Origin of the sequence: Ferrimonas aestuarii (genome assembly GCF_005116665.1) — a bacterium.
In the GTDB taxonomy this organism is placed as follows: domain Bacteria; phylum Pseudomonadota; class Gammaproteobacteria; order Enterobacterales; family Shewanellaceae; genus Ferrimonas; species Ferrimonas aestuarii.
The window spans coordinates 57,672-113,439 of sequence record NZ_SWCJ01000012.1; the positions used below are offsets into that span (position 1 = coordinate 57,672).

63 protein-coding genes and 1 tRNA gene (1 of these 64 running past the window's edge) are annotated in these 55,768 nt (G+C 51.4%); 53 read left to right on the forward strand and 11 right to left on the reverse strand.

The annotated features are described in order from the left end of the window. The first annotated feature begins 106 nt into the window (after nt 1-106). The 14 genes from FCL42_RS14575 (at nt 107) to FCL42_RS14635 (ending at nt 10,953) form a co-directional block, all read left to right on the forward strand. Entirely contained in the window at nt 107-349 is a 243-nt protein-coding gene (locus FCL42_RS14575) for a hypothetical protein (RefSeq protein ID WP_136864161.1), read from the forward strand. Further along, entirely contained in the window at nt 346-759 is a 414-nt protein-coding gene (locus FCL42_RS14580) for a DUF5675 family protein (protein WP_136864162.1), read from the forward strand. The genes FCL42_RS14575 and FCL42_RS14580 overlap by 4 nt, the downstream gene beginning before the upstream one ends. Before the next feature lie 10 nt (nt 760-769). Beyond that, a complete protein-coding gene (locus FCL42_RS14585) occupies nt 770-1,099 on the forward strand; it encodes a hypothetical protein (protein ID WP_136864163.1) in 330 nt (109 codons plus the stop codon). Beyond that, nucleotides 1,096-1,281, forward strand: a complete 186-nt coding sequence (locus FCL42_RS21715) for a hypothetical protein (RefSeq protein ID WP_169308402.1) — start codon at nt 1,096-1,098, stop codon at nt 1,279-1,281. The genes FCL42_RS14585 and FCL42_RS21715 overlap by 4 nt, the downstream gene beginning before the upstream one ends. A gap of 86 nt (nt 1,282-1,367) precedes the next feature. Further along, complete coding sequence (locus tag FCL42_RS14590; RefSeq protein ID WP_136864164.1) at nt 1,368-2,048, forward strand: phage tail protein; 681 nt, start codon at nt 1,368-1,370, stop codon at nt 2,046-2,048. A 212-nt stretch (nt 2,049-2,260) separates the two neighbouring features. Further along, complete coding sequence (locus tag FCL42_RS14595) at nt 2,261-2,758, forward strand: DUF1441 family protein (RefSeq protein WP_136864165.1); 498 nt, start codon at nt 2,261-2,263, stop codon at nt 2,756-2,758. Further along, nucleotides 2,745-4,940 (forward strand): phage terminase large subunit family protein, encoded by a 2,196-nt coding sequence (locus FCL42_RS14600; protein ID WP_205729272.1) that lies wholly within the window; start codon nt 2,745-2,747, stop codon nt 4,938-4,940. Before FCL42_RS14595 ends, FCL42_RS14600 begins: the two co-directional genes overlap by 14 nt. After that, on the forward strand, nt 4,940-5,149 hold the full coding sequence (locus FCL42_RS14605; RefSeq protein ID WP_136864166.1) for a hypothetical protein: 210 nt from the start codon (nt 4,940-4,942) through the stop codon (nt 5,147-5,149). The genes FCL42_RS14600 and FCL42_RS14605 overlap by 1 nt, the downstream gene beginning before the upstream one ends. Before the next feature lie 9 nt (nt 5,150-5,158). Next, nucleotides 5,159-6,673, forward strand: a complete 1,515-nt coding sequence (locus FCL42_RS14610) for a phage portal protein (protein WP_136864167.1) — start codon at nt 5,159-5,161, stop codon at nt 6,671-6,673. A gap of 2 nt (nt 6,674-6,675) precedes the next feature. After that, on the forward strand, nt 6,676-8,736 hold the full coding sequence (locus FCL42_RS14615; protein WP_229359874.1) for a ClpP-like prohead protease/major capsid protein fusion protein: 2,061 nt from the start codon (nt 6,676-6,678) through the stop codon (nt 8,734-8,736). A 67-nt stretch (nt 8,737-8,803) separates the two neighbouring features. After that, nucleotides 8,804-9,139 (forward strand): DUF2190 family protein, encoded by a 336-nt coding sequence (locus FCL42_RS14620; RefSeq protein WP_169308403.1) that lies wholly within the window; start codon nt 8,804-8,806, stop codon nt 9,137-9,139. Continuing rightward, complete coding sequence (locus FCL42_RS14625) at nt 9,139-9,420, forward strand: hypothetical protein (protein WP_136864169.1); 282 nt, start codon at nt 9,139-9,141, stop codon at nt 9,418-9,420. Before FCL42_RS14620 ends, FCL42_RS14625 begins: the two co-directional genes overlap by 1 nt. After that, on the forward strand, nt 9,420-9,875 hold the full coding sequence (locus FCL42_RS14630) for a hypothetical protein (RefSeq protein WP_136864170.1): 456 nt from the start codon (nt 9,420-9,422) through the stop codon (nt 9,873-9,875). Before FCL42_RS14625 ends, FCL42_RS14630 begins: the two co-directional genes overlap by 1 nt. Before the next feature lie 145 nt (nt 9,876-10,020). Further along, nucleotides 10,021-10,953, forward strand: a complete 933-nt coding sequence (locus FCL42_RS14635; RefSeq protein WP_136864171.1) for a phage tail tube protein — start codon at nt 10,021-10,023, stop codon at nt 10,951-10,953. Here FCL42_RS14635 and FCL42_RS14640 read toward each other — a convergent pair. Further along, nucleotides 10,946-11,209, reverse strand: coding sequence for a superinfection immunity protein (locus FCL42_RS14640; protein ID WP_136864239.1), 264 nt, complete (start codon nt 11,207-11,209; stop codon nt 10,946-10,948). The two genes, FCL42_RS14635 and FCL42_RS14640, sit on opposite strands and share 8 nt — an antisense overlap. A 35-nt stretch (nt 11,210-11,244) precedes the next feature. Between FCL42_RS14640 and FCL42_RS14645 the strand changes: the two genes are divergently transcribed. The 17 genes from FCL42_RS14645 (at nt 11,245) to FCL42_RS14730 (ending at nt 27,095) form a co-directional block, all read left to right on the forward strand. Further along, a complete protein-coding gene (locus FCL42_RS14645) occupies nt 11,245-11,583 on the forward strand; it encodes a hypothetical protein (RefSeq protein ID WP_136864172.1) in 339 nt (112 codons plus the stop codon). Nucleotides 11,584-11,594: 11 nt separating this feature from the next. Further along, a complete protein-coding gene (locus FCL42_RS14650; protein ID WP_136864173.1) occupies nt 11,595-11,885 on the forward strand; it encodes a hypothetical protein in 291 nt (96 codons plus the stop codon). Beyond that, nucleotides 11,875-14,154 carry a hypothetical protein gene (locus tag FCL42_RS14655; protein WP_136864174.1) on the forward strand — a complete coding sequence of 760 codons (2,280 nt, stop codon included), beginning with the start codon at nt 11,875-11,877 and terminating at the stop codon, nt 14,152-14,154. Before FCL42_RS14650 ends, FCL42_RS14655 begins: the two co-directional genes overlap by 11 nt. 10 nt (nt 14,155-14,164) lie before the next feature. Further along, nucleotides 14,165-14,755 carry a hypothetical protein gene (locus tag FCL42_RS14660; protein ID WP_136864175.1) on the forward strand — a complete coding sequence of 197 codons (591 nt, stop codon included), beginning with the start codon at nt 14,165-14,167 and terminating at the stop codon, nt 14,753-14,755. Beyond that, nucleotides 14,755-18,732, forward strand: a complete 3,978-nt coding sequence (locus FCL42_RS14665; RefSeq protein WP_136864176.1) for a phage tail protein — start codon at nt 14,755-14,757, stop codon at nt 18,730-18,732. Before FCL42_RS14660 ends, FCL42_RS14665 begins: the two co-directional genes overlap by 1 nt. 9 nt (nt 18,733-18,741) lie before the next feature. Beyond that, the gene (locus FCL42_RS14670) at nt 18,742-19,764 is read left to right on the forward strand and encodes a hypothetical protein (RefSeq protein WP_136864177.1); all 1,023 of its coding nucleotides are present in this window, start codon (nt 18,742-18,744) and stop codon (nt 19,762-19,764) included. Nucleotides 19,765-19,789: 25 nt separating this feature from the next. After that, nucleotides 19,790-20,980, forward strand: coding sequence for a glycine-rich domain-containing protein (locus tag FCL42_RS22005; RefSeq protein ID WP_136864178.1), 1,191 nt, complete (start codon nt 19,790-19,792; stop codon nt 20,978-20,980). Continuing rightward, nucleotides 20,980-21,468: a hypothetical protein gene (locus tag FCL42_RS14680; RefSeq protein WP_136864179.1), complete on the forward strand. Its 489-nt coding sequence runs from the start codon at nt 20,980-20,982 to the stop codon at nt 21,466-21,468. Before FCL42_RS22005 ends, FCL42_RS14680 begins: the two co-directional genes overlap by 1 nt. Nucleotides 21,469-21,588: 120 nt before the next feature. Then, on the forward strand, nt 21,589-22,299 hold the full coding sequence (locus FCL42_RS14685; protein ID WP_136864180.1) for an integrase: 711 nt from the start codon (nt 21,589-21,591) through the stop codon (nt 22,297-22,299). Between the two features lie 285 nt (nt 22,300-22,584). Next, nucleotides 22,585-22,881: a hypothetical protein gene (locus tag FCL42_RS14695; protein WP_136864182.1), complete on the forward strand. Its 297-nt coding sequence runs from the start codon at nt 22,585-22,587 to the stop codon at nt 22,879-22,881. A gap of 11 nt (nt 22,882-22,892) precedes the next feature. Continuing rightward, nucleotides 22,893-23,618: a 3'-5' exonuclease gene (locus FCL42_RS14700; protein ID WP_169308404.1), complete on the forward strand. Its 726-nt coding sequence runs from the start codon at nt 22,893-22,895 to the stop codon at nt 23,616-23,618. Between the two features lie 11 nt (nt 23,619-23,629). After that, nucleotides 23,630-24,532, forward strand: a complete 903-nt coding sequence (locus tag FCL42_RS14705) for a DNA cytosine methyltransferase (RefSeq protein ID WP_136864184.1) — start codon at nt 23,630-23,632, stop codon at nt 24,530-24,532. Between the two features lie 595 nt (nt 24,533-25,127). Beyond that, nucleotides 25,128-25,334, forward strand: a complete 207-nt coding sequence (locus FCL42_RS14710) for a hypothetical protein (protein WP_136864185.1) — start codon at nt 25,128-25,130, stop codon at nt 25,332-25,334. A 16-nt stretch (nt 25,335-25,350) separates the two neighbouring features. Further along, entirely contained in the window at nt 25,351-25,554 is a 204-nt protein-coding gene (locus tag FCL42_RS14715; RefSeq protein ID WP_136864186.1) for a hypothetical protein, read from the forward strand. Between the two features lie 10 nt (nt 25,555-25,564). Next, a complete protein-coding gene (locus FCL42_RS14720) occupies nt 25,565-25,759 on the forward strand; it encodes a hypothetical protein (protein ID WP_136864187.1) in 195 nt (64 codons plus the stop codon). A gap of 73 nt (nt 25,760-25,832) precedes the next feature. After that, nucleotides 25,833-26,027: a hypothetical protein gene (locus tag FCL42_RS14725; protein ID WP_136864188.1), complete on the forward strand. Its 195-nt coding sequence runs from the start codon at nt 25,833-25,835 to the stop codon at nt 26,025-26,027. Nucleotides 26,028-26,669: 642 nt separating this feature from the next. Continuing rightward, nucleotides 26,670-27,095, forward strand: coding sequence for a thermonuclease family protein (locus FCL42_RS14730; RefSeq protein ID WP_136864189.1), 426 nt, complete (start codon nt 26,670-26,672; stop codon nt 27,093-27,095). 352 nt (nt 27,096-27,447) lie between these two features. Here FCL42_RS14730 and betT read toward each other — a convergent pair whose 3' ends face one another. Then, nucleotides 27,448-29,427 (reverse strand): BCCT family transporter, encoded by a 1,980-nt coding sequence (gene betT / locus FCL42_RS14735; RefSeq protein WP_136864190.1) that lies wholly within the window; start codon nt 29,425-29,427, stop codon nt 27,448-27,450. A gap of 466 nt (nt 29,428-29,893) precedes the next feature. Here betT and ggt point away from each other — a divergent pair, with 466 nt between their 5' ends. Together ggt and FCL42_RS14745 are read left to right on the forward strand one after the other, a co-directional pair. Continuing rightward, nucleotides 29,894-31,609, forward strand: coding sequence for a gamma-glutamyltransferase (gene ggt, locus FCL42_RS14740; RefSeq protein ID WP_136864191.1), 1,716 nt, complete (start codon nt 29,894-29,896; stop codon nt 31,607-31,609). Between the two features lie 119 nt (nt 31,610-31,728). After that, entirely contained in the window at nt 31,729-32,397 is a 669-nt protein-coding gene (locus FCL42_RS14745; protein ID WP_136864192.1) for an OmpA family protein, read from the forward strand. A 78-nt stretch (nt 32,398-32,475) separates the two neighbouring features. Here the strand turns inward: FCL42_RS14745 and FCL42_RS14750 are convergent, their stop codons facing one another. The 3 genes from FCL42_RS14750 to FCL42_RS14760 all read right to left on the reverse strand — a co-directional run bounded on the left by FCL42_RS14750 (nt 32,476) and on the right by FCL42_RS14760 (nt 34,035). Further along, nucleotides 32,476-32,784 carry a hypothetical protein gene (locus FCL42_RS14750; RefSeq protein ID WP_136864193.1) on the reverse strand — a complete coding sequence of 103 codons (309 nt, stop codon included), beginning with the start codon at nt 32,782-32,784 and terminating at the stop codon, nt 32,476-32,478. Between the two features lie 78 nt (nt 32,785-32,862). Beyond that, nucleotides 32,863-33,237, reverse strand: coding sequence for a DUF1294 domain-containing protein (locus FCL42_RS14755; protein WP_136864194.1), 375 nt, complete (start codon nt 33,235-33,237; stop codon nt 32,863-32,865). 111 nt (nt 33,238-33,348) lie between these two features. Next, complete coding sequence (locus FCL42_RS14760) at nt 33,349-34,035, reverse strand: type 1 glutamine amidotransferase domain-containing protein (protein WP_136864195.1); 687 nt, start codon at nt 34,033-34,035, stop codon at nt 33,349-33,351. A gap of 124 nt (nt 34,036-34,159) precedes the next feature. On the opposite strand from FCL42_RS14760, the gene FCL42_RS14765 reads away from it, so the two are divergent. The 6 genes from FCL42_RS14765 to FCL42_RS14790 all read left to right on the forward strand — a co-directional run bounded on the left by FCL42_RS14765 (nt 34,160) and on the right by FCL42_RS14790 (nt 41,234). Then, complete coding sequence (locus FCL42_RS14765; RefSeq protein WP_136864196.1) at nt 34,160-35,080, forward strand: LysR family transcriptional regulator; 921 nt, start codon at nt 34,160-34,162, stop codon at nt 35,078-35,080. Nucleotides 35,081-35,191: 111 nt separating this feature from the next. Further along, nucleotides 35,192-39,061 carry an ATP-dependent RNA helicase HrpA gene (gene hrpA, locus FCL42_RS14770; protein ID WP_267873238.1) on the forward strand — a complete coding sequence of 1,290 codons (3,870 nt, stop codon included), beginning with the start codon at nt 35,192-35,194 and terminating at the stop codon, nt 39,059-39,061. Between the two features lie 119 nt (nt 39,062-39,180). Beyond that, complete coding sequence (locus FCL42_RS14775; RefSeq protein ID WP_136864197.1) at nt 39,181-39,441, forward strand: hypothetical protein; 261 nt, start codon at nt 39,181-39,183, stop codon at nt 39,439-39,441. A gap of 342 nt (nt 39,442-39,783) precedes the next feature. Then, nucleotides 39,784-40,086 carry a hypothetical protein gene (locus tag FCL42_RS14780; protein ID WP_136864198.1) on the forward strand — a complete coding sequence of 101 codons (303 nt, stop codon included), beginning with the start codon at nt 39,784-39,786 and terminating at the stop codon, nt 40,084-40,086. A 128-nt stretch (nt 40,087-40,214) separates the two neighbouring features. Further along, nucleotides 40,215-40,805 carry a hypothetical protein gene (locus FCL42_RS14785; protein WP_136864199.1) on the forward strand — a complete coding sequence of 197 codons (591 nt, stop codon included), beginning with the start codon at nt 40,215-40,217 and terminating at the stop codon, nt 40,803-40,805. 63 nt (nt 40,806-40,868) lie between these two features. Continuing rightward, nucleotides 40,869-41,234, forward strand: coding sequence for an MmcQ/YjbR family DNA-binding protein (locus FCL42_RS14790; RefSeq protein ID WP_136864200.1), 366 nt, complete (start codon nt 40,869-40,871; stop codon nt 41,232-41,234). A gap of 31 nt (nt 41,235-41,265) precedes the next feature. On the opposite strand, the gene FCL42_RS14795 is transcribed toward FCL42_RS14790, so the two are convergent. Next, nucleotides 41,266-41,751, reverse strand: a complete 486-nt coding sequence (locus FCL42_RS14795) for a DUF1097 domain-containing protein (RefSeq protein WP_136864201.1) — start codon at nt 41,749-41,751, stop codon at nt 41,266-41,268. A gap of 169 nt (nt 41,752-41,920) precedes the next feature. Continuing rightward, entirely contained in the window at nt 41,921-42,625 is a 705-nt protein-coding gene (locus FCL42_RS14800) for a pseudouridine synthase (protein ID WP_136864202.1), read from the reverse strand. Nucleotides 42,626-42,777: 152 nt separating this feature from the next. On the opposite strand from FCL42_RS14800, the gene FCL42_RS14805 reads away from it, so the two are divergent. The 3 genes from FCL42_RS14805 (at nt 42,778) to FCL42_RS14815 (ending at nt 45,366) form a co-directional block, all read left to right on the forward strand. Next, nucleotides 42,778-43,068 carry a putative quinol monooxygenase gene (locus FCL42_RS14805; RefSeq protein WP_136864203.1) on the forward strand — a complete coding sequence of 97 codons (291 nt, stop codon included), beginning with the start codon at nt 42,778-42,780 and terminating at the stop codon, nt 43,066-43,068. 284 nt (nt 43,069-43,352) lie between these two features. Beyond that, complete coding sequence (locus FCL42_RS14810) at nt 43,353-43,691, forward strand: hypothetical protein (protein ID WP_136864204.1); 339 nt, start codon at nt 43,353-43,355, stop codon at nt 43,689-43,691. Between the two features lie 376 nt (nt 43,692-44,067). Then, entirely contained in the window at nt 44,068-45,366 is a 1,299-nt protein-coding gene (locus FCL42_RS14815; RefSeq protein ID WP_229359876.1) for an NCS2 family permease, read from the forward strand. A 205-nt stretch (nt 45,367-45,571) separates the two neighbouring features. Here FCL42_RS14815 and FCL42_RS14820 read toward each other — a convergent pair whose 3' ends face one another. After that, nucleotides 45,572-46,468, reverse strand: a complete 897-nt coding sequence (locus FCL42_RS14820) for a LysR family transcriptional regulator (RefSeq protein WP_136864206.1) — start codon at nt 46,466-46,468, stop codon at nt 45,572-45,574. Nucleotides 46,469-46,567: 99 nt separating this feature from the next. Here FCL42_RS14820 and FCL42_RS14825 point away from each other — a divergent pair, with 99 nt between their 5' ends. Beyond that, nucleotides 46,568-46,936, forward strand: coding sequence for a DoxX family protein (locus FCL42_RS14825; RefSeq protein WP_136864207.1), 369 nt, complete (start codon nt 46,568-46,570; stop codon nt 46,934-46,936). Nucleotides 46,937-47,012: 76 nt separating this feature from the next. Here FCL42_RS14825 and FCL42_RS21935 read toward each other — a convergent pair whose 3' ends face one another. Then, the gene (locus tag FCL42_RS21935) at nt 47,013-47,297 is read right to left on the reverse strand and encodes a helix-turn-helix domain-containing protein (RefSeq protein ID WP_229359877.1); all 285 of its coding nucleotides are present in this window, start codon (nt 47,295-47,297) and stop codon (nt 47,013-47,015) included. Between the two features lie 11 nt (nt 47,298-47,308). Next, nucleotides 47,309-47,788, reverse strand: coding sequence for an AraC family ligand binding domain-containing protein (locus FCL42_RS21940; protein ID WP_229359878.1), 480 nt, complete (start codon nt 47,786-47,788; stop codon nt 47,309-47,311). Between the two features lie 96 nt (nt 47,789-47,884). Here FCL42_RS21940 and FCL42_RS22050 point away from each other — a divergent pair, with 96 nt between their 5' ends. Together FCL42_RS22050 and FCL42_RS22055 are read left to right on the forward strand one after the other, a co-directional pair. Continuing rightward, the gene (locus tag FCL42_RS22050) at nt 47,885-48,436 is read left to right on the forward strand and encodes an MFS transporter (protein WP_324612881.1); all 552 of its coding nucleotides are present in this window, start codon (nt 47,885-47,887) and stop codon (nt 48,434-48,436) included. Next, on the forward strand, nt 48,366-49,037 hold the full coding sequence (locus tag FCL42_RS22055; RefSeq protein ID WP_324612882.1) for an MFS transporter: 672 nt from the start codon (nt 48,366-48,368) through the stop codon (nt 49,035-49,037). Before FCL42_RS22050 ends, FCL42_RS22055 begins: the two co-directional genes overlap by 71 nt. A 401-nt stretch (nt 49,038-49,438) precedes the next feature. On the opposite strand, the gene FCL42_RS14840 is transcribed toward FCL42_RS22055, so the two are convergent. Continuing rightward, nucleotides 49,439-49,529 (reverse strand) — tRNA-Ser (locus FCL42_RS14840). A gap of 159 nt (nt 49,530-49,688) precedes the next feature. Here FCL42_RS14840 and FCL42_RS14845 point away from each other — a divergent pair. From FCL42_RS14845 to FCL42_RS14880, 8 genes are all read left to right on the forward strand, one after another. After that, nucleotides 49,689-50,069 (forward strand): VOC family protein, encoded by a 381-nt coding sequence (locus FCL42_RS14845; protein WP_136864208.1) that lies wholly within the window; start codon nt 49,689-49,691, stop codon nt 50,067-50,069. A 48-nt stretch (nt 50,070-50,117) separates the two neighbouring features. Then, complete coding sequence (locus FCL42_RS14850; RefSeq protein ID WP_136864209.1) at nt 50,118-50,357, forward strand: DUF2164 domain-containing protein; 240 nt, start codon at nt 50,118-50,120, stop codon at nt 50,355-50,357. Between the two features lie 513 nt (nt 50,358-50,870). Further along, a complete protein-coding gene (locus FCL42_RS14855; protein ID WP_136864210.1) occupies nt 50,871-51,848 on the forward strand; it encodes a transposase in 978 nt (325 codons plus the stop codon). A 229-nt stretch (nt 51,849-52,077) separates the two neighbouring features. Next, a complete protein-coding gene (locus FCL42_RS14860; RefSeq protein ID WP_136864211.1) occupies nt 52,078-52,581 on the forward strand; it encodes a hypothetical protein in 504 nt (167 codons plus the stop codon). A gap of 239 nt (nt 52,582-52,820) precedes the next feature. Next, complete coding sequence (locus FCL42_RS14865) at nt 52,821-53,198, forward strand: hypothetical protein (RefSeq protein WP_136864212.1); 378 nt, start codon at nt 52,821-52,823, stop codon at nt 53,196-53,198. Continuing rightward, nucleotides 53,198-53,653 (forward strand): hypothetical protein, encoded by a 456-nt coding sequence (locus FCL42_RS14870; RefSeq protein ID WP_136864213.1) that lies wholly within the window; start codon nt 53,198-53,200, stop codon nt 53,651-53,653. Before FCL42_RS14865 ends, FCL42_RS14870 begins: the two co-directional genes overlap by 1 nt. Nucleotides 53,654-54,064: 411 nt before the next feature. After that, complete coding sequence (locus FCL42_RS14875) at nt 54,065-54,508, forward strand: hypothetical protein (protein ID WP_136864214.1); 444 nt, start codon at nt 54,065-54,067, stop codon at nt 54,506-54,508. Nucleotides 54,509-54,974: 466 nt separating this feature from the next. Next, nucleotides 54,975-55,768: the 5' portion of an ammonia-forming cytochrome c nitrite reductase subunit c552 gene (locus tag FCL42_RS14880; protein ID WP_136864215.1), read on the forward strand. 571 nt of this gene lie beyond the right edge of the window; only the first 794 of its 1,365 coding nucleotides appear in the window; its start codon is at nt 54,975-54,977; its stop codon lies beyond the right edge, outside the window.

Sequence of the window (55,768 nt, forward strand, 5' to 3'; positions counted from 1 at the left end):
AATTGATATTATTTTGGCAAGATGACGAAGTTGTCATCAAATCTCTTAGTTTCAACCGCTTGATGAGCTTATTTCATTGAGCGGTTTTTTTTATGTCTGAGTGCTTATGTCTCTAACTCCTGTTCAATCTAATACTGTGGCTATCGCCGTTGCCACTACGGTCATTAGTGCTCTTCTGGTTTGGTGCGGTACCGCATTGCAGTCTAGCCAAGTGGAGCTGGGTAAGCTGCAGGTTCAGGTTGAGCAGTTACGAACTGAGCTTAATGCCGCAGCTTCTACATCTGTCCAAAGAGAGCATCGCTTAACCCGCTTGGAGCGAACAGTTGCAGTTCTGGAGGCCCGGCAATGAGACATCTAAAGCTCACCACTCGCGGCGTTCCGGGTGTTGGCACTTTTGGCGAGCTGACCGAGCAAGGTCAAAAGCTATGTGTCACCGTCGAGCGCGATTGGAATAACAACCTTCCCAATATCTCTTGTGTCCCAGCAGGTGAATATACTCTAAGGCCGCATGTAAGCCCTCGTTACGGTGATTGCCTGGTGATTGAAGCACCAAGCCTAGGCGTGACGGCCACCGGTCCAAGCCAGCGCTCGCATTGCTTAATTCATCCTGCTAATTGGCCTGATCAACTTGAAGGGTGCATTGCGCCCGGGCTTGAGTTCCACCCAGACCGTTGGGGCGTTAAGTCCTCTCGGACTGCCTTTAAGCGGCTGATGGAGACCATTACTGAGCCGGTTAAGCTAACCATTGTTCGACATTAAGGAATAAACCATGCGACTACTAGTTTTTGCTTTCACTCTGATGGCTTGGCCGGCACTTGCTGCAGACGTCACACTGGATACGGTGGTTGATCTTATTACCGTGCTCGGCGGCCTGTTCGGCTCTAAAGGTGCTGCCATAGCTGCCACGATTACTACGGTCTTGCTAGCCCTGTCAGGGCTGTGGAGTCAGATTCGACCATCGATCCCAAACGATTGGATGGCTAAGCTGCATCCGTGGTTATTGTGGTTTTTTGATGATGTGCTTGGCGGCAACCGTGGTTCAGCGGCCAATGATTCTGTAACTGGGCCACAGGCCATCAAGCAGCGGTCATTGGAGTGAGAGGTTTTGAACTGTTCGTTCGGCTGGTTACTGCCATTCTTCGTATCGTCAATCGAGGCAAGTCGAAGCGCTATCAGGATGATCCTGCTCGCGCTATTGCTGGGGACGATGGTAGCGTGCAGCAGTCTCAGCAGACCTTCTCCGAGTTGGCCAAGCAATCTCGAAGTGATCGAGTTAAGTGACGGTGGCATCTGCCTTAGCCCTGAATCTGCCCGCCGACTCGCTGAACTAAGGGCTCAGTTGGAGGAAATATAGAAAGGAGCTAGCCATGGCAACCGTTGCGTATTACGGCAAAGTAAGCGTCGAGCACAACATTGCCGAGGTTGCCAGCACCTTAACTGATCTTCAGCGCAAGAGCATTCCTAAAGCCACTCGCCAAGGGCTTAATCGAGCAATCACTTCAACTCGAGGTACTGCAGTAAAGATCATCAGTGAGGAGACGGGCATCAAGCAAAAGGATGTTCGTGCCGAGTTGAGGGTTAGCAAAGCCACGTCTAAGCAAAAGACGCCATCGGCAGAGATTAAGGTATACCGGCGCACTAAAGCTATTAACCTCATTGAGTTTGTTACCCCAAACCGCCGGAAGCCGAGTGGAGGCAAGGGCAAACCACAGTACTTTCGCCGCCGCCTTAAGCGTCGAACCCGAAAGGGAGGTCGCAGCCGCCAGGTGGCAGGTCCATATCGGCATGAAGGTGTTGAGGCTAAGGCTTGGCGCAATAACAAAACTTACCGTGGTGCATTCGTAGTGCGCACCTCACAAGGCGTAATCGTCGCAAAGCGAAGCGGCAAGCGGCGTGGGCACCTGAGCATGGTGTCAGGACCGAGCGTTAAAGCCACCATGGTTCAGCCTCATATCAATGAGGCGATGAAGCGGCATGCAAAGCCTCGGTTTATCACTGAGTTTGGGCGCGCTTTAGATAATGACTTGAGGCGCAGAGGCTTGCTGTGAGTGGGTTTTCGGGTCCTTTTGACCCCCTCCCCCCTTGTCGTGGGGGCGCGGCATCGCGGAGTTTGAGAAATTATTGGGCTCTAGGTGATCCACCGCTGGTGCCCTAGATCCTTTATGGGTGTAAGGATCCCGACCTGTGCAACCTGTGCATTTTGATCCGCCCTCCGATCTTTTTACCCCCTTCGTTTATGTGACCGGTCACAGAGGTTTTGATGACAAAAGTGGTGACTCCAGAGATGGCCACTGCTTTGTGGTCGCAGTCTCAGCTTGCGACAGCATTTGGTTTAGATAGGCGCACGGTTGCCAAACGTTTAAAGCCAGCGCCTGTCGCTGATGTAGTACGTGGCGGAAAGGTTTATACATTGGCTGTGGCCGCCAAAGCGGTTTTGATGTCGATGGCTGACCCAGGTGATTTGCATGACCCAGCAAAGATGGAGCCGGGTGACCGATTAAGCTGGTTTAAGTCTGAGCGAGAGCGTTTGCTGTTTGAGCAAGAGGTGCGCGAGTTGGTGCTCGATGCTGAGCATCGTGCTGAATGCGCTCTGATTATTAAAACGTGCGTGTTGATGCTGGAGACGTTGCCTGATGTTTTAGAGCGTGACTGTGGTTTGCCGCCAAAAGCGGTTGCTGCTGTAGAGGCTCGAATTGATGGTATTCGAAACGACCTAGCTGAGAAGTTGATTGAGGCGGCACCCGATGATGCAGATTGAGTATGCCAATGCATCGCAGGGCAGAATTGACGCTGCAGAGCTTATGCGTGCGCCGAGTCGGATTTCGGTCGTTGATGGAATCCAAAAGGTGATGCGGGTACCAAAAGGTGCGGGCGCTACAGATGAGTGGGATCCGACACTAACCGGTTACATGGTCGAACCGATTAACTGTTTGGCCAGTCGTGAATATGACGCCGTGATTTTTGTAGGCCCTGCTCGAACGGGCAAAACTATCGGTCTAGTCGATGGTGCGATTTGCTACGTGATCACTCACAACCCGGGTGACATGCTGCTGGTGCACTTAACAGAAGCGAAAGCCAGAGAGCATAGCCGCCGTCGTCTTGATCCTACATTTCGGCTTTCACCGTTGGTGAAAGAGTGTCTGAGCCCTAGTCGGCACGACAACAACGTCCACGACAAGATTTTCAAAAGCGGTGCCTACCTCAAGGTTGGACATCCCAGCCCAAACTCGCTGGCGTCGTCTGACTTTAAATGGGTATTCCTGACTGATTACGATCGATGGCCGCTAGATATTGGCGGTGAGGGCAGTGGCTTTGGCCAAGCATCCAAACGAACCACCACCTATATGTCTGCAGGCATGACAATGGCGGAAAGCTCGCCGGGTCATGATGTTATTGATCCTCGCTGGCGACCATCACCTGGTAGCCATGAAGGACCACCCTGTGACGGCATTATGGCACTATACAACCAAGGTGATCGCCGCCGCTTGTATTGGCCCTGTCCGAATTGCGGTGAGTACTTCCAGCCAATCCAAGAAACATTGAAATGGCCGGATGAGCCGGATGCAGTGAAAGCCTCCGAGGCTGCAAGAGTGCATTGCGCTCATTGCGATAAAGAGGTAACGCCAAAGCAAAAGCGTCTACTTAATCACCCTGATGTCTGCGCTTGGCTTCGAGAAGGAGAAACCATTGGTCGAGCAATTTGGCGACCGACTGATAATCCGGATCAATTGCAATTGGCTCAAGCGGGAGAACGTGGTGGTACGCCAAGAAAAAGTCGGTTTGCGACCTTTTGGATGGAAGGGCCTGCGGCAGCTTACCAGACATGGGAGAAGTTGGCGTTTAACCTGATTAACGGTGAACTGCAGTACGAGATCACTGGCAGTCAGGAAACTTTGAAAACCACCATCAACACCGACATGGGGCGCCCATACATTAACCGAGTGTCGCAGCAGCAACTCGATGCCGAGGCGCTGGCTGAACGTGCTGAGCCATTACCTAAGCGAGAAGTACCTGAGTGGGTGCGCTTTATTGGAGCTGGTGTCGATGTTCAGGGTGGCGTCAATCGCCGCTTTGTGGTGCAGATGGTGGGTTATGGTGCTCACGGCGAGCGGGTATTGATTGATCGCTACAACCTTCGTTATTCGCCACATCGTACCGAAACCGACAAAACCACTGGAGAGATCAAGCCTAAACGCATTGAGCCAGGAGCTTATCCAGAAGATTGGGACATCTTAGAAACCGATGTGATGGATAAAACCTACCCAATCACTAATCGGGATGGTTGGCGAATGCCGGTCCGGTTTACTTGTTGTGATCACGGTGGTGAAGCAGGCGTATCGGATAATGCTTATGCCTTTTGGCGCAAGATGCGCCGTAAAGGGCGCGCTAAGCAGTTGGATCTGGTTAAAGGTAATGGCAGCCAGTTAAAGCTCTTTGTAGAGAGTTACCCTGATAACACCGCTAACAATCGCCGGAAGGCTAAGGCTAAGGGTGATGTACCGCTGTATTTGCTTGGCAGTGATGAACTTAAAGACCGCCTGCATGCTGCATTAACTCGAAGTGAACCTGGTCCCAATTACATCCATCACCCTGATTGGCTTGGCGGCTGGTTTTATAACGAATTGGTAGCGGAAGCCAAGGGCACTGATGGCAAGTGGCGAGAGGTCAGTTCTAAAGCGCCCAACGAGGCGATCGACTGTTATTGCTATATCCACGTCGGTGCTGTTCGTCGGGGGTATGAAAAGGTCGATTGGTTAAATCCGCCGGCGTGGTGCAAGCCGATAGATGACAACCCCAATGTATTCCATCCCGATGAGCGACCCGAATTCGCTAGCGCCGAGGTGGAATCAACTCCAACCCAGCCTGAACTCGCGCCGGAAGTCGATGATGATGCCGGTGATTACCTAGCAGGCATTGATCAAAACGGATGGCTGAGCTGATGGCATCACTAACTGAAATTGAGGCGATGATCGCCTTATACACCAATGCCGAGCGTGAAGTGCTGGAGGGTAAAAGCGTTAGCTTTGGTGGCCGCACATTGACGATGGAGAGTTTGGGCGAGATTCGAGCTGGCCGCAAAGAGTGGGAGCGGAAGAAGTTTCGCAGCCAGCCCGGTGGCAATAGTCCGGCGCAAGCGACGTTTGAATAAGGAGCGCCGATGAACTGGTTAGAACGAGCCATTGAGGTGGTGTCGCCAAGCTGGGCTGCGGGTCGAGCCGCTAACCGCTTGCAGATTAAAGGCTTTGAGGCAGCGATGCCTTCGGTGCACCACAAAGCAAAGCGTGAAGGTCGCAGTATGAATGATGCTATCGGCTTTGCTGGGGCGTCGATTCGAGAGCAAGCCCGCTGGCTGGATGAAAATCATGATTTGGTGATCGGGCTGCTGGATAAGATGGAGGAGCGAGTGGTGGGTGCTAAAGGCATCCAGATTGAGCCCAATCCGTTGTCAGTTTCCGGTGAACGCCATGAGAAGTTGGCAAAAGAGATCCGTCGGCGCTGGGCTGCTCGGTCATTAAAGCCTGAAGTGACGGGGCGTTTTACTCGACCACAAATGGAGCGCTTAGTGGCGCGCCACTGGTTGCGTGATGGCGAGATGTTTGGTCAGCAGGTTCTGGGCATCGTGCCGGGTTTAAACCATCCCTCAGGCGGTGCCTATTCAATCGAGCTGTTGCCTGCCGAATTTGTGCCCATTGATGCCACCGGCGAATTTGAAGGTCAACGGCTAAAGCAAGGGTGCTTGCTTAACAGCTGGAATCAAATTACTGGTTATCGGGTGTATAAAATGCACCCTCGTGAATATTTTAGTCGTGAGATGAAGACCATCCCTGCGGTCAATATGCTGCACTTAGCGCTGCGACGAAACACCAACGCGCTGCGTGGCATGTCGCTGCTGCACGGGGTCATCAAGCGTCTGTCGGATCTCAAGGATTACGAGGATAGTGAGCGAATTGCAGCTCGGATTGCGGCGGCGCTGGCGTTTTACATCAAACGGGGCGACACATCTGAATACGACACTGGTTCTTACGACAAGGCTGCTAAGAAGCGGCAGATTAAATTCGCCCCCGGCATGACATTCGATGACCTCGCACCCGGTGAGGATGTGGGAATGATTGAGTCCAATCGGCCCAACACCCACTTAAGCGAGTTTCGTAATGGTCAATTGCGTGCTGTGGCTTCTGGTAGTCGCTCGGGGTATTCGTCTATTGCCCGAGAGTACAAGGGCAGTTATTCATCGCAGCGCCAAGAGCTTGTTGAAACCAATGAGGGGTACGCCGTTTTTCAGGACGAGTTTGTGGCCCAGTGGTCACGACCTGATTATCGTACCTGGCTCAAGATGGAGCAGCTGCACCCGACTGACCCATTGGTGCTACCGCCTGAGCTTGATCTTAAGACGTTGTTTGATGCCACCTACTACGGACCTGTGATGCCGTGGATTGATCCCGCCAAGGAGTCTCAGGCTTGGAAGATGGGCATTCGCGGTGGCGGTGCCACCCAAGCCGAGTGGATTAGAGCGCGCGGCGGTAACCCTGACGAGGTGAAAGCGCAGCGTAAGGCTGAGGTTGAGTGGAATAACGACAACGATCTGGTATTCGACACCGACGCGGGCAAGGTCTCCAACGCGGGTGTTTCCCATAGTACCTCACCGCTCGATTCTGAAACTCAACAGGAGTAACCATGAAACAAACCTTGTTGGCCTCGGCAGTGATGTCGGGGCTTTTTTGTATGCCTCAAGCCTCGACGCAAGTCAGCCAGATGGCAGAAACCTGGTACCAGATTAAAGCCAGTGGAAATGATTCTGCCGAAATTTTGATTTACGACGAAATTGGCGGATGGGGTGTCAGCGCCCGTAGCTTTGCTCGCGACATTAAAGAGTTGGGTAAGGTGACTAACATCACCGTTCGCATCCATTCCGGTGGCGGTGATGTGTTTGAAGGTATGGCGATTTACAACCTGCTTAAACAACATCCAGCTAACGTCACCGTGTATATCGATGGTTTGGCAGCTTCGATGGCGTCGGTGATTGCTATGGCGGGCGACACCATCATCATGCCGTCAAACACCATGATGATGGTGCATAAGCCTTGGGGTATTCAGGGTGGTGATGCCGAGGATATGCGCCGTTATGCCGATCTGCTGGATAAGGTTGAGGGTGCATTGATTAGCGCTTATCTCGACAAGACCGGTATTGATGAAACTGAGTTACAAGCTTTGTTGGCCGAGGAAACTTGGTTGACGGGTAGTGAAGCCGTTGAAAAAGGCTTTGCTGATCAACTGGTCGAACCGCTGCAGGCGGCGGCCTCTCTTACCTCCAATCGTTTACAGGAGTTTGAAAACATGCCTAAGGCTGTTCAAGAACTGATGCGCCCGCAAGGGAATGCAAACCCAACCCCGCCTGCCAATCCTCAAGGCGGTCAGAATCAACCAGAGGCACCCGCCGCTGCTCCACAACCCCCAGCTTCAGGCATGAGTTTGGCGCAGTTCCAAGCACAGGAAACTGAACGTAAAGATAGCATTAAATCGCTGTTTGCTAACTTTGGTGGCGATCGAGCCACGGCCTTAGCTGAGGTTCAGCAAACTTGTCTGGATGACATGAGCATTGATGCTGCAGCAGCTAAAGATCTGATCTTGGCAGCTCTTGGCAAGGAGACGACGCCATCTTCTGGCGGTGAACAGATTTACGCTGGTAACGGCAATCTGGTGGGCGACAGCGTGCGCGCATCCTTGATGGCTCGCACGGGTCACGAAGATGCCCAAGCGGATAACGCTTATAACCACATGACACTACGAGAGCTAGCTCGAGCCTCGCTGACTGAGCGCGGTGTCGGGGTGGCGGCGGCCAACCCACTGCAGATGGTGGGCTTGGCGTTTACTCATTCCAGCTCTGATTTTGGCAATATCTTGTTGGATGTCGCCCATAAATCGCTGCTAATGGGCTGGGAGGATGCCGACGAAACCTTTGAACAATGGACAAAGAAAGGTCAGCTATCCGACTTCAAACCTGCCAAGCGTGTTGGTATGGATGCATTCCCTGCACTTCGCCAGGTACGAGAAGGTGCAGAATACAAATACGTGACAGTCGGCGACCGTGGTGAAAAAATTGCTCTGGCCACCTACGGCGAGCTGTTTTCCATTACCCGCCAAGCCATCATTAATGATGACCTGAGCGTGCTGATGGGTGTGCCAGAGGCTATGGGTCGCGCCGCCAAGGCGACCATCGGTGATCTGGTGTATGCGGTGCTGACCAGCAATCCTAAGCTGAGTGATGGCAAACCGCTGTTCCATGCTGAACATGGCAACCTGATTTCTGGCGCACCAGATGTGGGTAACTTGAGCAAGGGTAAAGCCAAGATGCGCCGTCAAAAGCTGGGTGAGCGTAACCTTAATATTCGCCCAGCGTTTGCACTGGCACCAGTGGCACTTGAGGACACTATCAAGCAGGTCATCGCCAGCCAATCGGTGGCAGGCACTGAAACCAACAGCGGTGTGGCCAACCCGATTCGTAACATGGCGGAGGTCATCGGCGAACCACGTTTGGATGATGACAGTGCAACTGCATGGTATCTAACCGCCGCCCAAGGTCGTGACACCATTGAGGTGGCTTACTTTAACGGCATCGAGACCCCATTCATCGATCAGATGGAAGGTTTTACTACTGATGGTGTGGCTACCAAGGTCCGCATCGACGCTGGTGTGGCACCGCTTGATCACCGTGGCTTGCTTAAGTCCTCTGGTTAATTTTGACTTGGTACCTGGTCGCCTGATGGCGGCCTAACTGTTTGAGTGTTTCTATAAGGAATCCATGATGAAAAATTACAATGGTGCAGGCGATCAGCTTGAGCTAATCGCTCCCGCTGATGGCGTGATCGCTGGCAAGCCGGTGTTGATTGGCGCGTTGGTGGTTATCCCGATGACTACGGCCGCCTCAAGCGAGCCCTTTATCGGGTATCGATGTGGCGAGTACACCGTGCCCGTGGCTTTGACCGGCGCAGTCACCCAAGGTGCTAAAGCCTATCTTAAATCTGATGGCTCGGCCATTACCGGAACCGCTTCCGGTAATACTTTGGTCGGGGCGTTCTTGGCGGATTTGGCGAGCGATGCCGCTGACGGTTTGGTGCTGTTTACCGGCCAGATCGCATAATGGGTTTTGGCAATGTAAAAGCCCGGCTTGATAGCCGGGTATTTGCCCAATTGGGGGATGCGTTAAGCATCAACGGTCAACCAGTGGCTGGCGTCATCGAAGATAGCGTAATCGACCTAGGAGACGCTGAGCAATTGGCGTTGGTGCTTAAAGTGCCCAAAGCCTTGGCGGTCGGCATCACTCGTGGCACGCTGGTCAAAGACGGCACCGCCTCTTACAAGGTGGCCGAGTTGTTGACCCCTCAAGATGGCCTAGCGTGGTTTGAGCTTAAGGAGGCCTGATGGCAAAGCATATTACACAAGCAGTGCTCGATGCTGCTCATGCCAAGTGGTCTGAGTGTGCTGATTTGGCGTCAGTAACTCCGTTTCGTAACCGTGTTAAACCGATTCAGTCGGATCAGTTGCCCGCCATTATCCAGCGGATGGGGAGCGATAAGGCGCTTACCGATACCTTGCGGATGCAGACTTGGTCGCTGCAGCTGGAGCTGGTGATGTGTGTCGATGCTGACACTATTGCCGACATCGACGCCGAACTGCTGAAACTGCGGCTGGCATTAACCCAAGCGCTGCTTGATGGTAGTAATCTTGGCTTGCCGTATGTCATCGACGTCAGCTTGACGGAGCAAGATCGCATTGATGCCGATGACTCTGGTATATACGCCATTGGTCAGGTGCCGCTGTGGTTTGAGATCCAATATCGAGTCGCCGACCCCACCAACCCCATCGCCCCCGAATAACCCTTTTTAACTTGAGATAGGAAACCTGTATGGCCACCCCTAAAACCAAGGGCGGTCAGGCTTCGCCTGCGCCTAAGAAAGTCATGTGGAAGGCTCGCAGTGGCGGCCTGCCGGAGACCAAACCGAAACAGAAGGAGCAGCGCTGATGCTGGTCAAACGTGAATTAATTTTGCTGGGCCTGCAAGCGGCTCTCGGTAACCCGGTCACACTGGACCCAGCTCAAGATGCGATCTTGGTGGAGTCTTTAAATGTTACCCCGACTAACCAGCGGATGGTTGAGCGCTCGGTGATTAAGCCGACACTCGGCAAGGAAGCGTCGGTATTTGCGGGTTGTCTGTGGCAAGTGACGTTTACTGCTGAACTTAAAGGTAGCGGCACCGCTGGTGTTGCTCCGGAGATTGGCAAGGCGCTGCAGGCCTGTGGTTTAAGTGAAACCGTGGTGGCCAACACTTCGGCGACCTACCAACCGGCCTCGGACAACTTGGCGTTGGCTACTATCGAATGTTATCAGGATGGTAACCTAATTAAGCTGCAGGACGTGCGTGGTACCGTCAGCTTTGACTTTACGGCGGGGGCGTACGGCAAAGCCAGTTTCACGTTGACCGGTCATCAAGGTGGTGACCTTACGGCAGCGGCATTACCTAACGCTAGTTACGACAGTACTGTGCCAGTGCCACTGATTGGTTTGAGTACCTTGTCGGTGGGCGGCTTTGATGCCGAGATCAACCAGTTGACGCTGGATGTGGCTAATGAAGTGGTTACTCCTTCGTCTATCCGCAGTGCCAACGGTTACGGCGAGGTGCGCATCGCCAGTCGTGATCCTAATGGCTCTATTGACCCAGAGGATACGGTGGTGACCACCAAGAACTGGGTAAAGGAGTGGCAGGACGGCACCACGCTTTCTATTACTACTGGCACCGTGGGTGGTGTTGATGGCAATAAGTTTGCCTTAACACTTCCCAAATGCACCTGGCGAGATGCTCAGCCGGGTGACCGTGATGGTGTGCGCACCAAAGCGATGACTTTTGGGGCGGCGGAAACGTCCGGTGACGATCAGTTTACCTTGGTGTTTACCTAAAACTGTTTCCGCAGTATCGGCATACCCTTGCCTCGGTTTTGATGCGTTCTGCGCAGTCGGGGCAAGTCTTCATGCTTGAGCCCATAACCGCCCATATAAGGCTGGCCAGCCACCCAACGATAGTCCAACCCAGCAAAACATTAATAAGCATGATTAATCGAAAGCGTTCATGACCGCCTTTGGCGGCCAGAATGCTGGGCAAAAAATACAATAATGACGCCACCAGAATCATGGCGGGCGCTATTAACAGATCCATGTGATCTCCTCCTTATTTCAGCACAGGATACCCCAATGAGTGCGACCGCTAAATGGATCGATCTCGAATCTTTGCCAGATACTCAATTTCAGGTAACGGCACTGTCTCAGCGCATTTTAATGCAGGTCGAAATGGCCATGACCCGTCGAGGTCCCCAACTAGCGCTGACCTTTGATGGCATTGATTTGTTGCTTCGCCACGGCTTAGTGGATTGGGAGGGCATCAAGGATAAGGATGGCTATCCGGTGCGCTTTGTCTCCGGCAAGGTATGGCACCTCCTCGAAAGCTACGTTCACCGAAAGCATTGGGCAGAGCTGGCCACTAAGGTTTATGAACACTCAATGCTCACCGAGGCCGACGAAAAAAACTACTGATGGCGGTGGAGGTGGCTCGCAATCCAAAGCAATTTGATTGTGACCGCTGCCCTCATCGCCATTGCAGTGAAGAAAAAGCGGCTCAGTTCGATGTGTGGGTTATCACCTTGGGTGGCTTCGAGCATCGAATGAGGGTGTGCCCTAAACCTCAGATCACTGCTGCAACGCAGCAACTATTGTCACTATTTGGCGATTACCGGCAGGGCTATTTGCTCAATGCCGGTGGCCTTAATGAGCAGCCCTTTCGTTACCTTCAGGCCATGCGCCTAATTGACTCTACGGTTAAATCAAATGAGCAATAAAGCTGAATTTATCTTGTCAGCCAAAGACATGAGTGGTTCTGCGTTTTCGTCAATGAATCGCAACCTAAACGATTTGGACCGTCAGTCTCTCAATACTAGCTCTTCACTATCGAAACTCGACCTTGGTTTTGCTTCGTTGGGATCGAGCATTGCCGCAGGCGCAGCCGCCATTGCTGCTGCTATTCCAATGATGTCTCAATATGGTCGAGAAATTTCATTGTCTGCCCAGATGGCCAATATGGGAACTGATGAGTTTCAGCAATGGGCATACGCCACCGATACCGTTGGCATCCGTATGGATAAGCTGGCTGACATCAGCAAGGACGTTACCGACAAACTGGGTGACTACATTGCCACCGGCGGTGGTGAGTTCGCTGACTTTTTTGAAAAAGTGGCACCACTGGTTGGTGTTACTGCAGATGAGTTGGCGAGGTTATCGGGGCCTGAAGCGCTGCAGGCGATTAAGAACGCCATGGACGATGCCAACGTTAGCGCATCCGAACAAGTGTTTTATTTTGAAGCAATCGCTAATGATGCTTCTTTGCTGATCCCCATTCTGGCCGACAACGGTCGGGAAGTTCGAAAGCTACAGGCTGAGTTTGATGAGCTCAATCTAGCTGTAACCGAAGAGGAACTTGAGAAGCTGAATCGGATGGCATCCGATCTTTCTCGGGTTTGGACTGCCGCCAAGAATACGGCTGCCGTTGCAGTGTCTGCGCAAGAGGAAGAGTTAGAGGGCTTTGCTGATAAAGCGGTAGCGAGCTTTAGTGCAGCATCTCAGTCGTTTCGGGCTTGGCAGGACTTGGCTGAGGAAGACAGCTTTATTGGCCGGATGTGGGACATTGCGGCCAATGGATTGTTGGATAGCCGAGTGATGAAGGAGTACGGAGAGCAAGTTGGCTTGGATGCCAAAGAGGCTGGCGAGACCGCCGCCTTTGAGTTCAATGCGGGCTTTCTGGCTAAGGCATTAAATCCGTCCATCAATATTCCTACTGGCGGTGACGATGTTCAGGTGCCTTATGCGCCTAAAGTTGGCCCGGCACCTTTGTCTGACCAAGAATTAAAAGAGCAGCAGCAATTGTTAGCCCAGCTGGAAGCATCGATGGACAGGGCCGCTTTGATGGGACTGGATGCCACTCAGCGAATTGTCGTTGGTTACGACCAGCAGATGCAGAAGCTTGATGAATATGCAGCTGAACACCCTTTGTTGATCGCAAAGATTAACGAAGCTCGAGATGAAATTACTCAGCACTATTACGCCGCATTAGAAGCTGAAGCCAAAAAGCGCCAAGAGTCTCAACAGGATGAGCTTGAAAGTTATCGCCGTACTCACATGAGTCAGACGGAGTTGCTGCAAGTAGCGCTGGATGAGCGGGTTGCTAAGTTAGATGAGTTTCGGGCTAATGATCTCATCAACGAGGTGGAATACACCAATGAAAAGCTTAAGGCTGAGCAAGATTATAACGATGCGTTAGCCAAGCTACAGGAAAAGCGTGTTGAAGATAATCGCTCTTATCTTGAGCAAATGCGTGATGAGCTTAAAAAGTCCACCGATGGTTTTGATGCGGTATGGGATCAAAGCCTTGACCGCTTGGCCAGTGGATTTGGAGAGGTAGCACAAACTGCAGTCTTTGATTCCGACAACATTGGTGATGCCTTTGCCGGTATGTTTGAGGGCATGGCTCGAAGCATGGTGGGCTTCTTTGCTGAATGGGCGGCTCAACGGATGTTGCTATGGGTACTGGAGCAAACTTTAGGTAAGGCTACCGCCACTGGTTATGTGGCGCAGGTAGCTGGTCAAGGCGCAGCTCAAACGCAGCTTTGGGCAATCAATGCCGCTTCTTCAGTTGCTGCCATTCCTTATGTTGGGGCCTTTATGGCACCTGGTGCTGCATTGGCGGCCGAGGCTGCCGGTGGTGCGATGACCGCAGCGGCCACGGCTGCAGCGGCGAGCTCTTTAGTCGGTATGGCGCATGATGGAATTGATCGAGTTCCTCAAGAGGGCACCTGGTTGCTGAACACCAACGAGCGGGTTCTCAATCAGCAAAGTGCCGATCAAATGGACAGCATTGCGCAATATGTTCAGCAGCAAATCTTACTGCCGCCTCCTGCTCAGTCGATTGTGCAGCCTCAAATCAGCAGCGGTGACAACGTCACCATTCAGGCGCTAGACAGCAAATCCTTTAATGAGTTTGCCAGTCGCAACAATCGCACCTTTGCAAAACAAACCGCTCGTGCTCGCCGTAACCAAGCCAAAAAGCCACTGTAAGGATTAACCCATGGATCGTTTTCCAGAGTCGCTGGATATTGAGTCGTTGTCGCCGGAGACGGTGCAGCGCATCGTCCAGAGCGAGAGTAAGGGCGGCCAACTCCATCAGCGCCGAGGGCTGGCGCATGGCTTGCTGGTGACCATTGGTTTATCCAGTGCTACTAACATGGCCGAGCGAGCTCAGGCGCTGTGGTTTTTAGAAACCCACCAAGCGCAGCGATTTGAGTTGGTGGTGCCGATGGAGTCCGACCCCAAGGGTTCGGCCCCGAACGGCGCTGCTGTGGCGACGAACGCCGCCAAAGGCGCGCGTCAGATTGCCTTGAGCGGCTATGCCGCTAACGACGCCAACGCCGTGGCCGTTCGAGATCCAATTTTGTTTCAGAGCCACGCCAAGGTGTACCGACTGGGTCCCGCTCAGAGCAACGGCAGTGGCCAAGTGGTCTGCGATATTCACCCGCCACTTAGGCAGAATGTTGTTGCTGGTGAAGTGGTGACGCTGTCGAACGTGCCTTTTACTGGCCGCCTAGTGCCTGGAACGATTGATGCCGACATCAGTGGTCATTTAAACCCCCTCAGTTTCGAATTTCGTGAGGATGCCTAATGCGTCAATACCTTTATCCTAATGGCGCGGTAAATGACGTTGAGTCAGTGTGCGCCAATGCGCTGCTGTTTGCCATTGAGCTGCCTGATGGCACGCTGTATCTAACCGATTCGCCGGTTGATGTGGTTTATGGTGGCCAAACCTATCTGGCCAGTGGCTATTTGTTGGGGGCTCCGTCGCTGTCGCCTACGGTCGATGAGCCGATTGATGACATCGATTTGGCGTTGTCGGCTGTGGACCTGCAGCTGCTATCGCTCATTGGTGACAGCTACCATAATGCGCCAGTGATCGTGCATCGCATCTGGCAGCATGATGACTACTCCATTGCAGCGGTTGATCGTGCCGTGTGGTCAGGCATCGTCAACAATTACACCGACAGCGAAACCGCCACCAGTCATGAGCTGACTTTAAACCTCACCAACGAGCTGGCCACTTTTGCCGGTGCCCACGGCCTGCAGTTGACCGTGGATGCGCATCAGCGCCTACACCCTGCCGATACCGGCATGCGCCATGCATTGGTGGTTGATACGCCTGAAGGGGAGTGGGGCCACGAAGATCGCCGCCAAGATGGTGGACTGACGGGTGCAGACATCTACACCCCTGGCGTGTCGGTGGATCTTAACTTAGATACCACCGCCAAACGTGCGCCGCTGGTGTTTGGTCGTCAGTTGATTGAGCCGATCACCGTGATGCGTCAGATCACCGGTCAAGATGACCGTTATCTGGCGTCTATTGATCTTATTGCGGCCGGTCGCATCAAAGGCATCGTCAGCCGGTTTATCGATGGCGTGGATTTGCTCACCGCTGAGGGCCGTGATTATTTTGGCGTCGGCCAAACCGGCAACGGCAAACCTTACATCACGCACTGGGATGAGCGTTTGGCCGATGATGCCAGTGCTTATCCTTGGTTGCTGAACTATCCTGCTGGCGTGCAGTATCCGGGCAAGTCCGACAGTTACCCTGACTTTGTGGCGACGGATGAATTTGCGGGCCTGACAACGGCGCTGACGGTGCACCGCAACCACGTAGATGCGCCGTGGTCGGGACAACCGACGCGCACCTACGTGGTCGATGGTGCACTGGTTTGGGATCCTCGTGATTCTAAGCAGTCAGCCACCAATCCGGGCAGCTGGCAGTGGTCCTCAAACCCGGCACTGTGTGCGCTGCATTTTATGCGCCTACCTAAAGCGCTGGGCGGCATGGGGCTGGCTGAAGAACGCCTGCTCATTGACGAGATGATGGTTGAAGCCAATTGGATTGATGCCACCAAGGAGGTTGGTGGCGACGGCCTTGAGCGTCCAGTGATGACCTGTAACCTAGTGCTCGACACCAGCCAACCGGTGATGGACAACTTAACCGCCATCTTAGCCACCTGCCGTGGTCGCCTAGTGCGTCGTGGCGGTCAGTTTGGCTTTGCCATTGACCGCGAGCGCAGTTCGGTGCTGCATCTGGACGAAAACGACTTTGCCGAGATTGAGTTTAGCGCTCCTGATGTCGATGACCGCTACAATCAAGTGTCGGTTGAGTACCTAGACGCATCCAATAACTACGTCACCAACACTGCCAGTTGGCCTACACTGGGCTCAGCAGATTATGCCGAGTATCTGAGCGCTGATCGCAGTGTCGAAAACCACCACAGCGAAACCGCCCACGGCATCGATAACCATGACGAAGCGCTGCAATTGGCTGAGGTGCTGTGCCGCCGCAGTCGTAGCGCCGCTACCGGAACGCTGTCGGATGTCTCGCCGAAATGCGCCCGCCTCGAGGTGGGTGATGTATTTACTTTGGACGACGCCGATCGTGGCTGGGTGGGTAAACTGCTGGAGGTGGTGACGGTCACCATAGATGGCAGTGCCGATGCGTTTAAGGTGTCGCTTGAGTTTGTGGTGTATGACTCCAGTGAGTTTGCTTGGAGTGATAAGCCGCTACAGCCGCCGCCGCCGAACTACGGCAAGCGGCCAGTTAAATCGGTACCATCGGTCACCAATATTGAGTATGTGGGACCGACTGATCTGCAGCCGCAAGGGCGGGTGACGTGGGATCACGACAGTGACGACTACGGCTGGACCGATCACTACAACGTCAGCATCAGCAAAAACGGCACTCAGGTGGCCTCGGGCACCAGTCCCGATGGCGATTATCCCGTGCCGACGCTCGATGCCGGTGATTACCTGATCACCGTGGTGCGTGTCACTACCTTGGGCAAGTCCTCCGTACCGGCCAGTCTGTCGTTTACCTTGGCGCTGCCGTCGGTACCGGTCATTGGCCCCGATGATCTCGATATTGGAAACAGCTCAGTCGGTGTCACCCCGCAGCTGTCGGGGTTGGCGTATCATACCGAGTTTGAGTTTGCCATTCGTGGTCGTAGTCAAACGGAACCGCTCAGAATTAAGGGCCGCACTCGCGGTACCTTCATTTTTGCCGGGCTGGCTCCTGAGGTTGAGTGGTTCTTTGCCGTTCGCGCGGTTAATCCGCTGGGCGTCAGTGCATGGGTGGAAGTGAGCGCTACCACGACAGCCATTGATCCTGCGTTGTTGGACTCCATCGGTGAGGAGATCAACAAGCAGGTCGGGGACATGGACGATCGCCTTTCTGATGGCGCGCTATCTGGCATCAAGGACATCATCGAGCGCAATAAGAAACAGCTCAGTGATTCCAAACAGCTGTATAACTTTGAAGATGGTGTAATTGAGGGGTTGCGCCAGGAGTACACCGCGGAGTTTGCTGCATCAAAAGCGTACCTCGAGCAAACTTACATGACCTCTGCTGACACGACTCATGCGCTTGCGTTGTCTGAGCAGCGCATGAGCGCAGAGGTCGGTGAGGTTTATAGCCACTTGGGTCAGCAGTACCTGACAGCTGCCAGCACTGAATCTGCAATTTCAACCGCGATTGATGAGTTTACTGTCACTGGCGCGCATGGTGGCACTGCCACGCTAGAGCAGATGGCGGCAGCAGTGTGGTCAGCGGATGGAAACAGCTTTGAAACCCAATGGTCAGTAAAGTCGGATGTTAATGGATTGAAAGGTGGTGTCGGGTTTTACAACAACGGCACTAAAACTGAATTTCTTATCGATGCTGATGTGTTTGCGGTGCTTGCTCGCGGCGCGGACACCGAGATGTTTAACCCACTGGTGGTCGCCAATGGTCAGGTTTACATGCGTGATGTGCTGATGGACTTTGCGCAGGTCGTCAATCTCGATGTGCGCCGTCTCGATGCGCTCAACATTAAGACCAACAACCTGGAGGTCAGCAAAGACGTGACCGTTGGCGGCACCTCAGGCAGTTACGCCGCCATTCGTGGCAGCGTCAGCGGTCGTGATGAACTGGTGTTTGTTGCGGGGCATACCAACGCGGCCACGTTTGCAGACTGGCGTTGGGGCGTGGACTCCAATGGCCGCATGGTGATGCGCGATGGCTACGGTGATTATGTGCTCGATTTTAATCCGGCCAGTGGCAAGTTTGAGTTAAGCGCCACCTTGCAATCGTCGGTGATCAAGGCATCGGTGCTGGATCTGGACTCCACCCGGATTGCTGCCGATGGCGACCGCACTGCCACCTTTGCCATTAGCCAAGTGGATTTGATTGGGACGCCGGGCGAGACCTACAGCTCGCTGAGTTTGACGTTGCCAATCTTGCATTCGCCCAGCTACGGTGCGGGCTTTATGGCCACTCGCTTTAGTCAATTCAAGCAAGACGTGTTGATTGATGCGCTGCTCACCGGCGACAAAGGCTTTGAAACCTTAAAGCTGCAGGTGCAGTACAACGGCGGCGCGTGGCAGACCATCAAAGAGGTCACGCGGGATCTGAGCTATCACGGCACCCTGCGCCTGGTGTGCCGGTACACCACCTTGACGTCGTGGAGCTTTATTCGCTTCCGAGGCGTCACCAACCAAGACCATTCCGAACAGCTGAGTATCCGGCTGGACGTCAACAACTGCATTGAGACAGCCAACTCGGCTGGCTCAGTTTCATAAGGAAACCACATGGCAACCACCGACACCGAGGTGATCCTGCAGGAGCTGCGGGCGATGATTGGCGGCTGGACGGCCAACACCGATCAGCTTAAGGATTGGTTGGGCGGACCCGACCGTGACAACGACACCACCCCGCCTGAGGGGAACGCTGCGCTGAAAGGCTTTCGGCCTCTGACCGATGCCGCAGGCAACACCTATCACGTCATGACCCCGGCGGAGATGGAGCGATTCTCGAATGAGAATGCCAGCAAAGTCGATGACGTAGCGCAGTGGCACAGTGAGCTGGTGCCACTGGTGCCGGTGATGCAACAGCACGCCAATGATGCCAGGACTGCGGCGACCACCGCCACCGGTGCCGTCTCGGCCAGTGAAACCGCTCGTGACAAAGCCCAGCAATGGGCCGAAGAAGTCGAGGACACCGAGGTCGAAACCGGACAGTTCTCCGCTAAGCACCATGCCAGTAAATCGGCAGGCAGTGCCACCACCGCCTTGGATGCTAAGGCGCAGGCCATCGCCGCCCGAGATAAAGGTCAGCAGTGGGCCGAAGAAGTCGAGGACACCGAGGTCGAAACCGGACAGTTCTCGGCCAAGCACCACGCGCTCAAATCCGCCGCCGATGCTGGGGTGGCGAGCAGCGCCAAGACCGGGGCCGAAACCGCGCAGTCCAAAGCCCAGCAATGGGCCTCGGCGGCGCCAGACTTCGAGGTCGAAACCGGGCAATACTCGGCGCTTCACTGGTCTGGTGTGTCTCAGCAGTGGGCCGAGGGTACCGGCGAGATTGAGCCGGGTAAATACTCGGCCAAATACTGGGCAGAGCAAGCGGCCCAGGTGGTCCTCGGTGACATTCTGTGGACTGCAGTTAAGGGCAAGCCGACCACGATTGGCGGATACGGCATCACCGACGCCTACACCCAAACTCAAATCGACACCCAGCTGGCCACCAAAGCCGACACCGATCATGGCCACGCCGATCTCGCCGGTGCCATCCAAGAAGCTAAAAGCTTGGCGATGGCCGCCCTTATCCTTGGCTAACTGACTACCCATAAAGGAAACCCCGATGACCGCTCTCGATACTGCGATTTTGCAATCGAAAATCGATGCCCTAGACGGCAGCCAAACCGACCTTGAGGTGATGGATTTGTGCGTGGCCTGCAATGCACATCTGGATAGTTTAACGCTGACCAAACTTATTGCTGCCAAAGACGCGTTTGTGTCGGCGCTGACCAGTGCTAGCAGCGTTGACCAAATCAACCGAGTTAACGCCATGATTAAGGCACTGACCCCAGTAACACCAGCCTCGCACCCGAATGACGTGCACTTAATGGCCGAGGGGGAATTGGCACCGGTCAATCAAACGCTGTATTGCCCGTCAGTGGTAGAGAGCATTCGCTTGCCTGGTGACGATTCGGTGCCTGTTGGATCGTGGGTGGATTTTTTTATTCCCGCAGCGCAATCGGTGCTGGTCTCCATTGAAGGTCGCGGTTATTTCCTGCTGCTAGACACTGCCGACGACCAGCCCACGAAAACGGTAACTGTGACTGGTGCACTGCGGCTGTATTGGAATGGTTACAAGTGGCATCGCCAAACCCTAAATGATTTCGAAAAAGATCAGGCGCGTGGTGAGTGGGTGGTGAATATTGCCACAAGTCAGATTTGGACGGTACCCGAGGGGGTTTCGCAAGTTCAGCTAACCGCCGTTGGTGCCGGAGGCGGTGGAGCTGCAGGTGTATCAGACAGTCGGGATGGCCACGGCGGCGGTGGGGGCGCTGCGCTCGTTGACTATCCGCTGTCAGTGACGCCGGGCGAGCAGTTTACGGTAGTGATTGGTGCCGCCGCATCTCAAGCTACCAGCGCCGGGTCTAGTGGCGGTGATGGTGGCGATACGTCATTTGGCAGCATTGTGGTTTGTGGTGGAGGTAAAGGTGGCGGGGGCTATTCTGGTGGTGCCGGTGGCACCATGATCACGTTACCAAGTGACGCAAGTGGTCATGCCTATGCTGGTGGCCATGGGGCCAACCCTCAACCTGCCGGTGCAGTTGCTGAGTTTGTTGGTGGCACTGAGCAAGGTGGTGGTGCTAGCGCGTTGGCGGATGGTGGCGATATGGGGGGGTATACCTCGCATGCTGGCTCTGGTAAGTGGGGCAGTGGTGGAGGCGGCGGCAGTGACTCGTCGGTGGGCGGTCAGTATCGCAATGGGGGTAAGGGCGGAGATGGCATGGTTATCATTACTTGGACGGAGGCGATCTGATGCGCTGGGCAATCATTGAAAATCAACGAGTGATCAATGTAACTCTGGCTCGTTCCGCGCTGGCCGCGAACTGGGTGATAGCAGATGATGCCGTGTGCATTGGAGATGGGTATCGCAATGGCCAGTTCGACTATCAGCGCCCGCCGCAGAGGCTGGTGCCAGTGGTGCTAACCGGCGTTAGCGGTGCTGGTCTTGTGGCCAACAAGTCCGACTTTAGCTTGATCACAGTGCGTCAGGGGCAGACCGTGACGGTCACCGGTACGCTGGCCATTCCTGACCAGGGCTTTAATCTGCCGGTACGTCGAGCGGCTGGTGGCTATGAGCTTTTCCGAGTGGAGGTGGTGGATGGCGCCTTTGCTGTGGATCTTAATTTTGCCACTAGTGATGCGTACCTGGTGACTGATGCCGAGCTCAATAAAGATTTGCCCGAGGCCCAATTCTCCCTCGCCCCGACCGTCAGCATCGATGTGCTGCGGCAAATCGACTAACACCGTTTCCAACTTCCTTCCCTTCAATCCCCGCCACTAGTGGGTTTGTGCGCCGTGTCATAGCACGGCGCATATTTATCACTCACAATAAAACGCAATTTTACGTACAAAATTGCGCTTATGGATTCCCGACCTTTAAACCAAGATGAGTATTACCAGCAGCTGGTGGCCCGCAATACCGGACGCCGTGATGGTCTTCGGTACCGCAATACTCTGCTTTTGCATCTGGCTACATTGGTTGGCTTGCGAGAGTCAGAGTTAACCCAAGCGACCATAGGTTTGTTTGTTTCACCAACCGGTGATCTGCAGGAGTTCGTGATCTTGCCTGACTCAATCACTTGGGATGGCTACGAACGGCCAGTGCTTCTAACCCACCCCGAAGTCAAAGCAGCGTTCGAGGCGTACCTGCAGTGGCTCATTGAGTCCGGCATCAATACTCAACCAGGTAACAGTCATTTCGGCCTTAACCCCAACACACCGTTACTGGTGAGTGATAGTGGCAAGCCTTACACAATGCAGAGTCGAGGTGATCGGTTATCGCCTGCAGCGATGCATCGCCAATTGGATGGCATGATTAAAGCAGCTGATCTGTGGGATGCAGGTGTTAGGCGTAAAAGCCTGATGCGTACCTACGTGATCTTTGGATACCGAGCTGGTTTGAGCGTTAATGACTTGATGATCACCACCGGCCTGAGTGAGTCATCGATACAGCAGATCTTGGTAATGGATCTGGCGCAGTATGACCAGATTGCAGAGTGGTGGACTACTCAGAGAGAGCGGAGGATAAAACGACAGGAGGCGTTTGCACGCCGCCGGAAGTGGATGATCTGATTACTCTTTACTGGCCTCTTTGTTTAATACCTCTCTAGCCCACGCACTGACCTTTTGATCTTTCTTGGCAGCTGCGTGAGCCCACTGAGCTTTATCTTCCTCAGTGCACCTAATCTCTTGTTTCTTATCTAGCGTGACGGACTGTTTCGGTCGGCCAGGCGGTTTCTTTGCATCTTTCATAGGTTGCATTATTTGTCATGACAAAAATTTAATCAATACCCGTTGCTATTTTTGTCATGACAATAATATAATAATTGTCATGACAAAAACTAAGCAAGGTTGAGTATGATGAACGCCGAATTTGAATGGTCAGATAGTCTCAGCAGGCACCGTGCTGACGTACAAGCAATTATCGCCGTTGGTATTGGTGGTGGGTTTGCTGTGCTTGAAACCGTTGTCGGTAATGACTTGTGGAACTCTGATTCATCTGAGTATTTCGCTGACCCTGATGACTTGTTTTATGAAGGGGACGAGCCGCCAAAAGAGCCTGGCCTTTACCGATTTACTGGTTACACATCGACGCTGCACGGCGATGAATGGAACCACCATGGTTCTTACGAAAAGCTGCCCTTAAACCAATAGAGGAAACACGGATGTTAAAACCCGTTTATTTCGACACTGAAACCACTGGCCTGGGTAGCGATGCTGAGATCATCCAGATTGGGGTGGTGGGCGCCGATGGTACCGTGCTGATGGATACGCTGGTGCAGTGCCAAGGCGAGATCCCCGAGTCGGCCACCGCCGTGCATGGCATTACCAAGGCAGATTTAGTGGGGGCGCCAACGTGGCCGGAAGTGCACGAGCAGTTGATGGCTCACTTTGACGGCGCCTTAGTCAAGATTTACAACGCGTCGTATGACCGCCGCTTGCTGCAGCAAACCGCCGAACGCTATGAGTTGGAGGTGCCCCAGTTGGCGACCCAGTGCATCATGCGTCGTTATGCGGATCTGTACTTCGACGGGCAGTGGATGAGCCTGGTCAATGCGTGTGGCTATGAGCGCATCGATGTCTCAGATATTAAGGCCCACGACGCCGCCGGGGATTGTGAGATGACCCGCCGTTTGGATGCCATCATGAGCGCCGATGAGTTACGGCGCCAAGCTCGGGCTGAATACCGTGATCGGTTGTTGGCGCAAAAGATGGCCTTGGTGCCCGGGGACATCAGCGGTTATCCCGACTTTCGACAAGTCAGCCGACCGCTTGGGTTTAAGACCCTCAGCCAACTGCGTAAGCGGGATTTGGATAACTATGAGTTCGCAGGTCGATGCTGCGACACCTATGGCAACCCGGGCTACCTGTTTAAGCCCAAAGACCAATAGAGGAAACATCGATGGCCGTTACCGTCAAAAGCTACTTCTGTGGCGCTGGCTTAATGGATGCCGGTCTGCGTGAGGCGGGCATCGACATTGCCCAGGCGTTTGAGCTGGATGCCGACGCCTGCAAAACCTACCGCGCCAACTTTGGCGATCACATCACCCAGTGCGACATCGCCGAGCAGCTGGTGCTGGAGCAGGACAGCTGCGACGGCATGGTGTTTACCTATCCGTGCACCAAGTATTCAACCATCGCCGACATTCACGGCACCCGCAGCGGTGACGAGCTGTTTCTCCATGCGTTGCGCCATCTGGCCGTGGCTCGCCCTGAGTTCTACGTGGTGGAGAATGTACCAGGGATGCGCGCCTTTCCGGTGGTGATGGAAGCCATGACTAAGATGCCGGACTATTACGTGCACGTATTTTGCCCAGTGCGCTCTGAGCTGTGGGTACCGCAGCGCCGCCACCGGTTGATCATCATCGGCACCAAACATCCGTTTGAGGTGCGGCCACCGGAAAACACCCGCGCGGTGACGCTGGCCGAAATCCTTGAGGATGAACCCAAGGTGACTTTGCCAAAAGCCATCAAAGCCCGCATGGGCGGTGAGTACCGCGACCTGCCGATTATCTCTGACCCCAGTAAAGGCGACATTGCGCCGACCTGTGTGGCCCATTACGCCAAGGACAAGTCCACCCGTCTGGTGGTGGATAAGCGCTTTCCCCTGGGCGTTCGCCCGTACTCAGTGCGTGAGTACGCCCGCCTGCAGGGGTTAGAGGATGACTTTGTATTTCCGGTGAGCGATACCGCCGCCTATCGGCAGATCGGCAATGGCGTCTCCAAACATGTGGGCCAGTGGGTCGGCAATGAGATGATCCGCTACATGGCCCAATCGACCCGCCTCAAGATGGTGGCGGCCTAATTAACCGAGATAGGAAACGACTGATGGGAATTCGACGATTTAAAACGCTTAAGCCTCGTAATCCTTGCCCTGAGTGTGGCAATGCTACGATCTTTCGTGGACGATCTGAGCAGGTACAAGAAGATCTCTGTGAAGTTTGGGTTGAGTGCGATTGTGGACATAACCCTTTTGAGGGAAAGTCCGAGCATTGCATTGAATCTGTCTGGGGATCACTGGATGAAGGTTTCTTGCTGATGGCACTCGCTGAGTGGGATGAGTTAACGGAAGCAGCATAAAGGATAAGACTGATGAACTATTGCGACGAGTGTGGCGAGCAGATTTATCCAGATGATGAGGTGGTATCAATCGGGCTTGCTCGCTATCACTTCGAATGTGCCGAGGCCAAAGGCGTCGGTGAAAGCGATTAAGGAAGCGATCCATGGATAGTAAGCGACCTAAAAAGGTTGAGTATCACAAGCAGTGTCATGACTGCGGTCAGTTTCTAAAGAAGAAACTTTGGATTCGAAAGGATCACCCGTATCGAAAGCACGCATTGTGTCGTAGCTGCGCCAGCAATTACGAACATTGGACAGATTTTTAATCGAGGAAATGACTGATGAAGATCAGCCAATTGATTGCGCTGCTTGAGCAGCAACAGGAACAGCTGGGCGATGTTGAGGTGACCATGCAGGCCACTTTGTTGCCGGATGGCTATTGTGCTGCTGGCAACGTGGCTGACGTGTTTGAAAGCACGGTTGAATCAGTCCAAGAGCTTGATGAGGGCAGGCTAGGTATGCGCCTGCGCTTATTCTGGCAGTGCTAATAAAAGGAAACGAGCCATGGAAACATTCTCAGTCAATTTCTTCTTAGCCGGTCAGGTAAAGCAGCTGGCCTTTCGCCGTATGGCCGCCCCGCCAAGGAAGGGCGACATATGTATTTTCAATAAGCAGCAATACTTGGTGTGGTCAGTGACCTGGTGTATGGATGAGGATGCGACTAATGACGGTAGTCAACGGCTCAATCTCGAACTAGAAAAGATGTAGGGAGCGACTGATGGATTTTGAAGTGTTGGCGGGCCAATACGACGATGGTCATGAGATAAACGTTAAGTACAGCGATGTCTTTGCCACCTTGGATGATGCCATTGAAGCGCATGATAAGGTGAGCGACTATCCGTGGGCCTATATCCAGTACAAAGGCCGTACGTTGGATGTGTGGGCCAAAGGTAACGATCCGTTAAACCGATAAAGGAAACCAGCCTAGTTGTGCTTTATAACACAACGGTTATATAATGGTTGTGTTATACTTTTTAAGGGCGGCTATGAACATTTCTCTACGACAAATGGTTGACGATTACTACGGTGGAAACCGGGAGCAGGCGGCAAAAGCGGCGGGGATCAATACCGTTCAGCAGTTCAATAATTTGGTCTCGAAAGGCTACGAAGTGGCGCGCCTAGAAAATGGCGATTGGATCATGCTGACGTCGAAAACCAAGATCTTCAAAACCTCCAAATAACACTTGTGTTATATAACTCAAGTGTTATAATTATCTCAAGTTAAGGCAACAGAGATAAGGAGATGAAGTTAACCAAGCAACAACGCCAAGAGTTAGAGAACCAAAAGCTAACTCTGGAGGTGAGAAACAAGAGGCTAGACAATCTGAGACTCGCAATCCAAATTCCTCTAACCGTCTTGTTACTCGTTTTAGCCATCATTAAGCTCGCAGAGTTAAATATCTAAGGGCAAGGGGCGCAAGCCCCTTCGCAGAGGATAGCAAAGATGAAATGGTTTGAGTATTTCGAAAAGCATCAGGTGGGGTTCACCCTGGGGGCGACGGCGCTTGCGGTGGTGATCGCCCTGTATTTTGGCTTGGTGCATTGATGAGGCGCTGGCGTTCGTCGAGCGCCAGCGCCTTTGTATAGGGAACTATGAGAAATCTAAAGTACAAGGTCATTATTGTTGTGTTGAGCATGACTTGCATTGGCCTATATATTTCAAATGATCTCACCACGTTTGAAGGGTGTGTTTCTGAGCTTCACCGGCAGTTTTATGGCATCGAGAATGACTTTGAGCGAAGAGCTCGAGCTAGAGAGCTTTGCTTAGACCTAGTGCGTGAAGGGAAGGTTCTTCCTGAGAAACGCTGAGATTGGAAACTGATATGTTTATACGTCCATGGATGGGATTGATGCTAGTGCCAATGCTGGCGGTGGCTGGCAAAGATTACGGAGCAGCTCAAGTGACGGCGGTTACAAGCATCTATGATGCCGATACCTTTCGGGTGAACATCGATGGCTGGCCTGCCGTGGCGGGTGAGCGGATCCCCGTGAGGGTGAAAGGGGTCGATGCTCCAGAGTTGCGAGGTCAATGCGACATGGAAAAGCAACTCGCACGCCAAGCAAAGCAATTTACCGTTCGGCAACTACGCCAGGCTAAGCAAATTGAGTTAAAGCACATTGAGCGAGGAAAGTACTTCAGGCTGCTGGCGGAGGTGTGGATTGACGGCAAGTCCTTGTCTGAAGAACTTATCAAAGCCGGTCACGCTAAAACGTACGCTGGCGGCGGGCGCCAAAGTTGGTGCCTTTAAAAAAGCAAAAAAAATCCATCTCGCTCATCACGGCATCTCATGTGATGCCCACGTGATGAAACGTGATGGATTTCCAGTGGTTCCACTGTGTGCCCGTAGTCGCTAAGTGACTGTTTTGTGGGCTTATAGTGGGTTTGTAGTTGGTGGAGTCGGGGGGAGTTGAACCCCCGTGCAGTTTAGAGAAAAGGCACCACTCTGGTGCCTTTTTCGGACTTAGCTTTGTGCGGATCCCAAAAGATTCCCTCCAAAACTATTTTTAAATCCATGATTTATAAGGATTTTAAAAACGTTCATAAATGCATAAAAACGGCTCCAGAATCGACTCTAACCATCTGATTTTAAACGGTATAAATCAACTTCTCACTGTATGCAGGAAGTGCATGTGCTTCTCATACTGATCGACGATGTCGGAGATGATCTGCTCTTTCGACCAGCCCATCACATCGTAGTCCTGTCCACCCTCAACTAAGAACACTTCGGCGCGGAAGTACATCTTGTCTTCATCTTCATCCTCTTCCACGGTGAAGCTCGGTTGAGCGACCGCGCGAGGGCGTAGGCCGTAACTAAAGTCATGCTCGTCGCCGTGGTGGACCATGAGCGTGGGTAGGCCTTGACGCTCTTCATCGATGTCGATGTGACATTCGATGCCTTGATTCTCAAGTTCGTTTTGTACTTCCATCATCGCGGGCAAAGCCACTGATTCTGCAAATCGGTGTACATGGCTTCGGCGAGGGAAGTGCGACAAGTTTTGAATACGTCGCTGCCACGGCACTGGGTTTTTGATGGTTTTCGGTGTCAGGTTGGTCTGCAGTTGACTCTCTTTCTTGGCGGCATCCACGGCCAGTGCTTTTAGCAGACCGTAGGTGGAGGCAAGCAGTACCACGGCAAATGGCAATGCAGTAGCGATGGTCGCCGTTTGCAGAGCTCCTAAGCCACCAGCCAGCAGCAAAGCGACGGCAACCACACCCTCTAGGCTGGCCCAGAAAACCCGTTGCCAAGTTGGAGTGTCATCGTGGCCACCGGAGGCCAGCATATCAACAACCATGGAGCCGGAGTCAGAAGAGGTGATAAAGAAGATCACCACCATGATGATGGCCACACCGGACAGCAGGTCCGACATCGGGAAGTACTCGAAGAACTGGAATAGGGTGATAGACACGTCCTGGTTTACCACTTCCCCCAACTTTTCGGCACCTTGGTTCATGATGAGATCAATGGCGCTGTTACCAAAGGCGGTCATCCACAACAGGGTGAAGCCTGCTGGCACGAACAGCACACCGGTAACGAACTGACGGATGGTGCGGCCGCGAGAGATGCGGGCGATAAACATACCCACGAACGGAGACCAAGACATCCACCAGCCCCAGTACAGCAGCGTCCAGCCACCTAGCCAGTCTGAACCTTCGTAGGCATAAAGGTTAAAGGTTTTACTGACGATCTCTGACAGGTAACCACCGGTGTTTTGCACGTACATCTGTAGCAGCAGTACCGTTGGTCCCAGCAGAATCACCATGATTAGCAGCAGTACCGCCAGCGTTAGGTTGAGCTCAGACAAACGGCGAATGCCTTTGTCTAGGCCAGAAACTACCGATAGGGTTGCAAGACCGGAGATCACCAGAATCAGCACCACCTGTACTTCGGTGTTGATGTCGATGCCGAATAGGTAGTTTAGACCGGAGTTCACCTGCAAAACGCCATAGCCCAGCGAGGTAGCAACACCGAAAACGGTACCTAAGATGGCGAAGATATCTACCGCATGGCCAATGGGGCCATAGATGCGATCGCCAATTAGCGGGTAGAGGGCAGAGCGCAGGGTCAGCGGCAGGCCGTGACGATAGCCGAAGAAGGCCAGAATCAATGCAACAATAGCGTAAATGGCCCACGCGTGAAGACCCCAGTGGAAGAAGGTCAGTTTCAAGGCTTCTCGAGCCGCTTCAACCGTGTGTGGGTCGCCCACTGGCGGCGACAGATAGTGCATCACTGGCTCAGCAACACCGAAGAACATCAGACCAATGCCCATGCCCGCTGAGAACAGCATGGCAAACCAGGTGGTGTTATTGAAATCTGGAGTGGCGTGATCCGGCCCCAGTTTGATGTCCCCATAACGGGATAGACCGAGGAAGGCGACGGTTAAGAGAATGAGTGCAACGCTGGCAACGTAGAACCAACTGGTGTTGACGTTGATCCAAGTTTGAACCGCACCAAATTGCTGATTGGCGTGGTCAGGGAAGAGCGCTGCATAGCCCACCAAAAGAAAAATCAATATCGTGGAGGTAAAGAAGACCGGGGGATTGATCTTGCTTTTGAAGGGCAAGACTGATTCGACAGACATATAGGCTCACTAATTACTTTTAATAGACCCGCTTATGTAAGGGTAGCGGTTTACCCATAACCTAGTGTGAAAAGGTGAACAAAAGAACGCATTTTCGGGCTAGGGCAATGGCTGAGTTAAGGCTCCTGGAGTGAGCTCAAGGCACTGTTTGCCATTTTGAACAGAGGGCTTGAGACAAAGAATCGACCAGTATGCCAATTGAACCGCCTAGGTCAAATGGTAACTTTGGCTAATTCTGCGCCCATCTTCGGTGGTATGTTCCTAAATGTCGCAAAGTTGAGTGCTACAGTGGTCAACTTCGCCGCATAATATAGGTGAGAGATTCCCCAGCGGGCGTGAAGTGGGTCACAATTTGAATCTGATCTGACAAATTATCTGAAAAAGTAACATCAGGTTACTGTTTTCACTTGAAAATGATGTTGGGCAAGATACGGTGGCTAAAAATACAACAACATGGAAGGAACGGATGATGAGACTCGCCCCCAACGCAGTAACGGCATCTTGTTGCGCTTTAGCGCTGTTATTCACCAGTTCGGCATCGGCGTTTGATCGGATAACTGGCCATCATTTTGCCTCTCGCTCTGAGGTACTGGCGCAAAATGGCATGGCCGCGACCAGCCAGCCTCTTGCGACGCAGGTGGCATTGGATGTATTAAAACAGGGGGGCAACGCCATCGATGCGGCCATCGCCGCCAACGCCATGTTGGGGCTGGTTGAGCCAACGGGCAATGGCATTGGTGGTGACCTGTTTGCCATTGTTTGGGACGCAAAAACTGAGCAGCTCTATGGCCTTAATGGTTCCGGACGCAGCCCGAAGTCATTAACTATTGAGTATTTTCAGCAGCAAGGGCTAAGCTCAATTCCCGCCTATGGGCCATTGCCGGTGTCAGTTCCTGGTGCGGTGGATGGTTGGTTTGAGCTCCATGATAAGTTTGGCAAGATGCCGATGGAAAAGATTCTTGCCCCCGCCATTGAGTACGCCGAAAACGGCTTTCCGGTTACCGAACTTATTGCCTACTACCTCAATCGTTCTGCCGAACGTCTAGCAAAATACCCCAACTTTAAAGAGACCTTTATGGCGGATGGCAAGATGCCGCAAAAGGGGGAGATCTTTAAAAATCCCGATCTGGCCTACAGCTATCGTTTGATCGCCAAAGGCGGTCGAGATGCGTTCTATAAAGGTGAAATTGCCAGAGTTATCGATAAGTACATGAAAGAGAACGGTGGCTTCCTAAGTTATGAAGACCTAGCCAGCCACCGCAGTGAGTGGGTGACTCCGGTGAGCGTTAATTACCGAGGTTACGATTTGTGGGAGCTGCCACCAAATGGTCAGGGCATTGCCGCTCAGCAAATTCTCAAGATGCTGGAGGCCTATGATATCTCCGCCATGGGCATCGACAGCCCAGAGTATGTGCACACCTTTGTCGAAGCCAAAAAGCTCGCTTTTGCCGATAGAGCCAAATTCTATGCCGATATGGATTTTGCCAAGGTGCCGGTGGCCGAGCTGCTCTCGGAAGAGTATGCCGCCAAACGCCGGGCATTGATCGATCCTGAGAAAGTCGCCAAATCGGTCAATCCGGGTAATCCAGCGCTTAATCATGGAGACACCATCTATCTGACCACCGCAGATAAGCAGGGCAATATGGTCTCTCTTATTCAGAGTAACTACCGAGGTATGGGCTCAGGCATGACGCCAACGGGCTTGGGTTTCGTACTGCAAGACCGTGGTGAACTGTTCAACTTGGCACCCGGGGAAGCCAATAGTTACGCGCCCGGCAAGCGGCCATTCCACACCATTATTCCTGCGTTTGTGACCAAAGATGGTAAGCCTTGGCTTAGCTTTGGGGTGATGGGCGGCGCCACTCAGCCCCAGGCTCACGCTCAAGTTTTAATTAATCTCATCGATTTTGGCATGAACCTGCAGGAAGCGGGGGATGCGCCAAGAATCTTGCATTCAGGTTCCAGTCAGCCAACGGGTGAGAAGATGACCGATGGCGGCATTTTGTCTTTAGAGAATGGCTTTTCCGCAGCCACCAGACGGGCATTGGTGCAACTGGGGCATAAGCTTCAGGAGAATTCCGGCAGCTATGGTGGCTACCAAGCGATCATGTGGGATGAGAAAAACCAGACCTACATCGGGGCTTCCGAAAGCCGCAAAGATGGTCAGGCGGCGGGTTATTAAACAGCAACCGCTTGATGTCTGGCCAGCAACCGTTTTTATTACTGCTGCAGTAGGGATTTCAAGTGAATTCACTGATTTGCTGTGGTACACAATAGTCTGAATTATTCGGGAGAGAAGTGATGACTCGACATCTACGCATTTGCGCAATGGGCTTGATTGCCGCCATGGGGTTGGCTGGCTGTCAAAGTACGGATCCATATACCGGTCAACAGAAGACCTCCAATACGGCTGTGGGCGGCGGCGTTGGTGCGATTACCGGCGCTATAATTGGTGCGGCGGTTTCCAGCAAAAGCGATCGCGGCAAAGGTGCCCTGATCGGGGCGGCGGTTGGCGGCCTTGCGGGAGCAGGTGTGGGTAACTACATGGATAAGCAGGAAGCGCAGCTGCGTCAGCAGCTTCAGGGAAGCGGCGTGAGTGTGACCCGTAATGGTGACAACATTATTTTGAACATGCCTGGCAACATCACCTTTGATACCGCTCGGGATCAAGTGAAAAGCCAGTTCTACCCAACCTTGGATTCCGTGGCTTTGGTACTGAAAGAGTTTGATGAAACCAAGGTGTTGGTTGCTGGCCATACTGACAGCATCGGTACCGCGGCAGACAACCAAGCCCTGTCTGAGCGCCGAGCAATGAATGTGGCTAAGTATCTGGTAAGCCAGAATCTGTCCTATCAGCGCGTTACTTCAGTGGGCTATGGCGAAAGCCAGCCGATTGCCGACAACATGTATGAAGCGGGTCGTTCCCAGAATCGCCGAGTTGAACTGACGCTGACCCCCATGGTTCGTTAATGAGCAAATGGCCTAGGTTCTAAAACAAAAACGCCCAGCGGTTATGCTGGGCGTTTTTATTTACGGTACGCAGTTGGGCTAGCCGAAGATACCGATAAATAGCGCTCGAGTGATGGCCACCGTAGCCAGCATCTCAACGGCAATGATGACCCATTTCAGCTTCGGGCGTTTTAACTGGGCCAGAAATGACGGGAAGGAGATGGTTAAGGGAACTAATACGCCGCCAACGGCCAGAAACAGTATCCCACCTAAAATGCCGCCACTAACACCAGAGTGGTAGAGCACAACAAAAAGCGTGAGCAGATAGATGAGCAGAGTACGGCGGGCAATTTTACCGGCGGCGGCTCGATGCTCTGGGTTTTTCATGATCTGTTCGATATCAATCATATCGGTACCTATAACTTTGACTGAGCTTACCCTATGCAATGACAACGGGCTTTTCAACCACAGGTGGGTGTAAACCGATTAGGAGATCACGTTATTGAATGCCATTTGACCAATTTTGCCTTCAAACCAAGCCCAATCGATCGTCCAAGCCAACTGCAGCACACCCATAAGCCAAAACCACAACTGGAAGCTCAGCTTTCGTGTCTTGTGCCGAAACCACTGCTGACCGAGTAGAGCACCGGACCAGCCACCGAGTAGAGCAAACAGATGCAGGGATTTTTCCGGAATACGCCAACTGCGATGAACAGCTCGGCGTTTGTCCATCCCATAAAGGACAAACGCGATGGTACCCATCACCAACCAGTAGACCAATAAATTGGGTTCAGTGATCCACTTTGGGTAGCCGGCGGCAATGGGGGCTAGGCAGAGTAAGGCAGTGATGAATTTCGGCATATTTAGGCGGGTTGTGTTTTGGTGACGACATTCTATGGAACTCTAGCCTATCCCGCCAAGGGTAATATTGAGGCAGTAGCGAGAGGCTGTCCTGTCCCTCGCTGTTTTCGGTTAAGCGCTGATGTGTGCCAGCAGTTTCTCAGCAACCAAGATGGAGCTGGCTGGGTTTTGGCCGGTAATCAGCAGGCCATCTTGCACGGCAAAGCTGTTCCAGTCGTCGGTGCGCTTGTACTGCCCGCCAAGTTTAATCAGCTCATCTTCAAGCAGGTATGGCACCACATCGGTGAGCTGAACCGCTTCCTCTTCGCTGTTACTGAAACCAGTTACCAAACGCTCTTTCACGATAGGCTGCCCCAAGCTGTCTTTTACCTCGAGCAGCACTGCAGAGGAGTGGCACACTGCGGAAACCGGCTTGTTGCTGCTCAAAAAGGTGCTGATTAAGGCGATGGAGTCGGCATCCTGTTTCAGATCCCACAGTGGTCCGTGGCCGCCAGGGTAGAACACGGCGTCGAACTCATCGGCATTGATGCTAGCCAGGGGCAAGGTGCTGGCCAGTGCCCCTTTGGCGCTGGCATCGTTATCGAAACGACGGGTGGCATCGGTCTGAAAATCTTCCAGCTCGCTCTTTGGATCAATCGGAGGCTGACCGCCTTTCGGCGAGGCTAAGGTTACCTCAGCACCAGCGTCGATAAAGGCGTAGTAGGGGGCGGCAAACTCCTCAACCCAGAAACCGGTCTTTTCGCCAGTGTTGCCTAGCTCAGCGTGGGAGGTCAGTACGATTAGAATCTTCTTAGCCATGATGTAACTCCAAAATTGTGCTTTGTTGTGTCCTGTTGAGTGCATTATTCACTGATTCATTAGTTTGCGTAATGGCCAATGATTGAGTTAGTTTGTTCTAAAAATTTAGACAATGGTCGTGGGTATGTTGTCGTTTGAGCAGTTAAAAAGCATGGTGGTGTTTGCCCATGTGGTGAACCGGGGTAACTTCAGCAGTGCGGCCCGCCATTTAGGGTTAACTCGAGGCGTGGTCAGTTACCACATCAATAAGCTGGAGCAGCAGCTTGGGGTGACTCTGTTAAACCGTTCAACCCGGACGCTGTCTCTCACTGAAGCGGGGCGAAACTACTACCAATATTGCCAAGCGATCACCGACCAAGCCGCCACGGCCCAGCAGCAGATTGAGAATTTTAAGCAGGAGCCCAGTGGCGAGCTCAAGATCAGCGTGCCGGTGAATTTAGGCCTGCAGATATTGGTTCCCGCTTTTAGTCAGTTTAAGACGCTGTTTCCCAAAATTAAGCTGCAAGTTGCTTTAACTGATGAGGTGGTGGACATCGTCGCCGAGGGTGTGGATCTGGCCATTCGTGGTGCGCCACTTGTTGATTCGAGTTTGCAGGCCACCCGGTTAGCCGATCTGCAAACTGGGCTGTTTGCCGCGCCAAGCTACCTTAATCGCTTTGGTCGCCCCGATGAGCCTGAGCAGCTGAATCAGCACCAATGGGTGCACTACCTTGGCAGTGATGTGGTGGAGCTGTTTCAGGGCAATCGCTCCTACAGCATTAAGACCCAAAGTGAGGTTGCCACCAACAATGCATCGGCAAGAACCGCTTTTGTGGTTGGCGGCCACGGCATTGGCCGAATTCCTCGCTACGACGCCCAGCCTAAAGTGGAAGCGGGGCTACTTGAACCGCTGCTGAGTGCCTACGAGCTTAAGCCCATTGAGGTGTATGCGGTGTTTGCTCAAGGGGCGGCCACCACCAAAAAGCTCAGAGTGTTGCTGGATTTTCTAAAGCAGCACTTTGAGCAGCTGGCCGACAGCCTCAATGGTGCCAGTCGAGTGCGATGAATTCACTGCGGGTTTGTTGATTGGTAAAAGAGTATTTCTGCTGCAGTGATTCAGCTTCGGGGCGCAAACTGCTAAAATCCATCGTTTGTTTTGTGATTGCGGAAGCCAGTCTTGAGTAACCCCTTTTCCCCAGAGCAGTTGGCGCTGTGCATGCAGGCCGATGCGGCCACCATTCGTCGTCGCTTAAGCGGCATGAAAAAGATCAAAGATGCGGGTAAACGTGAAGCGATCTCCGCTCAATTGTTGGAACTTCGCGAGCAAAGCCAGCTAAAAGTGGCTACCCGTGCGGTCAACATGCCTGCCATTAGCTACCCAGATCTGCCGGTCAGCGATAAGCGTGATGACATCAAAGAGGCCATCGCCAACAATCAAGTGGTGATCGTCGCCGGTGAGACCGGCTCGGGGAAAACCACCCAGTTACCAAAGATCTGCATGGAGCTTGGCCGGGGTAGTCGTGGCCTGATTGGCCACACTCAGCCCCGCCGTTTGGCCGCTCGTGCGGTTGCCAGCCGCATTGCCGATGAGCTGGATAGCCCCCTTGGGGAGCACGTTGGCTTTAAGGTTCGATTCGCCGATCAAACCTCACAAGAAAGCTACGTTAAGCTGATGACCGACGGTATCTTGCTGGCGGAGATCCAGCACGATCGCCGCTTGGACATGTACGATACCCTGATTATCGACGAAGCTCACGAACGTAGCCTTAACATCGACTTTATTCTGGGTTATCTCAAAGAGCTGTTGCCACGCCGGCCGGATCTCAAGGTGGTGATCACCTCGGCCACCATCGATGTAGAGCGCTTCTCTAAGCACTTTAACGAGGCGCCGGTGATTGAGGTTTCCGGCCGAACCTATCCGGTGGAGATGCGCTATCGCCCTCTGGTGCGTGACGATGAGCGCGATCTGGATCAGATGGAAGGCATTTTCCTAGCCGTCGATGAGCTGTGCGCCGAAGGCCTTGGGGACATTCTTATCTTTATGAACGGTGAGCGGGAGATTCGTGATACCGCCGATGCTCTGCGACGCCGCAACCTTCGAGATACTGAAATTCTGCCGCTGTTCGCCCGTTTGTCCCACGCCGAGCAAGCCAAGATCTTCTCCGGTCACGCCGGTCGGCGCATTGTGCTGGCCACCAACGTGGCGGAAACCTCGTTGACGGTGCCGGGCATCAAATACGTGATTGACCCAGGTACTGCCCGCATCAGTCGCTACAGTTACCGCACTAAGGTGCAGCGCCTGCCCATTGAAGCGGTGTCTCAGGCCAGCGCCAACCAGCGTGCCGGTCGATGCGGTCGTGTCTCCGAAGGCATCTGCATTCGCCTTTATTCTGAAGAGGATTACCTGAGCCGGCCGGAGTTTACCGACCCAGAAATTCTGCGCACCAACTTAGGTTCGGTAATTTTGCAGATGTTGGCACTGGGTCTTGGTGACATTGCGGCGTTTCCTTTTGTGCAGCCGCCGGATAACCGCCACATCAACGACGGCATGCGGCTGCTGGAAGAGCTGGGCGCCATCACCCTGACGAAAGGGATGCCAAAGCTGACCAAATCTGGCAGGCAGCTGTCTCGGCTGCCAATTGATCCGCGTCTGGCCCGCATGGTGCTGGCAGCGAAAGAGCAGGGCTGCGTGCATGAGGTGATGGTGATCGCCAGTGCTTTGTCGATTCAAGACCCCCGTGAGCGGCCAATGGATAAGCAGCAGCAGTCCGATGAAAAGCATCGTCGCTTCGCTGACAAAGAGTCAGACTTTATCGCCCTGCTTAATCTGTGGGACTACCTTAAAACCCAGCGCAGTGAACTGTCGACCAATCAGTTCCGCCGTCAGTGCCGTACTGATTTCCTCAACTATTTGAGGATTCGTGAGTGGCAAGATCTTTACAGTCAGATTCGTCATTCGTTGTCTGAGCTGGATATGAGCCTGAACATCGGCGAACGTGCTGGCTACGATCAGATCCACAAGGCTCTGCTGTCTGGACTGTTGTCTCACATCGGTAGCAAAGAGCCCGAAGGCCACTTTAAAGGTGCTCGCAATAGCCAATTTCACATCTTCCCGGGTTCGTCGCTGGCCAAAAAATCCCCGAAATGGGTGATGGCCGCCGAACTGGTGGAGACCAGCCGTCTGTTTGCCCGCATGGTGGCCAAGATTGACCCGCTGTGGGTGGAGCCACTCGCTGGCCATCTGGTCAAGCGCAGCTACGCCGAGCCGCACTGGGAGCAAAAGCCCGGCTCGGTAATGGCCTTTGAGCAAGTGACTCTGTTTGGCGTCATCATTGTGCCAAAGCGCAAACTGCAATATGGCCCTATTGATCCGGTGGAGTCTCGCAACATCTTTATCCAGCAAGCGCTGGTGGGCGGCGAACTCGGTGGTAACGAAGCCTTCTTGAGAGAGAACTTGGCGCTAATTACCGAGGTGGAAGATCTTGAGCATAAGTCTCGCCGCCGCGACATTCTGGCGGACGATGCCACCCTGCAAGCCTTCTATGAGGAGCGCCTGCCTGAGGGAATTTACACCCGGCAATTGTTCCGAGGCTGGTGGGGTAAAGCCCGCAATACGCAGCCGGATCTGCTGAACTTCTCTAAATCCTTGTTGATGCGCCGAGATGCCAACCACGTTGGCGAACTGGACTTCCCCGACAGCTGGCATCAAGGGGAGCTGACGCTGCCACTTAGCTATCAGTTCGAGCCTGGCACCGAGCAAGATGGTGTCTCTGTGCATCTGCCACTGGCGCTGCTGAATCAGGTTGAGGAGCATGGCTTTGATTATTTGGTTCCGGGCCTGCGCCATGAGAAGTTAGTGGGCTTGATTAAGAGCTTGCCAAAGACTCTGCGTCGTAACTTTGTGCCGGCGCCAAACTACGCCGACGCTCTGATGCAGTCGATTAAGCCTTTTGAGCTGCCACTGCTCGAAGCGGTCTGCAAACAGCTGCTGCGCATGAGCGGCACCAAGGTGACTCCGGAAGATTTCGATTTAACCACCCTAGATAAGCACCTGCTGATGAACTTCAAAGTGGAAGATCACAGGGGCAAAGTGCTGGCGCAAGGGCGAGATCTCCATGAGCTTAAACACCAATTGAAGGGCAAGGTGCAGACCGCCATCGCTAAGGTCGCCGATAAAGGCATTGAGGCTGAAGGCATCACCAGCTGGAGCTTTGGTACTCTGCCTGAAAGCTATGAGCGTAAGCAGGGCAGCTACCAAGTGAAAGCGTTCCCTGCGCTGGTAGATGAAGGCCAGAGCGTTGGCATTAAGCTGTTTGATAAGCCTGAGCGGGCCAAAGAGGCAGGACGTGCGGGGATGCGCCGCTTGCTGCTGATTAACGTGCCCAATCCGGTTAAGTACCTGCAGCAGTCGTTGCCGAACAAAGCCAAGCTAGCGATGTACTTTAACCCCTTTGGTAAGGTAGAGCTACTGATCGATGACTGCATTCAATGTGGTTTGGATCAGCTGATTGACCAATACCCCAATGCGGTGCGTGACGCCGATGAGTTTGAAAAGCTCAAAGAGCTGGTTCGCGGCGAGTTGGGAGACACCGTGGTAGCCATCGGCATTAAGGTGGAGCAGGTGATGACCCTGTTCAACAAGATTAAAAAGCGCCTTAAGGGCAAGATGGATCTGCAAACCGCGTTTGCCATGTCTGATATCCAGAGCCAGCTGGATAATTTGGTGTTTAAAGGCTTCGTTCGAGCCGCAGGCTGGCAGCGACTGGATGATCTAGGCCGATACCTACAGGGCATAGAACGTCGCCTTGAGAAGCTGCCGGTGGATCCTAACCGCGATCGTTTGCATCTACTTAAGGTGCAAAAGAGCATGGAAGCCTATCAGTCGGCACTGAATAAGCTGCCGAAAGGGGTCGAGCCGTCGCCACAGTTGGCGGAAGTGCGTTGGATGATTGAGGAGTATCGCATCTCCTGTTTCGCTCAAACCTTAGGGACCAAATACCCCATCAGCGATAAGCGCATTCAGATCGCCATTGACGAAGCCAGCTAGCAGGGTCGTTATCTTACGCAATGACAAAGGGGAGGCTTACGAGCCTCCTCTTTGTTTATCGGCATATTGTATTCAACCTGGTTGGTAATCTTGGTGTTTTCACCAATGAGGACAACACAATGCTTAACCGAATTATCTTTGGCCTTGCGGTCGCTGCGGCATCATTTTTTGCTTTGGCCTACCCACCACAGGGCACGCCAGCGTGGTGTCATGCGGAGTTCTCCCGTTCAGTTTCCGCCTGCACTCGTACCACTAATCCGGTGATCATCGACGGCGTTCGCTATGACCGTTATAACACTCGCGCAGAGTGCGAAGCGGCGTATAAGCCAGATCTGGAAGCTTGCCTCGCCACAGGTGGCATGCCTGGAGCTGGCCTTTAGAGGCGATTGACGTTCTGGCTCTGCGTCTTACCAATTCGGCGCAGAGCCATTCTGCTTTCAAGGGACTTCCTTGAACACACACCATGAAATTCGTCACCTCTGACGACAAAACATACTCAGTGATAAATGACGCCTTTAAGGTACCCCGCATCAGTATTGATAGAGAAAATAATAACGGGTGGTGAATTAGGCTGCAGTTGGATTAGTGCGTGGTATTAATCTCTGTAAAAACCATCCGTTTGAGCTCATGTGCAGTGCGGCTTTTAACCATATTTTTGTTGCCTAAATCCTCAAAATCGGCGATATAAGCAGTTCGTGCGCTTTGTTGATATGGAGGCAAAGATGGCGTTCGAAATGGTGACTTTGAGTCTATGCAGGGAGAAGCAGCTCGAAATCAGCGCGATAAACAGTGGTTACTGTTTTGATTGGGCCCAGCGTGTTCGTCAGCGTTGCCCTGCAGCAGAGATCTACTACGTTCGCCGATTTATTCCCCACGCATTCATTCTGTTTGCTGGCCGTTGGTTTGATGCAACAGCTCCTTTAGGTGTGACTCAGTGGCAACGATTGCCGCTGTTTAGGCCTCTTGGAGCCGTGATTCACCAAGTGCCGGTCAATTTGTGGATGCCAGGTGATAAATACTGGTGATATCGCACAGGATTTTAGGTGTTTACGGCTACTGTATACAAAAAGGAGTCACTATGATTAACCCTGAACGTAGTTAGGCGTTCAGGGTTGAGCAAGTCGCTTAGAGTGTCTGTGTTGATGGAGCAACATTGGGTAATCTCTCTATATTTTTCAAACACGTTTTAATGGCCTTTGCTGGGCTAGTTATCGGTTTTGGGGTTTCCCAAGCTCTTGAGCATGACCGTGCCAAACCGGTAAACCTAGTGAAGCAGCAGATGGCGGAGAACGTGTCTCAAGTCGATAAACAGTTGCAGCTACTGAAGCAGCAGCTTCAAGCCATTCCAACGACCAATGATTCGGTGGCGCAGCTGGAACGTCTAAATCAACAGATCCACTCCCTTGAACAAGCCCTGGCTCAGATGCAGCAGTACAGCATCATCATGCATGAAAATCTCGATTGGCTGGTGAGATATGGCTCGATCGAACATGCCAATGGGCTGCCCGATTTCATTAGCCGTCAAGGGCAGGCGGTGAGCTTGTGTGGCGGCAGCGTGCTGTTTACCGTGCTATCTCAACAAGATTCCGCTATCGAGACTCAGGTTGGCGATCATCTCACTTCGTTTCACGTAGGCAGTGAGGCTATCTTCATGGCCGAAAAGGGGCGAGCCAAGCTCTCCTACCTAGGGCAGATGGATAACTATTTTAAATTCCGGGTGAATTGCAATCTGCACCTAGGTTAGGGTCTGCAACTTAGGTGGCTTTGTGGCACACTAAGGCATGCTTTGTTAACGTCAATTGTTACTATGACTGCTGAACAGGTTATCGCCTACCTTCTTGATAAACCCCTAACCGAATTGAGTTATCCCTTTGGCCCTGAGGTTTCTGTAGTGAAAGTAGAGGGCAAGGTGGTAGCGCTGCTCATCCCAGGGCGTAAAGGCCCTCATCATTGGTTAAATCTAAAGTGCGATCCCGATGAGGCGTTGGCGCTAAGAGACATCTTTCCTTCGGTCATTCCCGCATATCATATGAATAAAAAGCACTGGAATACGGTGATCCTAGATGGCTCCATCCCCAATGGCGAGATTGAGCGAATGATGGATAGCTCTTTCGAGCTGGTGGTGAAACGGCTAACAAAAGCCCAGCGAAATCGGATTCATTTGCTGGGCTGAGTTGACTGCTAAGAGATGAGACTTTGTTTGGTTATTGCTGGCGTGCGGTCTCTGGCTGAGGTTCGGCTTTTGCCAGCTTGGCTTGCAGCCAAAGGCCAGACGTTTTCATTGAGAAACCAAACAGAACGCCGACCACCAGTGAAGGCGCCACTAGCTGCCAATCACCCCCTGAAGCGAATGTTGCACAGCTGCCGATGAAGGTGCCAGGAATAAAGCTAAGCCAGTCTTTTTTGGCTTGCAGGCACATGAAGGTTGAGATGACGCCGGTCACCACGTAACTCCAGATCTCGCCGCCACCGACTTGCGACAGATGGATGATTGCCATGGCCCAAAATACGCCGCTCATGTTACTGGCGATGCTGAGGGTCAGGCCCTTAGCGCCGTCGGCTGGGTTGGCAAAAAAGGTGGAACATCCTAAAAATCCTGCCCAAGTCAGTAAGCCTAAAGCGATGGATGCCCAACCCCAAACGGCAGAGAGTAGGCCGGTAGTAATAGCGATGGCAACAAGTACAGACATGGTGCAGCCCTAAAGGTGTTTAATTCAAGGCGATTGAGTGTAGCTAAATTTCTTTCACATTCTAGTGACATTGATCACACGGTGGGGCGGTTAACCTGTGAAATTGGTTAAGTAACCAATTAATAACGCCATTTTTGGTTATTAATTTTCAAAAAGGATTGTTTGACGATCAATTCAGCCATTCAATTTCTTGGGAAGTGAGCGGTCTTGCTTGGCCTAGGGCCAAATCCGCCTCTAAGTGAATTTGGCCTATCTGAGTTCGGTGAAGACCGATCACCGGATTACGGAACGTGCCAAACATGCGCTTAATTTGGTGATATTTACCTTCATAGATGGTTAACCAAGCTTGAGTCTCGTTGATCAGCGTTAGCTCAGCGGGCGAGGTGGTGATGTCCTCGTAAGCGAAGTAGATCCCTTCCCTAAATCGTGTCTCGGCCTCTGGGGCGATGGGGTTTTGGGTGGTGACCAAATAGCGTTTAGGGATCTTTACCTCGGGGCGAGTGAGTTTTTTCGACCAGCGGCCGTCGTTGGTAAGAATGAGTAGCCCTGTGGTGGCGCGATCCAGCCGCCCAGCAATATGGATATCACTAACATCAAGGTCTGGCTGCAGTGCTTTGAGCGCCTCTATCACCGTTGGGTGCTGTGGATCTGAGGTCGCACTGAGTACGCCCGCGTCCTTGTTCATTAGCCAGTATTGCCCGTGCTTTCCGTAAATGGCCTCTCCATTGAGCTGGATCTGAGAAAACTCGGTGGTTTTCGCCCTGCCATCAAGGCAAGGTCGGCCATCAAGTTGCACCTGGCCTTGTTCAAGCCACTTTAGAACCTGCTTGTTGCTTTGGCGGGTGAGTTTTTGAAGTAAGCGATCAAGACGCATGGAGAACCGTTGTTGGGGTGAATGAGCTGGTCATTGTATCCATTGCGACGCTGTTGGCGAATGGTTTGTCGCTGCAGAGTTTACGCTCTACGCTTGAAGCGCTAGATTGTGCAATCTATGCCACTGCTGATACCAATGTTAAGGAGCGACTAATGAGCACACTGACCATCGTGGCCAATATCATGGCCAATGAAGAGAAAGTTGAGTTGGTAAAATCGGAATTAATGAAACTGATTGAGGCAACTCGTGCTGAGGCCGGCTGCATTAATTACGATCTTCATCAAGACAATCATAATCCAGCCCACTTTCTGTTTTTTGAAAATTGGCAATCTCGTGAGCTGTGGCAGCAGCACATGGAAAGCCAACATATCAAAGACTATCTGGCGGCAACGGATGGCTGCGTTGCTTCATTTACGGTCAATGAGATGACGAAAATTGGTTAATGTGGAATAAGCCAGCCATGTGAAGGCTGGTTTTTTACTAATGTAATATTATTGTTGCTAAGCAATGCAAGAAATTCATATACCTCTTACATTAAAGATTGTGGTGATACTACCTAAGTAGTATTCATCTCCTTATCTGTTTAAATTCCGATCGCTCAGTGTGTGATTTATGTCTCAATGGCTCTTTATGGTCTATTTAGTGGTTGATTATGAGTCTATATGGGCTAATGATTGGTTTGGGAGTCTAGTGGAGATGGAGCTTCAATGAGTGAAAGGGGTAAACGATGAACGAAGAAAAACAAAACTACTGGTGCAAAGTTCTTGAAGACTTCCATACTCGAGCATTGGCATTAGAGCAGGAGTTATCTGAGTGGAATGATGCTAATTTAGACGCACCAAAAAGCTCAATAAAATCCCTTTGTAATACATTTGAGTCGCCACTGTTTAATTCAATTTGGGGGCTGGCGGTAAAAGTGAAGCAGACTTTAGAGTTAATCGAAGATCAGCTACAGAGTTATGTGATGGAGTTAATTTCTGAAGGGAAAATTGAATCCGCGAAACAGCTCAATAGCATCTCTTCTCAAGTTACCAGGTACAAATGTGAATGGCTTGGTTTTATTTAAACCAACTGACCTTGTGATAAGTTCGTGATTCCAGGCTGGGAACACCTTTGGCTACCTAATGGTTAAGGCATTGAATATTGGTCAACTTTAACGATTTTCTTGCTTGAACTTATGTCTGAGGTTTCACTTCAGTTGTGCTTAAAACCTCGGAACCGGTCTTGATTGTTCTATTTTGAGAACAGTGATTCCTCTCACATATTGAGCGATCGTCGATGACTCATTCACTCGCTTGAGGTTTAATTTTTAAGGACCCGCTGGCATCGCTCCAGCGGGTTTTTTTTTTACGTTGAGCACTAAGTCAATGCAGCATCCTACCTCTTCAGCCTCGCCTGTACCTTCACAAGACAGTTACCAGCCCGCATCTAAGCTGGGTTTGTTGTTAGATCGATGGTTTTCATTGTCTAAGAATGGCACCTCGCCATCCACCGAAGTGATCGCCGGTTTTACCACGTTCATGACCATGGTTTACATCGTGTTCGTCAACCCTCAAATTCTGGGGGCGGCGGGGATGAATACTCAAGCGGTTTTTGTTGTGACCTGCTTGGCGGCAGCATTGGGCAGCATTGCCATGGGGTTGTTCGCAAATCTGCCTATTGCGTTGGCGCCGGCCATGGGACTGAATGCTTTCTTCGCATTTTCAGTGACTTTGGGAATGGGAGTTAGCTGGCAGGTTGCCATGGGCACCGTATTTTGGGGGGCAGTGGTGTTCGCTCTGGTGTCCATTGTTGGTTTGCGTCAATGGTTGTTGGAGAACATTCCCGCCAGCTTACGCATCGGCATTCCCGCTGGTATTGGCTTACTGATTGCGTTGCTTGGATTTAAGAACACTGGGCTTGTGGTCGCGGCTCCCAACACCTTGGTTAAGGTGGGCGATCTGACCTCATTGCCTGCAGTACTGGGCTCGCTGGGCTTTTTTATCATCATAATTCTGGCCTATCGAGGTGTTAATTCCGCGGTATTGATTGCCACGTTAGCGGTTACCGTATTGGCGGCCTTGTGTGGGGATGTGGAGTATTACGGCATTGCGTCCATGCCTCCAGCGATCGATGGCGTGTTCGCTCAGCTGGACCTGTCGGCAATCTTGGATGTGGGGTTAGCGGGGGTTATCTTCTCATTTGCTCTGGTGAGCATGTTTGATAGCTCAGGTACCATGATTGCGGTCACTGAGCGCTGCGGGCTGGCGGACAATAAAGGTCGTTTTCCGAACATGCGCAAAGCGTTGCAAGTGGACTCTCTGAGCAGTGTGGCTGGTGCCTACATGGGAACCTCTAGCGTAACCGCCTACATTGAAAGCTCGTCAGGCGCCTCAGTAGGTGGTCGCACTGGCTTGACCTCGGTGGTGGTGGGGCTGCTGTTCTTGGGGGTTATCTTCCTGTCGCCGTTGGCAGCCATGGTTCCGGGGTATGCGGTCGCTGGCGCCCTTATCTATGTTGGCGTAATGATGACTGCGGGTCTGACTAAGGTGGACTGGAGCGATCTCACCGAAGCCGCTCCAGCCTTTATCACTGCGGTGATGATGCCGTTCACCTTCTCCATTACCGAAGGCATTGCCGCCGGTTTCATCAGTTATTGTGTGATTAAGCTTGGCTGTGGCAAATGGCGCCAGATACACCCTTGTGTGATTGTGGTGGCGGCGCTGTTCTTAGTGAAGTTTATCTTTATCGATGGTCATTAATGCCAATCTGATTAAGTACTTGAACACTGTCACGTGCTGCCTTTTGAGGGGCTAGGGCGATTCACTCTTTATTGCGAGACGGATTGTTAGGCTCACTAGCAATGGCGTCTCGTGTGGTGATTGAACCCAGTATTTCGTGACTACTTAATTAATCAGGTTGGAATAGGGCAAGTGCGCAGCAAGCTTGGGAAACCTAGCTTGCTGTTTAGTTTGACCGAGCTATGTCGAAGTACTGAACCATAAAGTCGATAAAGGCGCGAATGCGCTGAGGGCAATGATTACCGTCTTTATGCAGCAGATACATGGGCAACTTGCTGACTCGATATTGGCCTAGCACCTGTTTCAAACTGCCTTGATTAATCTCCTCTGTGACCATCCAATTGGGCATCGCCGCCACGCCTAAACCTTGTTTTGCCATGGCGACCAGCATCTCAGGGTTGTCACTTCGAAAGCGTTCATTAACCGTGACTTTGGTGATCTGATGACCATCGTCAAAGCGCCAAATATCGGAAGGTGTTGAGAGGGAGTAGGTAAGGCACTGATGCTGAGTGAGATCCTCCGCCACGTCTAATTTTGGTTGTTTGCTCAGATAGTCGGGGCTGGCGAAATACACCAGCTGATGGTCCATAAACCAACGAGCTTTGAGGCCAGAATCTTTCAGTTGAGAGGCTCGTATCGCTACATCCACATTCCCCTCGATGAGATCCACAAATCGATCCGTGACCGACAAGTTCACCTGCAGTTGTGGGTGCAGTTCAAGAAACTCGCTCAATGGCTGTGCCAGTAACTGGGTGCTAAACGCGCTGGGCGCAGATAGGGTCAGTGTTCCACTAACCTGAGCTTGTTCATGCCGAAGGGCAGATTCAGTCGCGTGTAGCTGCTCGAGCAGCTGCTGGGCAACGCCTAGGTAGTGATGGCCTGCATCGGTCAAGGTAACGGCTCGGGCATGGCGATGAAACAAGGCAAAGCCCAGATCCTGTTCCAGCCAGCGAACTTTTTTGCTCACTGCACTTTGAGTGGTGTTAAGCGCCTGAGCAGCTGCGGTAAAAGTGCCAAGGTGAGCCACCTGAGAAAAGACGCGTATGCAGATCAATTTATCCATTGGTATTCCTATTTGGAATGCTAACTAGCCTTATTATGGAGTGCAAACCATGGATTTGGGAATGGTTAAATCTGCCTATTGTTGTTTAAGGGGATAACCATGATCGTTGCTCAGAGTGTGTTAATTGGGTTCTTTTTGCTGGCGGGCAGCATCAAGATGTTTGGCTGGATTAAGGTGGTATTTGAGACACAGCTGCAATTTTTCCACCGTTATGGCTTAAATCGGCGAGTGATGTTTGCCGTGGGTGTAATTGAGGTGGGAGCGGCGTTATTGCTTGTTGATGCGTTGCTTTTTGCGAGCGTCGTCAGTCAGATAATTGGGGCTGGCCTGCTCGCAGTAACGTCGGCGGGTGCCATCGGCTGTCACCTTAAATATGACAGTTGGAAAGACGGCATTGCCGCGATGATCACCCTATTGCTGTCGTTATGGGTACTGTGGCCGATGCTTGAGCATTGTCGACTTTACTGAGTGGGCGACTGTGGATCGAATGGCGGCAATGGGTTCATTTCTCTGTGAACTAAGCGTTTAAGAGGACGATTTGGCCTTAGCCGCCGCTGCTATTGATGAATGCCAATGGGGTTTGACCGGTCAGTTTTTTGAAAGAGGCGATAAAGGCGCTGTCCGATGAAAACCCCAGTTGATGGGCGACGTCAATTACCGCTAGGCCTTGCGACAGCAGCTTGATCGCTTTCAGCAGTCGCCATTGTTGCCGCCACTGTTGGTAGCTCATGCCGGTTTCGGCTTTAAAGAGGCGACTGATGGTTTTGCTACTGGCACCGATATTTTGGGCCATCTGTGTCAAGGTGGGCAGTAGATAGGCTTCATCCATCAACTGTTTTTTCAGATCACGAAAGCGACGATTCGAGGGCAGGGTAAGCTGCAAATCGTATGCCGGAGCTGATTAAACTCCTCCCAAAAGAGCGCGTTGGTGTTGCGCATCTGCTGGGGTTCGGTATCCCATTCCCACAGTGCCATCTTGTTGATCAACGCTTTGAGTAAGGCATTGACTTTGATGGTGCGCACTTGCTGAGGGCACTGAAATTCAGTGGCATCAAAATAGAGTGAGCGATAAGCCACTACCTTGGTCATTACCGCTTGATGGGGCGTATTAGCGGGAATCCACACGGCTCTTGTAGGCGGCAAAATGCTGATTGATTGCTCGAAGGCAAAGTTGATGCAACCGGAAGGGGCATAGAGCAGTTGCCCTTTACGGTGCTGGTGCATGCCGGAATCGTGCTGATGAGCATCAAGCGCGATTCCCACTACTGGTGAGGGGATGGCATCTGGGTCAAAAGGGCGGTTGTTGTGAATGAGGGCCATATGCCCGATTGTCGACGTTTTTGGTTCGGATGTTGATATTGGGTCAATGGTGGTCAGATCTAGACTGCGCGTCAAGTTATCTTGAGAGTAAAAATTATGATGCGTAAGCCTTCTATCTGGTTGATGCTAACCCTGCTGATGTTCCCGCAGATAGTTGAGACCATCTACAGCCCGGCCTTAGGCTCCATTGCCAGACACTTTTCAGTGAGTTACCAAAGCGCCGCCCAGACGCTTTCGGTCTACTTTTTGGCGTTTGCCGTTGGCGTGGTCAGTTTTGGCGTGCTGGCAGATAAAATTGGCCGCCGCCCAGCGATGTTGTTGGGGCTTGGAATTTATGGCGTGGCTACTTTGTTGGCGACCCAAACCGAGAATTTTACTCTGTTGCTGATACTTAGAGCGCTCAGTGCCTTTGGCGCCGCAGTGGGCTCTATTGTTACTCAAACCATGTTGCGTGATAGCTATAGCGGTGCAGAGCTTGGGCAGGTATTTAGCTTGATGGGAATCGGCCTTGGGCTAAGCCCGGTACTGGGGATGTTTCTGGGGGGGCCAATTAACCCAATTGGGCGGCTACTCCTACGTGTTCCAGGCGTTGTCCATCAGTGCGTTACTGCTGCTAGTTTGCACTGCATTGAGACTACCAGAAACTAAATCTAACCATCAGCCGATGGCGTTAAGCAGAGTAGTTTGGGCAATGCTGAGAGACCGCTATATCTGGTTGAGCGCCATATTAGTGGCTGCCTATAACATCGCTTTGTTTGCCTATTATCAGCAGGGCAGCGCCATTTTTGCGAACCTTGGGTCCAGCGCTGAACAGTTTGGATATAGCGGTGTGGTTCTTGGAGTCAGCACTCTTGTAGGCAGTGCACTAAACCGAGCTTTACTGGCTAAAGGCGCTGCGCAGGGCAAGTTACTTGGGCTGGCGGCAGGGTTACTACTGATTGGCGCAGTTAGTTTGTGGCTGCTTGAGCATTCCATATGGCTACTAGTGCCTATGGCTGTCGTGGTAATGGCCTTTGGTATCGCTATACCGAATGTTTTGAGTACGGCGCTGGCTAACTACCGCCACTGTGCGGGAAGTGCTGGGGCTCTGTTTGGACTGCTGTATTACTTGCTGATTGGTAGCGGCTTAATGTTGTCTGCTGAGTTGAATAACCTTGGAGTAACACTGATTTTGCTTAGCGGTGTTATAGGTGTAGCAACCTTCGCTAGAGGTATTGCCACAACAGCTATTTCTCCAAAGAGTTCTTGAAATCAGAGGTTTCTATTATTTCCGGCGAAGCAAATAAGAATTAGCGGATTGATTCCCTCGCAAGCGGCGTTACTCGCTGCGCTCGTTGGAACCCAAGCTAGGGTGCTGCACCCTATCTCACTTTTATCAAACCTAGAAACGACAAAACCCGCCAGTTAGGCGGGTTTTTAAATATGGCGGAGAGATAGGGATTGATTCCCTCGCAAGCTCGGCCGCCGCGAGCGGCGTTACTCGCTACGCTTGTTGGAACCCAAACTAGGGTGACTCTTTCGCAAGCTCAATCGCCCTTCAGGCCATCGCATGCGATGTTAGTCGCTTCGCTCCTTTCTGCACCCTATCTCTCGAATTTCTTCGATTACAGAATGCAAAAAAGCCACCTGAGTAGGTGGCTTTTTTATGTATGGCGGAGAGATAGGGATTTGAACCCTAGAAGGGCTATTAACCCTTGCCGGTTTTCAAGACCGGTGCTTTCAACCACTCAGCCATCTCTCCAACGCCGCGAATAATAGAAAAGCTGGCGGAGGTTGTAAAGAGCAAAGTTGTTTAAGTGCTTGTTCATTAGACAAATAACCGCTTTTGCCTCCCTGATTGTCGGGATTTTGAGTTCATTGTCTACACTCTATTCAATCCCCCCAACATAGGACTCATCCCATGAGCTCACCATTCACTACTCACGGTGCCGTCAGCTGGCATGAACTTTCTACGTCGGATCCTGTTGCCGCCAAAGCGTTTTATGGGCAAGTTTTTGGTTGGCAGTTTGAAACCAAACCCATGCCTCAAGGCGATTACGAAATCATCTTGATTGATGATGAGGGGATTGGCGGCATTATGAAGTCTCCTGATCCTCATGTTCCAACAGCCTGGACTGGCTATGTTACTGTTGATGACATTGATGCGGTGGCCAGCAAGGTCACTGAGCTAGGTGGTAAGGTGCTGTTTGGCCCTGAAGATATCCCAGAAGTGGGTCGGTTTTGCTGGATTCAAGATCCTCAAGGTGCAGTGATTGCGGCAATTACCTATCTGCCTATGTGAGTTTGCTGAAGTGGTTGATAGACTGAGCTTTTAAAGTGAGGTCTATCAATGAAATCCACCGTACTTGAGCAAGATGAAAAACAAGCACTCTACAACGACATCGCCACCTATCTGGAAGATGAATTGCAGCTTGAGCTAGGGCAATTTGAGTTGGAGTTCTTGGTGGACTTTATGGTGAAGAAGATTGGCCCTAAGTTCTACAACCAAGGCTTAGAGGACGCTCGTGCGGCAATCCTCGAGCGATTAGAACTGGCGACAGAAGTGGTGTACGAGCTGGAACAGTCGTAATCGCTATGTAATGTCAGTTTTTCAAACTTTTCTGACCTGACTTTGATGAGCTGAGTATTCTTCGCGAGAGATCTCGCACAAACACTGTGGCTCTTTGATATTGCCTTTAATTCGGCGTCACCTCGATAATATTCTTTATAAATTAGGTAGTTCCGTAGGTGCTAGCCACAGCTTGAGTGACGGGCGGAGCTGTACTTAGGTTTTAAGTCTTAATTATTAGAAATAGCGACTTATTAGGACTTTCTGGGTTAGCGGTTATTTGCAAAAAGTTCACTTATCGATGAGTGAATCACAAAGAAACCGCAAGAATCGAGGCGTTGGCAGCTATTGAAGCTCTGTTAGTGGGTTTTTCAGGCACGAGTGAGTTCAAAGCATCTTCGGACACCAGGAAGCATCTTCTACCCATCTTTGGTACCCATCTTTGCATCTTTAGTGCATCTTTGGACACCCATAATAGTGAAGGTGCTTCACTGATAGTCTACGCTTAGTTCTCAGTGTTTGGAGGGCTAAGCGATGCCAAAGGCCAGGAAGCAGCAAGTCAGCTTGGAAGACACGAGGTATTATCACTGCGTGACTCGATGCGTTCGCAGAGCCTACCTCTGTGGTAAAGACCCCTATACAGGTCAATCCTATGAGCATCGGCGAGAATGGGTTCAAAACCGGTTATTGTCGTTAACTCAGGTGTTTGCGGTAGAGGTCTTGTCCTTTGCGGTAATGAGTAATCACACGCATGTCGTGCTTTATGTAAACACCGATGTTGCGAAAAGCTGGTCAGAACTGGAAGTGATTGAGCGTTGGCATCAACTGTTTGGTGGCACCAATCTGACTCGCAAATACGTTGATGCCCAAGAGCGTGAATCAATGGAGAGCTGGGAACTTCACCAAGTGGAGAAGCTTATCGCAGAGTATCGGCAACGATTCACCGACATCAGTTGGTTTATGCGGGCATTAAATGAATACATCGCACGCCAAGCCAATAAAGAAGACAAGTGCACTGGCCGCTTCTGGGAAGGACGTTTTAAATCTCAAGCTCTGTTGGATGAACAAGCTCTGCTATCGTGCATGGCCTACGTTGACCTTAATCCAATCCGTGCGGATATTGCCAAAACGCCGGAGTCGTCAAATTTCACCAGCATTCAAATGCGCATTCGCGCAGCGCTTCAAGGAAAACAGCCAGAACGCCTAAAAGCCTTTGATAGCAAGGATATCGAGTACAGCACACTACCTTGTCATCTAAATGATTATCTAGAACTGATAGAGTTTTCAGGAAGAGCCATTCGCGAAGGCAAGACAGGCCACATTACCAAAGGAACAGAAGACATTCTGACTCGGCTTTCAATCGATATTGAAAGCTGGATGGAGCTCACTCAAGGATTTGAGTATCAGTTTTGTCACCTCGCAGGGCGTGAGCAGAGCATGCGTAGCTGCAGACAAGCCGACAACTTGAGCCGTATTCGAGGGGCACCACAAGCAAAGCGGCTCCTTGCTTAGCCTTCATCTTCAGTTTCCGTTTTAAACTCGTCGCGCCTGGGCACGATGAGAAGTAGCTAGTTTTTGAAAGTCTCAGTTTTCTCGTAATTTATGTGTCTAAGCTGATTTTTACGCATGTTAGCTACGACATATTCATGAGTTTAGTCAGTTATCTATTGTTCGATATTTGTTGAAATCGGCTTGATATTAAGATGGCTGTCCGTAGTTCTGGTAGAAGCGACTGTGTTTTATGAAATTGTTAACGTATTATTATTTTTTCATTCGTAAAAATGTAGAGGCAAATTGCCCTAGCGAAAATGCTTATGTATCGGCACTGAAAACTATTAGTTTCCCAGTCTCAATGGTTTTGACGGCGTGTGTATTTCAATTTATTGTTTCTGCTGGTTTGTTAGAAGTGATTTTAGACTTCTGGCCATATGACTATGGAAGGGTACATAGTAAGAATTTTATTGCCCCAACATCGATATTGTTTTTGGTAATTTATATGCTTACTAGTAAGGTTTTAAAGAATTACTTCATTAACGACGAAACTCAGCGTAAGCTTGAAGAGTTCTATCAATCAGAAGGATTAATTCAACGAGAACATAGGATGATTCCTGAATGCTTAACCTTTTTCTTAATACTGTTTGCAATATTTATAACATTTGGAGTGTGGTTGGGGGTCTCTGCATTCCTAGCGTTACTCGTAACTTTAGAGTTGTGGATACAATCTAGATTCAAGAGCAATACCTAGGATATCCACATCAGTGGCTATTGCTAAGATGGCTATCCGTAGATCTGGCCTTCATCTTCAGTTTTCGTTTTAAACTCGTCGCGCCCGGGCACGATGAGAAGTAGCTAGTTTTTGAAAGTCTCAGTTTTCTCGTAATTTATGTGTCTAAGCTGATTTTTACGCATGTTAGCTACGACATATTCATGAGTTTAGTCAGTTATCTATTGTTCGATATTTGTTGAAATCGTTTTGATATTAAGATGGCTGTCCGTAGCTCTGTCGCTGGGGATGTTGTTTATGGGCTTTATGGAAGTGGAGAGTTTGCTGCTAATTTAGGAGTTCCCATGCCACAAGCTCATATCGGAGGCGAACTTTCGGTTTATCCAACCTTTGACTATGAAGCCGCACTAGACGGTAAGTTTATGATTTATGGGGGAGAATTTGATGCTAATCTTGCTACGTTTAGTGCAGGTTTGGTAAATACAAATGATGGCCGCCTTACCGGTTTCCAAACTTCGCTTCTTTTCTCTACTCCCAATTTGGCTAAACCCCTTCCATTACACTCAGGCTTTGTAAGAGGTGGTGAAGGGGTTGCTTCAGATGTGTTTAGTTTTAACTATAAGAATTGGTGGGATTAATGAATTCAGCAAAAGTATTCAAACCAAAAAGCATAGTGATGTTAGCTAGCTTGATATTTCTCGTATTTATTACGACCTTAATATATCAGCTTGGAAAAGAGGATGATTTAGCCCTTGAGACATTTCAGTATATTGACGAAAATACAGAGTACTCTTTAGAGCTGGGGGAAAGTCTTCAACATGGTAAGCTTGGAGATTTTTACCACTGCATAAAAAATTATAGACCCGTCAGAGAGATAAGGACGAAAGATGGGAAGGATGGAAGAGCGAAATTAGTAATATCTGATTTTACATTCTTTAAGTTTTTGACGATTGATAATGAAGTCTATCGTTTCTATATCGGTTTTGTGGAAGATGGACTGGATTCCGAAAATAAAAAGGTATTCCGCACTTCAAGAAAATCAAAATCTTATGCGGTAAATTGTGATCTTAGTTTGTTAAGTATTTCAGAATAAGCTGCTAGCCAGTTTTGAACGGTAGTAAACAATTAATACCTAGGACACCCACATCAGTGGCTATCATTTAACTGCTGGTGAAATGGTTTTTTTTTAAGTCTCAAGGTGATTTTTTCACGATTTAAAGTGGTGAATTTGTTCTAGCAACACCTATATTAGTAGAAGCAACTTGTTGATGGCCTACGCTTAGTTCTCATTGTCTGGAGGCTGAAGTGATGCCAAGTAGCAGAAAACAGAAAGTCTGATGCTAAGATGGCGGTCCGTAGTTCGATGCAATATTGAATAGGGTTTTATGGGGAGCGATACTTTAGAAGCGATGGACATTCTTGACAAGAACTATCAGAAGCAGATTGATATGGGAGTGCCTTATAAGGTTGCTTTCCCATTCCCCCCAGGAATTAAGTTTTCATCATGGATAAATCAACTATTAATAGTGTTTTAAAAATTTACCTGTTTCCTACGAGATTAGTGCAAGTGGTGACGGCTTACGGTTGGTTTTTATCAACTAAGCCTGCACTTGGTGGTAGCTTAGGTTTTTCGAGTGTGGTTTTGGCTACGCAGATTAATGTCGTTATTCACCTATTGCTTGCTTGCATAGGGGTCAGTTACTGGGAGTTGTGCAGCGCAAACAGTGAAGTAAAACCAATTGTGCCATACATGTTCATTAACTCGGTCATTTGGTGGCCGTTAGTTAGTAAATATGTCCATACTGATAAGTGTGTGAAAGACCTAAACTTTACTTATAGTTCTGTTACTAGGAAGCTACTTAGTTTAATTGGATTTTTTCTATTTATAGTTGGCATGCCAACTTTAAATTACTATGTAGCAATGCTCACGCTAGAACCTTGGTATTAAAAACACCCAAGGATATTCAAATAAATGCTTCTGGTGGCAGGCATGTGAGCGATAGCAATTATAACATACCCACGTCCATTTCATTGGGGCGAGAATACTGTAAACCTGACCTGTTTTAGCGAACTCTCAACAGCAGTTAGACTGACGCATCGCAATAGGAACATCCACTTACAATACGCTGGAAAGTGCGTGTCTAAATGCTGAGCTCCCACCATACTGCATCCGTAGTTTTTCCTTCAAATATCTGGTGATATGCTCCTTCTGAAAGACCATGGAATCGCCATCTTATTTTTCAGTTTTTCACAGTAAAAAAATTCAAAAACTCAAACTGATTTCAGTAAAACATGGCCTATACAGTGATCCTAAATCGGTTTTCTGGCCAATACCCCCAAAGGGGTATGCATGCGTTTTAATCCCCTCCTTATGATTCTTTCCGAAAGATAAAAAAAACCTCGGAGAGGATGATATGAAACAACTGAATAAACTCGCTGTGGCCGTTGCCATCGCTGCCCTTAGTGGTTCAGCGTTGGCCAAAAACGCCCCTGAAGATGCGAATAACATCACCTGGAAGGAGAAGTACCCTGAGCAGTACGCTTCTTGGGCTTCTACCATTGAGTCCACTGAGCAAGGTGACATTCTAGAGCACGATCCGATGATTGTGATTCTCTATGGCGGCTATGGTTTTGCTAAAGACTATAACAAGCCTCGTGGTCACCAGTTTGCGGTAGCGGATCTGACTCGAAGCCTGCGTACTGGCGGCCCAATGACCGATTCTGAAGGACCTATGCCAGCGTCTTGTTGGGGCTGTAAAACGCCGGATCTAGGCCGGATGTACGACAAGATTGGTGAAGGTAACTTTTCCGACAAGAAATGGGGCGCTACCGGTCACGAGATTGGCAATAACGTAGGCTGCGCCGATTGTCACGACGCCGAAACGGGCAAGCCAACTCCGGCGCGACCTTTCGCCATGCGCGGCTTTGCTGCTGCGGGTCAGAAGTTTGAAGATCAGGAGCCGAACATTCAGGCGGCCATGACCTGTGCCCAGTGCCACGTTGAGTACTATTTCGATGGTACTGACCATAAGAAGGTGAAGTTCCCTTGGAACGGTGGCCAGAATCCAGATGCGATGCTGGCATACTACGACGCGCTGGATTTTAAAGATTGGACTCATAAGATCTCGAAAGCGCCAATGCTGAAAGCGCAGCACCCTGAGTGGGAAACCTGGCAGCCAACGGCACACGCCGAGATGGACGTGACCTG

Coding starts and splice junctions, on each gene's coding strand:
- FCL42_RS14575 (WP_136864161.1), top strand. CDS start 107: ATGTCTCTAACTCCTGTTCAATCTAATACTGTGGCTATCGCCGTTGCC.
- FCL42_RS14580 (WP_136864162.1), top strand. CDS start 346: ATGAGACATCTAAAGCTCACCACTCGCGGCGTTCCGGGTGTTGGCACT.
- FCL42_RS14585 (WP_136864163.1), top strand. CDS start 770: ATGCGACTACTAGTTTTTGCTTTCACTCTGATGGCTTGGCCGGCACTT.
- FCL42_RS14590 (WP_136864164.1), top strand. CDS start 1,368: ATGGCAACCGTTGCGTATTACGGCAAAGTAAGCGTCGAGCACAACATT.
- FCL42_RS14595 (WP_136864165.1), top strand. CDS start 2,261: ATGACAAAAGTGGTGACTCCAGAGATGGCCACTGCTTTGTGGTCGCAG.
- FCL42_RS14600 (WP_205729272.1), top strand. CDS start 2,745: ATGATGCAGATTGAGTATGCCAATGCATCGCAGGGCAGAATTGACGCT.
- FCL42_RS14605 (WP_136864166.1), top strand. CDS start 4,940: ATGGCATCACTAACTGAAATTGAGGCGATGATCGCCTTATACACCAAT.
- FCL42_RS14610 (WP_136864167.1), top strand. CDS start 5,159: ATGAACTGGTTAGAACGAGCCATTGAGGTGGTGTCGCCAAGCTGGGCT.
- FCL42_RS14615 (WP_229359874.1), top strand. CDS start 6,676: ATGAAACAAACCTTGTTGGCCTCGGCAGTGATGTCGGGGCTTTTTTGT.
- FCL42_RS14620 (WP_169308403.1), top strand. CDS start 8,804: ATGAAAAATTACAATGGTGCAGGCGATCAGCTTGAGCTAATCGCTCCC.
- FCL42_RS14625 (WP_136864169.1), top strand. CDS start 9,139: ATGGGTTTTGGCAATGTAAAAGCCCGGCTTGATAGCCGGGTATTTGCC.
- FCL42_RS14630 (WP_136864170.1), top strand. CDS start 9,420: ATGGCAAAGCATATTACACAAGCAGTGCTCGATGCTGCTCATGCCAAG.
- FCL42_RS14635 (WP_136864171.1), top strand. CDS start 10,021: ATGCTGGTCAAACGTGAATTAATTTTGCTGGGCCTGCAAGCGGCTCTC.
- FCL42_RS14640 (WP_136864239.1), bottom strand. CDS start 11,209: ATGGATCTGTTAATAGCGCCCGCCATGATTCTGGTGGCGTCATTATTG.
- FCL42_RS14645 (WP_136864172.1), top strand. CDS start 11,245: ATGAGTGCGACCGCTAAATGGATCGATCTCGAATCTTTGCCAGATACT.
- FCL42_RS14655 (WP_136864174.1), top strand. CDS start 11,875: ATGAGCAATAAAGCTGAATTTATCTTGTCAGCCAAAGACATGAGTGGT.
- FCL42_RS14660 (WP_136864175.1), top strand. CDS start 14,165: ATGGATCGTTTTCCAGAGTCGCTGGATATTGAGTCGTTGTCGCCGGAG.
- FCL42_RS14665 (WP_136864176.1), top strand. CDS start 14,755: ATGCGTCAATACCTTTATCCTAATGGCGCGGTAAATGACGTTGAGTCA.
- FCL42_RS14670 (WP_136864177.1), top strand. CDS start 18,742: ATGGCAACCACCGACACCGAGGTGATCCTGCAGGAGCTGCGGGCGATG.
- FCL42_RS22005 (WP_136864178.1), top strand. CDS start 19,790: ATGACCGCTCTCGATACTGCGATTTTGCAATCGAAAATCGATGCCCTA.
- FCL42_RS14680 (WP_136864179.1), top strand. CDS start 20,980: ATGCGCTGGGCAATCATTGAAAATCAACGAGTGATCAATGTAACTCTG.
- FCL42_RS14685 (WP_136864180.1), top strand. CDS start 21,589: ATGGATTCCCGACCTTTAAACCAAGATGAGTATTACCAGCAGCTGGTG.
- FCL42_RS14695 (WP_136864182.1), top strand. CDS start 22,585: ATGATGAACGCCGAATTTGAATGGTCAGATAGTCTCAGCAGGCACCGT.
- FCL42_RS14700 (WP_169308404.1), top strand. CDS start 22,893: ATGTTAAAACCCGTTTATTTCGACACTGAAACCACTGGCCTGGGTAGC.
- FCL42_RS14705 (WP_136864184.1), top strand. CDS start 23,630: ATGGCCGTTACCGTCAAAAGCTACTTCTGTGGCGCTGGCTTAATGGAT.
- FCL42_RS14710 (WP_136864185.1), top strand. CDS start 25,128: ATGAAGATCAGCCAATTGATTGCGCTGCTTGAGCAGCAACAGGAACAG.
- FCL42_RS14715 (WP_136864186.1), top strand. CDS start 25,351: ATGGAAACATTCTCAGTCAATTTCTTCTTAGCCGGTCAGGTAAAGCAG.
- FCL42_RS14720 (WP_136864187.1), top strand. CDS start 25,565: ATGGATTTTGAAGTGTTGGCGGGCCAATACGACGATGGTCATGAGATA.
- FCL42_RS14725 (WP_136864188.1), top strand. CDS start 25,833: ATGAACATTTCTCTACGACAAATGGTTGACGATTACTACGGTGGAAAC.
- FCL42_RS14730 (WP_136864189.1), top strand. CDS start 26,670: ATGTTTATACGTCCATGGATGGGATTGATGCTAGTGCCAATGCTGGCG.
- betT (WP_136864190.1), bottom strand. CDS start 29,427: ATGTCTGTCGAATCAGTCTTGCCCTTCAAAAGCAAGATCAATCCCCCG.
- ggt (WP_136864191.1), top strand. CDS start 29,894: ATGATGAGACTCGCCCCCAACGCAGTAACGGCATCTTGTTGCGCTTTA.
- FCL42_RS14745 (WP_136864192.1), top strand. CDS start 31,729: ATGACTCGACATCTACGCATTTGCGCAATGGGCTTGATTGCCGCCATG.
- FCL42_RS14750 (WP_136864193.1), bottom strand. CDS start 32,784: ATGATTGATATCGAACAGATCATGAAAAACCCAGAGCATCGAGCCGCC.
- FCL42_RS14755 (WP_136864194.1), bottom strand. CDS start 33,237: ATGCCGAAATTCATCACTGCCTTACTCTGCCTAGCCCCCATTGCCGCC.
- FCL42_RS14760 (WP_136864195.1), bottom strand. CDS start 34,035: ATGGCTAAGAAGATTCTAATCGTACTGACCTCCCACGCTGAGCTAGGC.
- FCL42_RS14765 (WP_136864196.1), top strand. CDS start 34,160: ATGTTGTCGTTTGAGCAGTTAAAAAGCATGGTGGTGTTTGCCCATGTG.
- FCL42_RS14775 (WP_136864197.1), top strand. CDS start 39,181: ATGCTTAACCGAATTATCTTTGGCCTTGCGGTCGCTGCGGCATCATTT.
- FCL42_RS14780 (WP_136864198.1), top strand. CDS start 39,784: ATGGCGTTCGAAATGGTGACTTTGAGTCTATGCAGGGAGAAGCAGCTC.
- FCL42_RS14790 (WP_136864200.1), top strand. CDS start 40,869: ATGACTGCTGAACAGGTTATCGCCTACCTTCTTGATAAACCCCTAACC.
- FCL42_RS14795 (WP_136864201.1), bottom strand. CDS start 41,751: ATGTCTGTACTTGTTGCCATCGCTATTACTACCGGCCTACTCTCTGCC.
- FCL42_RS14800 (WP_136864202.1), bottom strand. CDS start 42,625: ATGCGTCTTGATCGCTTACTTCAAAAACTCACCCGCCAAAGCAACAAG.
- FCL42_RS14805 (WP_136864203.1), top strand. CDS start 42,778: ATGAGCACACTGACCATCGTGGCCAATATCATGGCCAATGAAGAGAAA.
- FCL42_RS14810 (WP_136864204.1), top strand. CDS start 43,353: ATGAACGAAGAAAAACAAAACTACTGGTGCAAAGTTCTTGAAGACTTC.
- FCL42_RS14820 (WP_136864206.1), bottom strand. CDS start 46,468: ATGGATAAATTGATCTGCATACGCGTCTTTTCTCAGGTGGCTCACCTT.
- FCL42_RS14825 (WP_136864207.1), top strand. CDS start 46,568: ATGATCGTTGCTCAGAGTGTGTTAATTGGGTTCTTTTTGCTGGCGGGC.
- FCL42_RS21935 (WP_229359877.1), bottom strand. CDS start 47,297: ATGGATGAAGCCTATCTACTGCCCACCTTGACACAGATGGCCCAAAAT.
- FCL42_RS21940 (WP_229359878.1), bottom strand. CDS start 47,788: ATGGCCCTCATTCACAACAACCGCCCTTTTGACCCAGATGCCATCCCC.
- FCL42_RS22050 (WP_324612881.1), top strand. CDS start 47,885: ATGATGCGTAAGCCTTCTATCTGGTTGATGCTAACCCTGCTGATGTTC.
- FCL42_RS14845 (WP_136864208.1), top strand. CDS start 49,689: ATGAGCTCACCATTCACTACTCACGGTGCCGTCAGCTGGCATGAACTT.
- FCL42_RS14850 (WP_136864209.1), top strand. CDS start 50,118: ATGAAATCCACCGTACTTGAGCAAGATGAAAAACAAGCACTCTACAAC.
- FCL42_RS14855 (WP_136864210.1), top strand. CDS start 50,871: ATGCCAAAGGCCAGGAAGCAGCAAGTCAGCTTGGAAGACACGAGGTAT.
- FCL42_RS14860 (WP_136864211.1), top strand. CDS start 52,078: ATGAAATTGTTAACGTATTATTATTTTTTCATTCGTAAAAATGTAGAG.
- FCL42_RS14865 (WP_136864212.1), top strand. CDS start 52,821: ATGGCTGTCCGTAGCTCTGTCGCTGGGGATGTTGTTTATGGGCTTTAT.
- FCL42_RS14870 (WP_136864213.1), top strand. CDS start 53,198: ATGAATTCAGCAAAAGTATTCAAACCAAAAAGCATAGTGATGTTAGCT.
- FCL42_RS14875 (WP_136864214.1), top strand. CDS start 54,065: ATGGATAAATCAACTATTAATAGTGTTTTAAAAATTTACCTGTTTCCT.